Annotated in this window: 61 protein-coding genes (2 of these 61 only partly in view); 30 read left to right on the top strand and 31 right to left on the bottom strand. The window is 61.2% G+C overall.

Annotated elements, in window-relative coordinates:
- Both AB8A23_RS28950 and AB8A23_RS28945 read left to right on the top strand, forming a co-directional pair.
- Positions 1–191, top strand: partial view of an MBL fold metallo-hydrolase gene (locus AB8A23_RS28950; RefSeq protein ID WP_089261748.1) — the end only. 922 nt of this gene lie to the left of the window's left edge; only the last 191 of its 1113 coding nucleotides appear in the window; the start codon falls outside the window, past its left edge; its stop codon occupies positions 189–191.
- A 47-nt stretch (positions 192–238) separates the two neighbouring features.
- Complete coding sequence (locus AB8A23_RS28945) at positions 239–835, top strand: SCO family protein (RefSeq protein ID WP_439060432.1); 597 nt, start codon at positions 239–241, stop codon at positions 833–835.
- 53 nt (positions 836–888) lie between these two features.
- Here the strand turns inward: AB8A23_RS28945 and AB8A23_RS28940 are convergent, their stop codons facing one another.
- Positions 889–1665, bottom strand: coding sequence for a DUF4394 domain-containing protein (locus tag AB8A23_RS28940; protein WP_439057370.1), 777 nt, complete (start codon positions 1663–1665; stop codon positions 889–891).
- 153 nt (positions 1666–1818) lie between these two features.
- Here AB8A23_RS28940 and AB8A23_RS28935 point away from each other — a divergent pair, with 153 nt between their 5' ends.
- The 3 genes from AB8A23_RS28935 to AB8A23_RS28925 all read left to right on the top strand — a co-directional run bounded on the left by AB8A23_RS28935 (position 1819) and on the right by AB8A23_RS28925 (position 4368).
- Positions 1819–2397: a sigma-70 family RNA polymerase sigma factor gene (locus AB8A23_RS28935; RefSeq protein ID WP_439057369.1), complete on the top strand. Its 579-nt coding sequence runs from the start codon at positions 1819–1821 to the stop codon at positions 2395–2397.
- Positions 2394–3158 (top strand): anti-sigma factor, encoded by a 765-nt coding sequence (locus AB8A23_RS28930; RefSeq protein ID WP_439057368.1) that lies wholly within the window; start codon positions 2394–2396, stop codon positions 3156–3158. The genes AB8A23_RS28935 and AB8A23_RS28930 overlap by 4 nt, the downstream gene beginning before the upstream one ends.
- A gap of 166 nt (positions 3159–3324) precedes the next feature.
- Positions 3325–4368 carry a hypothetical protein gene (locus AB8A23_RS28925; protein ID WP_439057367.1) on the top strand — a complete coding sequence of 348 codons (1044 nt, stop codon included), beginning with the start codon at positions 3325–3327 and terminating at the stop codon, positions 4366–4368.
- 180 nt (positions 4369–4548) lie between these two features.
- Here AB8A23_RS28925 and AB8A23_RS28920 read toward each other — a convergent pair whose 3' ends face one another.
- On the bottom strand, positions 4549–6513 hold the full coding sequence (locus AB8A23_RS28920; RefSeq protein WP_309947987.1) for an alkyl/aryl-sulfatase: 1965 nt from the start codon (positions 6511–6513) through the stop codon (positions 4549–4551).
- Positions 6514–6628: 115 nt separating this feature from the next.
- Here AB8A23_RS28920 and AB8A23_RS28915 point away from each other — a divergent pair, with 115 nt between their 5' ends.
- The 3 genes from AB8A23_RS28915 (at position 6629) to AB8A23_RS28905 (ending at position 11635) form a co-directional block, all read left to right on the top strand.
- Positions 6629–7018 (top strand): EF-hand domain-containing protein, encoded by a 390-nt coding sequence (locus tag AB8A23_RS28915; protein WP_374725692.1) that lies wholly within the window; start codon positions 6629–6631, stop codon positions 7016–7018.
- Positions 7019–7058: 40 nt separating this feature from the next.
- The gene (gene uvrB / locus AB8A23_RS28910) at positions 7059–10073 is read left to right on the top strand and encodes an excinuclease ABC subunit UvrB (RefSeq protein WP_439057366.1); all 3015 of its coding nucleotides are present in this window, start codon (positions 7059–7061) and stop codon (positions 10071–10073) included.
- Positions 10074–10153: 80 nt separating this feature from the next.
- Positions 10154–11635, top strand: coding sequence for a deaminase (locus AB8A23_RS28905; protein ID WP_439057365.1), 1482 nt, complete (start codon positions 10154–10156; stop codon positions 11633–11635).
- 7 nt (positions 11636–11642) lie between these two features.
- Here AB8A23_RS28905 and AB8A23_RS28900 read toward each other — a convergent pair whose 3' ends face one another.
- Together AB8A23_RS28900 and AB8A23_RS28895 are read right to left on the bottom strand one after the other, a co-directional pair.
- The gene (locus AB8A23_RS28900; RefSeq protein ID WP_439057364.1) at positions 11643–13313 is read right to left on the bottom strand and encodes a UvrD-helicase domain-containing protein; all 1671 of its coding nucleotides are present in this window, start codon (positions 13311–13313) and stop codon (positions 11643–11645) included.
- 649 nt (positions 13314–13962) lie between these two features.
- Positions 13963–14787 carry a transporter substrate-binding domain-containing protein gene (locus AB8A23_RS28895; protein ID WP_439057363.1) on the bottom strand — a complete coding sequence of 275 codons (825 nt, stop codon included), beginning with the start codon at positions 14785–14787 and terminating at the stop codon, positions 13963–13965.
- Positions 14788–15004: 217 nt separating this feature from the next.
- On the opposite strand from AB8A23_RS28895, the gene AB8A23_RS28890 reads away from it, so the two are divergent.
- Complete coding sequence (locus AB8A23_RS28890; protein ID WP_309947265.1) at positions 15005–15709, top strand: GrlR family regulatory protein; 705 nt, start codon at positions 15005–15007, stop codon at positions 15707–15709.
- Between the two features lie 3 nt (positions 15710–15712).
- Here the strand turns inward: AB8A23_RS28890 and AB8A23_RS28885 are convergent, their stop codons facing one another.
- Complete coding sequence (locus tag AB8A23_RS28885; protein WP_439057362.1) at positions 15713–16735, bottom strand: S1C family serine protease; 1023 nt, start codon at positions 16733–16735, stop codon at positions 15713–15715.
- A 197-nt stretch (positions 16736–16932) separates the two neighbouring features.
- On the opposite strand from AB8A23_RS28885, the gene AB8A23_RS28880 reads away from it, so the two are divergent.
- A complete protein-coding gene (locus AB8A23_RS28880) occupies positions 16933–18252 on the top strand; it encodes a dicarboxylate/amino acid:cation symporter (protein ID WP_089261771.1) in 1320 nt (439 codons plus the stop codon).
- A 9-nt stretch (positions 18253–18261) separates the two neighbouring features.
- Here AB8A23_RS28880 and AB8A23_RS28875 read toward each other — a convergent pair whose 3' ends face one another.
- On the bottom strand, positions 18262–18576 hold the full coding sequence (locus AB8A23_RS28875; RefSeq protein WP_439057361.1) for a (2Fe-2S) ferredoxin domain-containing protein: 315 nt from the start codon (positions 18574–18576) through the stop codon (positions 18262–18264).
- Positions 18577–18610: 34 nt separating this feature from the next.
- Positions 18611–18790, bottom strand: coding sequence for a hypothetical protein (locus tag AB8A23_RS28870; RefSeq protein WP_089261775.1), 180 nt, complete (start codon positions 18788–18790; stop codon positions 18611–18613).
- A 144-nt stretch (positions 18791–18934) separates the two neighbouring features.
- On the opposite strand from AB8A23_RS28870, the gene AB8A23_RS28865 reads away from it, so the two are divergent.
- From AB8A23_RS28865 to AB8A23_RS28850, 4 genes are all read left to right on the top strand, one after another.
- Entirely contained in the window at positions 18935–19210 is a 276-nt protein-coding gene (locus AB8A23_RS28865; RefSeq protein WP_439057360.1) for a hypothetical protein, read from the top strand.
- Positions 19211–19403: 193 nt separating this feature from the next.
- Positions 19404–19835: a nuclear transport factor 2 family protein gene (locus AB8A23_RS28860; protein ID WP_068731173.1), complete on the top strand. Its 432-nt coding sequence runs from the start codon at positions 19404–19406 to the stop codon at positions 19833–19835.
- A 178-nt stretch (positions 19836–20013) separates the two neighbouring features.
- Positions 20014–20853, top strand: coding sequence for a hypothetical protein (locus AB8A23_RS28855; RefSeq protein WP_439057359.1), 840 nt, complete (start codon positions 20014–20016; stop codon positions 20851–20853).
- A 171-nt stretch (positions 20854–21024) separates the two neighbouring features.
- Positions 21025–21465, top strand: coding sequence for a hypothetical protein (locus AB8A23_RS28850; RefSeq protein ID WP_089261783.1), 441 nt, complete (start codon positions 21025–21027; stop codon positions 21463–21465).
- A gap of 352 nt (positions 21466–21817) precedes the next feature.
- Here the strand turns inward: AB8A23_RS28850 and AB8A23_RS28845 are convergent, their stop codons facing one another.
- From AB8A23_RS28845 to AB8A23_RS28835, 3 genes are all read right to left on the bottom strand, one after another.
- A complete protein-coding gene (locus tag AB8A23_RS28845; RefSeq protein WP_170849743.1) occupies positions 21818–21961 on the bottom strand; it encodes a hypothetical protein in 144 nt (47 codons plus the stop codon).
- 125 nt (positions 21962–22086) lie between these two features.
- Positions 22087–22569 carry a MaoC family dehydratase gene (locus AB8A23_RS28840; RefSeq protein ID WP_320447013.1) on the bottom strand — a complete coding sequence of 161 codons (483 nt, stop codon included), beginning with the start codon at positions 22567–22569 and terminating at the stop codon, positions 22087–22089.
- A gap of 9 nt (positions 22570–22578) precedes the next feature.
- Complete coding sequence (locus tag AB8A23_RS28835; protein ID WP_231077931.1) at positions 22579–23037, bottom strand: MaoC family dehydratase; 459 nt, start codon at positions 23035–23037, stop codon at positions 22579–22581.
- A gap of 178 nt (positions 23038–23215) precedes the next feature.
- On the opposite strand from AB8A23_RS28835, the gene AB8A23_RS28830 reads away from it, so the two are divergent.
- The gene (locus AB8A23_RS28830) at positions 23216–23539 is read left to right on the top strand and encodes a DUF4282 domain-containing protein (protein WP_068731168.1); all 324 of its coding nucleotides are present in this window, start codon (positions 23216–23218) and stop codon (positions 23537–23539) included.
- Positions 23540–23667: 128 nt separating this feature from the next.
- On the opposite strand, the gene ychF is transcribed toward AB8A23_RS28830, so the two are convergent.
- From ychF to AB8A23_RS28810, 4 genes are all read right to left on the bottom strand, one after another.
- Positions 23668–24765, bottom strand: coding sequence for a redox-regulated ATPase YchF (ychF, locus tag AB8A23_RS28825; RefSeq protein WP_231077932.1), 1098 nt, complete (start codon positions 24763–24765; stop codon positions 23668–23670).
- A 9-nt stretch (positions 24766–24774) separates the two neighbouring features.
- Positions 24775–25398: an aminoacyl-tRNA hydrolase gene (gene pth / locus AB8A23_RS28820; protein ID WP_439057358.1), complete on the bottom strand. Its 624-nt coding sequence runs from the start codon at positions 25396–25398 to the stop codon at positions 24775–24777.
- A gap of 21 nt (positions 25399–25419) precedes the next feature.
- The gene (locus tag AB8A23_RS28815) at positions 25420–26130 is read right to left on the bottom strand and encodes a 50S ribosomal protein L25/general stress protein Ctc (protein ID WP_068731165.1); all 711 of its coding nucleotides are present in this window, start codon (positions 26128–26130) and stop codon (positions 25420–25422) included.
- A 243-nt stretch (positions 26131–26373) separates the two neighbouring features.
- Entirely contained in the window at positions 26374–26625 is a 252-nt protein-coding gene (locus tag AB8A23_RS28810; protein ID WP_089261793.1) for an accessory factor UbiK family protein, read from the bottom strand.
- 186 nt (positions 26626–26811) lie between these two features.
- Here AB8A23_RS28810 and lgt point away from each other — a divergent pair, with 186 nt between their 5' ends.
- The 5 genes from lgt to AB8A23_RS28785 all read left to right on the top strand — a co-directional run bounded on the left by lgt (position 26812) and on the right by AB8A23_RS28785 (position 31480).
- Complete coding sequence (gene lgt, locus AB8A23_RS28805; protein WP_439057357.1) at positions 26812–27663, top strand: prolipoprotein diacylglyceryl transferase; 852 nt, start codon at positions 26812–26814, stop codon at positions 27661–27663.
- A 1-nt stretch (position 27664) separates the two neighbouring features.
- Positions 27665–28789, top strand: a complete 1125-nt coding sequence (locus tag AB8A23_RS28800; protein ID WP_439057356.1) for a class I SAM-dependent methyltransferase — start codon at positions 27665–27667, stop codon at positions 28787–28789.
- Positions 28786–29553 carry a peptidoglycan editing factor PgeF gene (pgeF, locus tag AB8A23_RS28795; RefSeq protein ID WP_093759332.1) on the top strand — a complete coding sequence of 256 codons (768 nt, stop codon included), beginning with the start codon at positions 28786–28788 and terminating at the stop codon, positions 29551–29553. Before AB8A23_RS28800 ends, pgeF begins: the two co-directional genes overlap by 4 nt.
- A 198-nt stretch (positions 29554–29751) precedes the next feature.
- Positions 29752–30360, top strand: coding sequence for a hypothetical protein (locus AB8A23_RS28790; protein WP_439057355.1), 609 nt, complete (start codon positions 29752–29754; stop codon positions 30358–30360).
- A gap of 166 nt (positions 30361–30526) precedes the next feature.
- Positions 30527–31480: a ribose-phosphate pyrophosphokinase gene (locus tag AB8A23_RS28785; RefSeq protein ID WP_089263589.1), complete on the top strand. Its 954-nt coding sequence runs from the start codon at positions 30527–30529 to the stop codon at positions 31478–31480.
- Between the two features lie 11 nt (positions 31481–31491).
- On the opposite strand, the gene AB8A23_RS28780 is transcribed toward AB8A23_RS28785, so the two are convergent.
- Positions 31492–32004 (bottom strand): 6,7-dimethyl-8-ribityllumazine synthase, encoded by a 513-nt coding sequence (locus AB8A23_RS28780; protein ID WP_089261803.1) that lies wholly within the window; start codon positions 32002–32004, stop codon positions 31492–31494.
- A gap of 422 nt (positions 32005–32426) precedes the next feature.
- On the opposite strand from AB8A23_RS28780, the gene AB8A23_RS28775 reads away from it, so the two are divergent.
- The 3 genes from AB8A23_RS28775 (at position 32427) to proC (ending at position 34258) form a co-directional block, all read left to right on the top strand.
- Positions 32427–32927, top strand: a complete 501-nt coding sequence (locus AB8A23_RS28775; RefSeq protein WP_089261805.1) for a YbjN domain-containing protein — start codon at positions 32427–32429, stop codon at positions 32925–32927.
- On the top strand, positions 32924–33355 hold the full coding sequence (locus AB8A23_RS28770) for a GNAT family N-acetyltransferase (RefSeq protein ID WP_439057354.1): 432 nt from the start codon (positions 32924–32926) through the stop codon (positions 33353–33355). The genes AB8A23_RS28775 and AB8A23_RS28770 overlap by 4 nt, the downstream gene beginning before the upstream one ends.
- Before the next feature lie 69 nt (positions 33356–33424).
- Positions 33425–34258: a pyrroline-5-carboxylate reductase gene (gene proC, locus AB8A23_RS28765; protein ID WP_320447007.1), complete on the top strand. Its 834-nt coding sequence runs from the start codon at positions 33425–33427 to the stop codon at positions 34256–34258.
- On the opposite strand, the gene AB8A23_RS28760 is transcribed toward proC, so the two are convergent.
- Genes AB8A23_RS28760 through AB8A23_RS28750 form a run of 3 tightly spaced genes read right to left on the bottom strand, consistent with a single transcriptional unit; the run spans position 34259 to position 36954 of the window.
- Positions 34259–35647, bottom strand: a complete 1389-nt coding sequence (locus tag AB8A23_RS28760; RefSeq protein ID WP_089261811.1) for an ATP-binding protein — start codon at positions 35645–35647, stop codon at positions 34259–34261.
- 18 nt (positions 35648–35665) lie between these two features.
- Positions 35666–36391, bottom strand: a complete 726-nt coding sequence (locus AB8A23_RS28755; RefSeq protein WP_089261813.1) for a response regulator — start codon at positions 36389–36391, stop codon at positions 35666–35668.
- On the bottom strand, positions 36388–36954 hold the full coding sequence (locus tag AB8A23_RS28750) for a MarR family winged helix-turn-helix transcriptional regulator (protein ID WP_089261815.1): 567 nt from the start codon (positions 36952–36954) through the stop codon (positions 36388–36390). Before AB8A23_RS28750 ends, AB8A23_RS28755 begins: the two co-directional genes overlap by 4 nt.
- A gap of 237 nt (positions 36955–37191) precedes the next feature.
- Between AB8A23_RS28750 and AB8A23_RS28745 the strand changes: the two genes are divergently transcribed.
- Complete coding sequence (locus tag AB8A23_RS28745; protein WP_439057353.1) at positions 37192–38304, top strand: branched-chain amino acid aminotransferase; 1113 nt, start codon at positions 37192–37194, stop codon at positions 38302–38304.
- A gap of 60 nt (positions 38305–38364) precedes the next feature.
- Here the strand turns inward: AB8A23_RS28745 and AB8A23_RS28740 are convergent, their stop codons facing one another.
- The 7 genes from AB8A23_RS28740 to uvrC all read right to left on the bottom strand — a co-directional run bounded on the left by AB8A23_RS28740 (position 38365) and on the right by uvrC (position 45229).
- Positions 38365–39762: an MATE family efflux transporter gene (locus tag AB8A23_RS28740; RefSeq protein WP_439057352.1), complete on the bottom strand. Its 1398-nt coding sequence runs from the start codon at positions 39760–39762 to the stop codon at positions 38365–38367.
- A gap of 176 nt (positions 39763–39938) precedes the next feature.
- Positions 39939–40163 (bottom strand): hypothetical protein, encoded by a 225-nt coding sequence (locus AB8A23_RS28735; RefSeq protein ID WP_184513794.1) that lies wholly within the window; start codon positions 40161–40163, stop codon positions 39939–39941.
- A gap of 449 nt (positions 40164–40612) precedes the next feature.
- Positions 40613–41650 (bottom strand): 50S ribosomal protein L3 N(5)-glutamine methyltransferase, encoded by a 1038-nt coding sequence (gene prmB / locus AB8A23_RS28730; RefSeq protein ID WP_439057351.1) that lies wholly within the window; start codon positions 41648–41650, stop codon positions 40613–40615.
- Positions 41650–42129: a molybdenum cofactor biosynthesis protein MoaE gene (locus tag AB8A23_RS28725; protein WP_309947231.1), complete on the bottom strand. Its 480-nt coding sequence runs from the start codon at positions 42127–42129 to the stop codon at positions 41650–41652. The genes prmB and AB8A23_RS28725 overlap by 1 nt, the downstream gene beginning before the upstream one ends.
- 25 nt (positions 42130–42154) lie before the next feature.
- Entirely contained in the window at positions 42155–42406 is a 252-nt protein-coding gene (gene moaD / locus AB8A23_RS28720; protein WP_068731149.1) for a molybdopterin converting factor subunit 1, read from the bottom strand.
- Positions 42403–43014, bottom strand: a complete 612-nt coding sequence (gene pgsA / locus AB8A23_RS28715) for a CDP-diacylglycerol--glycerol-3-phosphate 3-phosphatidyltransferase (protein WP_089261825.1) — start codon at positions 43012–43014, stop codon at positions 42403–42405. The genes moaD and pgsA overlap by 4 nt, the downstream gene beginning before the upstream one ends.
- A gap of 121 nt (positions 43015–43135) precedes the next feature.
- Positions 43136–45229, bottom strand: coding sequence for an excinuclease ABC subunit UvrC (gene uvrC / locus AB8A23_RS28710; RefSeq protein ID WP_439057348.1), 2094 nt, complete (start codon positions 45227–45229; stop codon positions 43136–43138).
- A 319-nt stretch (positions 45230–45548) separates the two neighbouring features.
- On the opposite strand from uvrC, the gene AB8A23_RS28705 reads away from it, so the two are divergent.
- Positions 45549–46169 carry an outer membrane protein gene (locus AB8A23_RS28705; RefSeq protein ID WP_068731146.1) on the top strand — a complete coding sequence of 207 codons (621 nt, stop codon included), beginning with the start codon at positions 45549–45551 and terminating at the stop codon, positions 46167–46169.
- Between the two features lie 137 nt (positions 46170–46306).
- Here AB8A23_RS28705 and AB8A23_RS28700 read toward each other — a convergent pair whose 3' ends face one another.
- The 4 genes from AB8A23_RS28700 to AB8A23_RS28685 form a co-directional block, all read right to left on the bottom strand.
- Positions 46307–46522 (bottom strand): cold-shock protein, encoded by a 216-nt coding sequence (locus AB8A23_RS28700; RefSeq protein WP_068731145.1) that lies wholly within the window; start codon positions 46520–46522, stop codon positions 46307–46309.
- A gap of 253 nt (positions 46523–46775) precedes the next feature.
- Positions 46776–47636 carry a 23S rRNA (adenine(2030)-N(6))-methyltransferase RlmJ gene (locus AB8A23_RS28695; RefSeq protein ID WP_439057345.1) on the bottom strand — a complete coding sequence of 287 codons (861 nt, stop codon included), beginning with the start codon at positions 47634–47636 and terminating at the stop codon, positions 46776–46778.
- Positions 47637–47668: 32 nt separating this feature from the next.
- Positions 47669–48355 (bottom strand): ribonuclease T2 family protein, encoded by a 687-nt coding sequence (locus AB8A23_RS28690; RefSeq protein WP_093759342.1) that lies wholly within the window; start codon positions 48353–48355, stop codon positions 47669–47671.
- 86 nt (positions 48356–48441) lie between these two features.
- On the bottom strand, positions 48442–48912 hold the full coding sequence (locus tag AB8A23_RS28685) for a hypothetical protein (protein ID WP_089261833.1): 471 nt from the start codon (positions 48910–48912) through the stop codon (positions 48442–48444).
- A gap of 164 nt (positions 48913–49076) precedes the next feature.
- Between AB8A23_RS28685 and AB8A23_RS28680 the strand changes: the two genes are divergently transcribed.
- The 3 genes from AB8A23_RS28680 to AB8A23_RS28670 all read left to right on the top strand — a co-directional run bounded on the left by AB8A23_RS28680 (position 49077) and on the right by AB8A23_RS28670 (position 50870).
- The gene (locus tag AB8A23_RS28680) at positions 49077–49370 is read left to right on the top strand and encodes a hypothetical protein (RefSeq protein ID WP_068731365.1); all 294 of its coding nucleotides are present in this window, start codon (positions 49077–49079) and stop codon (positions 49368–49370) included.
- A 101-nt stretch (positions 49371–49471) separates the two neighbouring features.
- The gene (locus tag AB8A23_RS28675; RefSeq protein WP_439060431.1) at positions 49472–49963 is read left to right on the top strand and encodes a DUF3617 domain-containing protein; all 492 of its coding nucleotides are present in this window, start codon (positions 49472–49474) and stop codon (positions 49961–49963) included.
- 115 nt (positions 49964–50078) lie between these two features.
- The gene (locus AB8A23_RS28670; protein WP_439057342.1) at positions 50079–50870 is read left to right on the top strand and encodes a thioesterase family protein; all 792 of its coding nucleotides are present in this window, start codon (positions 50079–50081) and stop codon (positions 50868–50870) included.
- Positions 50871–50874: 4 nt separating this feature from the next.
- On the opposite strand, the gene AB8A23_RS28665 is transcribed toward AB8A23_RS28670, so the two are convergent.
- Positions 50875–51081, bottom strand: a complete 207-nt coding sequence (locus tag AB8A23_RS28665) for a tautomerase family protein (RefSeq protein WP_093759344.1) — start codon at positions 51079–51081, stop codon at positions 50875–50877.
- Positions 51082–51120: 39 nt separating this feature from the next.
- A complete protein-coding gene (hisS, locus tag AB8A23_RS28660; protein ID WP_439057340.1) occupies positions 51121–52749 on the bottom strand; it encodes a histidine--tRNA ligase in 1629 nt (542 codons plus the stop codon).
- Positions 52750–52933: 184 nt separating this feature from the next.
- Here hisS and AB8A23_RS28655 point away from each other — a divergent pair, with 184 nt between their 5' ends.
- A complete protein-coding gene (locus AB8A23_RS28655; protein WP_439057338.1) occupies positions 52934–53527 on the top strand; it encodes a phage holin family protein in 594 nt (197 codons plus the stop codon).
- Positions 53527–54399 carry the 5' portion of a YihY/virulence factor BrkB family protein gene (locus AB8A23_RS28650; RefSeq protein ID WP_439057336.1) on the top strand. Its footprint extends 255 nt past the window's final position, so 873 of the gene's 1128 nt are visible here — the first part of the coding sequence; its start codon is at positions 53527–53529; the stop codon falls past the right edge of the window. Before AB8A23_RS28655 ends, AB8A23_RS28650 begins: the two co-directional genes overlap by 1 nt.

Below are 54399 nucleotides of genomic sequence, written 5' to 3'. Positions count from 1 at the left end.
GCGGCTTCCACCTCGGCCCGGCCCCTGCCGACTACCTCAAGCAAATCGTCGGCGAGATCAAGAAGCTCGAGCCCGATGTGGTCATCCCGATGCATTGCAGCGGCCTGAACTTCCTGCTCGAGGCGCGCGCGCAGATGCCGGACAACGTCATCAACGTCTCGACCGGCAGCCGCCTGACCTTCAGCGCGTGACCTCGCGCGCCGCACGCGCCTTCTGGTACCGGACCGGCATAGCCGCCATGGCTGCGCTGTGGCTCGGGTGCTGGAGTGCGGCGCCCGCCTCAGCGCAGGGGTCGTCCCGTTCGGCAGCCGAATTGATGGACGCAGTGATGTGGAATCGCGAGCCGATCGGCGACGCGTTCCAGCTTATCGACCAGTCGGGTCAAGCCCGCAGCGAGCGCGACTATCGCGGCCAGCTGTTGCTCGTGTATTTCGGTTTCACCTATTGTCCGGACATCTGCCCGACTGACCTGCAAGCCATCGGACTGGCGATGGACCGGCTTGGCGCTGACGCCGCTCATGTGCAGCCGCTCTTCATCACTCTGGATCCCGAGCGCGACACGCGGGAGCAACTGGCGCAATATGTGCCGATGTTTCACCCGAAGCTGATCGGCCTGACTGGCAGCACTGCCGCGATTCATGCCGCCGCCGAAGCCTATCGCGTTTATTACAAGCGCATCGACTTCGACGACAGACCGGCCGACTACACCGTCGATCACTCCGCCTTCGTCTATCTGATGGACCGCGACGGAAAATATCTCGGCTTCTTTCCGCCCGGCACCTCTGCCGAGAAGATGGTCGATATGATCAAACCGTATCTGGGAATCGGAAAATAGAGATGCCGCGCCCTTGCGAGCGCAGCATCGTGATAGAAGTGATCGACTGAAGCTTACATGCCCATGATCGCGATATCCGTCACCTTGCCGGTGACGCCGGAGATCTTGGCGGCTTCGGTCGCGTTGCCAGTGGCGAGATCGACCGAATAGAGCGTGCCATCGGCCATCAGCCAGGCTTCGTTCTTGCTGCCGTCCGACCAGATGTCGAAGGCGACAGCTGCCGGCTTGATACCGAGCTTGCCGACCGCGCCGAGGATGCCGTCATTCGGCGGCGCCTGCTTGACCAGCGCACCGATGGTGCCATCGATATTGAACAGCGCGGTCTCCTTGGTGCCCTTCACCGAATTGGTGTAGGCGCCAGCGATGACATTGGGCTTCTCGCCCTTGTGCATGTCGGTCTCGGCATATTTGTGATCGCCGTCCTTTGTCACCTTGCCGTCGTCGACATTGGCACGCAGGCTCATGCCGTCCGAGCCCATCACGCGCAGACGATCGGCCACGGGGTTGAAGTCGACGGTGGCGGTGACGCCCTTGGCCAGCATGGTGTCGAGCTTCGACTTCACCGTCGCCTTGCCGTCCGCGGCGATGGTGACGATCGTGCCGTCATCGACCACCCCATAGAGCATGCCATCGGCGGGACGGACGTCGATGCCGACCAGCGCGCCGGATATACCAGTGACCTTGACGGATCCGGCCGCCATCTTCTTGGTGGTATCGACCATGGCGATGGTGTCGCCACCGACCAGGGCTGCAACCTGGGCAGCATTGGCGGCGGCCGCGGGGATCAGCAGCAATGCTGCAGAGGCGGCGAAAAGCGAACGAAATGACATAAGTGGCTCCCTGTGTTTCCGCGATCCCCTCGGGACCGACACAAGGACTACCGGCGGGCCCTCCCAACTGGATGCACGCCCCTGAAAATAAATTCATTTGGGTGCATCCAATTGCGTGCGGCAAAGGTAGACTGACCATGCAAGGGCATGGACATGACTGGGAATGGCACCATCACCGAGACCCGGCGCCACGAAGCGGGCCTCGACCACGCGCGCGAGGCACAGCTGTCGGCTGCGCTGGCGCGATGCGCCGCCGGCGACCGGGCGGCTCTGCAGATGATCTACAACAGCGAAGCCCCGAAGATGATCGGCGTCGCCCGCCGCATCCTGTTCCGGCAGGATCTGGCGGAGGAAGCCGTGCACGATGCCTTCGTGCGGATCTGGGGCGCGGCCGCGTCGTTCGATCCGCATCGCGGCTCGGCGCGAGGCTGGCTCTATGCCGTCGTGCGCAACCGCGCGCTCAGCATTCACCGCAACGAGCATCGCTATGACGCGTCCGACGACAGTGCGCTCGATATCGACTGCGAGGCGACCGTGACGCGGATGCCCGAGACATCGGCGCTGCGCAAATGCCTGGAGCGTATCGACCGTCCGCGCCGCGATGTCGTGGTGCTGGCCTATGTCCACGGCATGAGCCACGGCGAACTGGCCGGCCGGCTGAAGGTGCCCTTGGGCACCGTGAAGAGCTGGGTCCGCCGCAGTCTGTTCGCACTGCAGGAGTGCATGGGATGAGCATGCACGACGACAACACGCATTCCACCGACGATCTCGCCGCCGACTATGTCATGGGCCTGCTGGAAGGCACCGAGCTCGCCGCTGCCGAAGCGCGCATGACCGACGATGCCGATTTCGCCAGGGCCGTCAGCACCTGGCGCGAGCGATTGGCCGATCTCGACGCCACAGCCGAAGCGCTCGCCCCCAGCGCTGCACTGTGGGACCGCATCGCCGACTCCACCAAGGTGAAACCGGCGATCCCGCTGCCCGGCGCCCGCGCCGCGCTGTGCGGCGCAACGCTGTGGGACAATATCGGCTTCTGGCGCGGCACCGGGATCGGCGGCGTGTTCGCGGCCTTGATGCTGGTGGTGATCCTGATCGGCGCGCTCGCAACGTCGCGCCAGCTCCGCCGCGAACTGATCGCGCTGGCGCAGCGCAAGCCGATCTATGTCGCCGTGCTGGTCAACGACGCCACCAGGGAAACCGGCGCCATCGTCAACACCTTCTCCGACGGCCGCGTCGAACTGATCCCGCTGCGCCCGATCGACGTACCCGCCGGCCGCACGCTGCAGGTCTGGACCCTGTGGGATCGCGACATCGGCCCGAAGTCCATCGGTCTCACCGGACAGTCGCGGACATTGCAGCTCGATCTGGAAGCATTGCCGGATACGGTCGCAGATCAGTTGTTCGAGATCACGCTGGAGCCAGAAGGCGGCTCGCCGATCGGAAGACCGACGGGGCCGATCCTGTTCAAGGGCAATGCGGCAAGAGCTTTGTGAGCTCTCGCAGTCATCCTTCGAACCTATAGCCGCCCATTGAACGTATCAGTCGCTGCGTTCGACAAAGGGCGTGACACGGCGGCGGACATGGTGTCCCTGCAGCCTATTCCTTGTGACCTGATCGATCCATCTTGCGGCGTCGAATGGCGCGTTGCGGAGAGAGTGCATGCGATATTCGACCGATGATCTGCGCGCGGCTGTCACAGCCGGCGTGCTTCCTTCCACGCAGCTCGACGCCCTGCTGACTTTCCTCACGGCGCGGGTGCCGGAGCAGCCGGCGGCCGGTCCCAAATTCGATGTCGTGCATTTGCTCTGGTATGCAGGCGCGCTGGTGGTGATATCAGCCATGGGGCTGTTCTCGACGCTGGCGTTTTCGCAGATGGGCGGACCGGCGCTGACCGCCACTGCCCTGGTCTATGCCGGCCTGTTCACCGCAGCCGGTCACTATCTCTGGACGGTCAAGAAACTGCGCACGCCGGGCGGACTGCTGATTGCGGTGGCCGTGGCGATGACGCCGCTGGCCGTGTTCGGCATACAGGACGCCTACGGTGCCTGGACCGAATTCGGCAAGCCGGCGGCGATGCGCGATTTCTATGTCTGGATCAAAGGCAGCTTCGTCTTCATGGAGCTGGCGACCATCGCCGCGGCAATCGTGGCGCTGCGGTTCTATCGCTTTCCGTTCATCGTGTTCATCATGGCGGTGGCGCTGTGGTTTCTGTCGATGGACGTCGTGCCGTGGATCGCGGGCGCGGGTTACGGCAACTGGGAACTATCGCGCAAGGTGTCCATCTGGTTCGGCCTTGGCATTCTGGTTGCTGCGGTGATCGTCAACTTGCGCCAGCGCAGCGGCGATTTCGCATTCTGGCTTTACCTGTTCGGCGTGCTGACCTTCTGGGGCGGCATCACCGCCACGTCGAACGGCACCAATCTCGACAAGGCGCTATACTGCCTGCTGAACGTCGGCTTCCTGCTAATCTCGGTCGCGCTGTCGCGACGGGTGTTCGCGGTGTTCGGCACCATCGGCATTGCGATCTATCTCGGCGACCTCGCCGAGAAGATCTTCAAGGATTCAATGCTGTTCCCGTTCGCGCTGTCGCTGATCGGCATCGGCATCATTGCGCTGGGGCTGTATGTCCATCGCCACCAGCGCGACATCGGCACCTGGGTCGATGCGCGCCTGCCCGAATCGCTCAAGCGCCTGCGGGCGTAACCGGTCGCCGGATAGGTTTGATGAGGCTGGCCCTGCAGGTCTGGCCCCTGTGAGACCGCGATCGGGCCCCCACTGGACGACCTCGCCGGAGAACGACATCGTCAAACGTCATCAAGTTGAAATAGCGTCTCTCCCGATCAACCATCGGGCGGGAACGCGCTTTTGCCGTCGTGCCAGGTTCTATTCCGCGCGCACTTTCTTCGGTTCCACGATCTCGAATCCCGGTGAGAATTCGTCCAGCAGACCGAACAATTCGCGCAGCTTGAGCGGATTGCCGCTGAGCGATGTCTCCCCGGCGGCCACACTGTCCGCAAAGGTGCGCTGCTTCAGCGTGATAGCGTCGAGCGCTGCGCGGGTCAGCGTCACGCTGGCGTCGGCGTTGTCCGAAAGTTTGCCCGACATATGCGTCAGTGCTGAATTCTCCAGGTTCATCACATAGGTTTCATTGAGATCGGTGAAGGTCCAGTTGATGACGATCTTCTTGCCTTCTGCCTTCGTCGCGTTGAGCCGCACCCCGAGAAAATCGAAGGCCAGATCGATGGATACGCCCTTGAGCAGCTCGGCGTTCGCCAGCGACGATCTCTGCGGCCCGACGCCGCTGCGCAGTTCCAGTGCGCCGAGCAGATAAGCATTCCGCCACGTCGCCGCCTCGCTCTGATAGCCCAACTGTTCGAGCGCATCGGCACCGAGATCGCGCGCCTCCTTGTTCGACGGATCGGCGAACACGACCCGACTCATCACGCTGGCGACCCAGCGATATTGCCCTGCCTTGAAATCCTCGCGCGCGCGTTTGATCGTGGCGTCCGCACCGCCCATGTATTCGATCTGCTTCTTCGCTTCCTCTGCGCGCGGCAACGGATTGAGGTCCGCGGGATTGGCGTCATACCAGCCAAGATAGAATTGATAGACCGCCTTGGCATTGTGGCTCAGGGTACCGTAATAGCCGCGCGACGCCCAATCGTTCGCCAGCGACAGCGGCAGTTTCAATTGCTCCGCAATCTCGGTTGATGTGAGGCCGTGGTTGAGCAACCGCACGGCCTGGTCGTGGATGAATTTGTAGAGATCGCGCTGTTTCTTGAGAAAATTGACGATGCGCTCGTTGCCCCACATCGGCCAGTGATGCTGTGCGATCACGATATCCGTCCTGTCGCCGTAGCGCGCGATCGCCTCGCCGATGTAGCGCGACCACAACCGGCCATCGCGAATTTCCGCGCCGCGGATGGTGTAGAGATTATGCATGTTGTGGGTGGCATCTTCCGCCATGTTCAGCAATTTGAACTGCGGAAAATACAAGATCATCTCGCTTGGGGCTTCCGAGCCCGGCACCAGATGAAATTCGATCTCGACGCCATCGACGATGCGCGTCTCATAGGACTGCTTGATGAGGTCGTTTGGGGGGATCAGCGAGATCGTCCCCCGCGCCAATGCCTTGCCCAACCCCGTATCGACCTGGGCGCGCTCACCGACCGGCAGTGTGCTGCCGAACTGGTATTGCGCGCGGCGCGACATCGCATTGCCGGCAATGACGTTCTCCGCCACCGCATGCTCCATGAAGCCGTCGGGCGCGATCACCTTGACCTTGCCCTGCCTGGCGTCGTTCTCGCTGATGACGCCCTTGGCGCCGCCGAAGTGATCGGCATGGCTGTGGGTGTAGATCACGGCGGCGACGGGCTTCGCAGGCCGATTCTTCAGATAAAGTTCGAGCGCGGCTTTTGCGGTCTCGTTCGACAGCAGCGGATCGATCAGGATCAGGCCGCTGTCGCCCTCGATGATGGTCATGTTGGAAATATCGAGCCCGCGCACTTGATAAACGCGCTCGGTGACCTTGAAGAGGCCGTTGATCGCGTTGAGCTGCGCCTGTCGCCACAGGCTGGGATTGACGGTCGCCGGCACGGCGTCGTTTTGCAGGAACGCATAGGGCTTGGTGTCCCATGCCGGCCTGCCGTCCGGACCTGCGATCACGCCATCCGGCAGCGTGGCGATGAAGCCGCGTTTGGCATCGTCGAAATCGGCGCGGTCGGAAAACGGCAGCGTCTTCAGCACCGATTCGTTCAGCCCCTTCGTGGCCGGCTCGGCGTCCCTGGACTGGGCGAGGCACGGCGCTGTTGCAAATCCTATTGCAGTGCACAGCAATATTGTTGGCATCACACGCATGGCAATCCCTCGCAGACCTCGGCCGCATCGCCGGATTTGAGTGTTGAACCCGGAATCCGAATGACGCATCCTGATTGAAACATAGAGTATGCCAAGGGAGATGATCATGACCACACGCCGCACGGTTTTGCTATCCCTCGCAATACCTCTTGCCGCGCTGGTGCCGGCGCAGGCCGCCTCTTTCCTGGCGCAGCTCGATCCCGACAAGGATGGCACCGTCGACCTCACCGAGGCGAAGGCGGCCGCCGGCAAATTGTTCGACAAGCTCGACCGCGACAAGGACGGCACGCTGGACGCCCGGGAGCTGCGTGGACGGCTGAGCAAGGGCGAGTTCGCTGCCGCCAATCCGGACAATGACGGCACGCTCGACAGAGCGGAATATCTCGCCGTGGTGGAAACCCGGTTCCGCGCGGCAAACCCCGATAATGACGGCACCATCGACGCCAGAGAATTCGCAACGCCGGCGGGCAAGAAGCTGTTGAAGCTGCTCAAGTAGGGCCCTTTTATCGCCACCGGACTCGCCCCATATTCCGCCCATGGCGAAGAAACCCGACTCTCCGAAAAAGCCCGCAAAATCAATCAAGACCCCCGCCGCCAAGCCTGGCGCCGGCCGTCCCGACGTCAAGCCGATCGGGCCTGCGCTGGCGGAACTGCTGAATCCCGCGATCAATCGCGGCGATGCCGGCATGGGCTCGGGCACCGGGCTGCAGCCGCCGCCGAGTAATTCCTTCGAGCGCCGCTCCGGCGGCGAGGCGGCGGTGCATCGTGCGCGCAAATCGACGCCGAAGAAATTCGAGGGCGACGAGGGAATGCGCCCGACGCCATTGCAGCCGTTTCCCCAGCCCGTGGTCGCGCCCTATGCGCCGCGACTGAGCGAGCAAAAGGGTCTCGAGGAAGCGCCGCAGGCCAATTACAACACCTCGGCCTCGATCCCGACGCTGGATCCGGAACTCGCCAAGCAGCTCGGCTTCGCCACCGAGGAAGATGATGCCGCTGCCATGGCACGGCCGCCGCGCAACAAGATGGAGGCGCTGGGCGTGCAGGCCACCGCCGATGCGCTGGAAGCGCTGGTGCGCGACGGCCGTCCGGAGTTCAAGGACCAGAAAGTGTGGACGCCGCATCGTCCGCCGCGCCCGGAGAAATCCGAAGGCGGCGTGCGCTTCGAGCTGAAATCGGAATATGAGCCGAAGGGCGACCAGCCCACCGCGATCAAGGAACTGGTCGAGGGCATCGACCGCAACGATCGCACCCAGGTTCTGCTCGGCGTCACCGGTTCGGGCAAGACCTACACCATGGCCAAGGTGATCGAGGCAACGCAGCGCCCGGCGATCATCCTCGCGCCAAACAAGACGCTGGCCGCGCAGCTCTATGGCGAGTTCAAGAGCTTCTTCCCCGACAACGCCGTCGAATATTTCGTCAGCTATTACGACTACTACCAGCCGGAAGCCTACGTCCCGCGCACCGACACCTATATCGAGAAAGACTCGTCCATCAACGAGCAGATCGACCGCATGCGCCATTCGGCGACGCGCGCCCTGCTCGAGCGCGACGACGTCATCATCGTGGCGTCGGTGTCGTGCATCTACGGTATCGGTTCGGTGGAAACCTATACCGCGATGACCTTCGCGCTGAAGAAGGACGAGCGCATCGACCAGCGCCAGCTCATCGCCGACCTCGTCGCTTTGCAATACAAGCGCACCCAGCATGATTTCACGCGCGGCACCTTCCGCGTGCGCGGCGACGTCATCGACATCTTCCCGGCCCACTATGAAGACCGCGCCTGGCGCGTGAACCTGTTCGGCGACACCGTCGAGAGCATCGAGGAGTTCGATCCGCTCACCGGCCACAAGCAGGACGAGCTCGAATTCATCAAGATCTACGCCAATTCGCATTACGTGACGCCGCGGCCGACGCTGATCCAGGCGATGAAGTCGATCAAGGAAGAGCTGAAGTGGCGGCTCGACCAGCTGCACAATCAGGGCCGCCTGCTCGAAGCGCAGCGGCTGGAGCAGCGCACCACCTTCGATCTCGAAATGATGGAAGCCACCGGCTCCTGCGCCGGCATCGAGAACTATTCGCGCTATCTTACTGGCCGCCGGCCGGGCGAGCCGCCGCCGACCCTGTTCGAATATGTGCCGGACAATGCGCTGGTCTTCGCCGACGAAAGCCACGTGTCGGTGCCGCAGATCGGCGCCATGTTCAAGGGCGACTTTCGCCGCAAGGCGACGCTGGCGGAATACGGTTTCCGCCTGCCCTCCTGCATGGACAACCGCCCGCTGCGTTTCGAGGAATGGGACATGATGCGCCCTCAATCGATCGCGGTATCAGCGACACCGTCCGGCTGGGAGCTGCAGGAATCCGGCGGCGTGTTCGTCGAGCAGGTCATTCGCCCCACCGGCCTGATCGATCCGCCGATCAACATTCGCCCGGCCCGCACCCAGGTCGACGATCTGCTCGGCGAGGTCCGCGCCACCGCAGCCCAGGGCTATCGTTCGCTGATCACCGTGCTGACCAAGCGCATGGCGGAAGACCTGACAGAGTTCCTGCATGAGCAGGGCATTCGCGTGCGCTACATGCACTCGGACATCGACACTATCGAGCGCATCGAGATCATCCGCGACCTGCGCCTCGGCGCCTTCGATGCGCTGGTCGGCATCAATCTCCTCCGCGAAGGTCTCGACATTCCCGAATGCGCGCTGGTCGCCGTGCTCGACGCCGACAAGGAAGGCTTTTTGCGCTCGGAAACGTCGCTGATCCAGACCATCGGCCGCGCCGCGCGCAATGTCGATGGCCGCGTCATTCTCTATGCCGACCAGATGACCGGCTCGATGACCCGCGCCATCGCCGAAACCGATCGCCGCCGCGAGAAGCAGGTGGAATACAATACGCTGCACGGCATCACGCCGGAAAGCGTGAAGAAGTCGATCGGCGACATCATGAACTCGGTCTATGAAGGCGACCGCGTGCTGGTGGATATCGGTGGCGGCATGGCAGAAGACGCCATCACCATCGGGCACAATTTCGAAGCCGTGCTGGCCGATCTGGAAGTGCGGATGCGCGAGGCTGCCGCCGACCTGAACTTCGAGGAAGCCGCCCGCCTGCGCGACGAGGTCAAGCGCCTGCGCGCCACCGAACTCGCCGTCGTCGACGACCCCACCGTCAAGCAGCGCGGCGTCGCCGCACGCGGCGGCGGTTACAAAGGCGAGAAGAAATACGGCGACGCCGCCAACCTGCCCGCGCGCCTGGACAAGGCCGCGCAAGGCAAGGCGCGTGGCAAATACGGCAAGAGTTCATCAGCGGGCGGCGCCTCGTCGAAAGTGCACAAGCCCGGGCTCGACGAGATGGGCATCGCGAACTGGCATGAAGTGAAGCCCGCGCGCGGCAAAGAGGTGGAACGCCCGCGCAAGCCGACGCTGGACGAAATGGGACCGGGCACCGAGAGCAAGATTTTCCAGCCGAAGAACAGCCGCGAGTCCGGACCGGAGTTTGGCCCCGCGCCAAGATCAACCGGCGGCGCGCCGGGGCATCGGGGTGGATGGAAGAAGCGGTGACTAGGCAGGATTGAGTTGCCCCCTAAGCGATGTCGTATACTATTCTCCGTTATACCGCGCGCATCGAATTGGACAGTCGAATGAACGACGCCTTGAAGTTACATCTGATGCGCGAAGCGATGGAGGAAGCACATAAATCTCATGCCGAAGATGATCGAAATCACCCGCGCGTTGGCGCTGTTCTAGCTGACGAAGACGGAAATATATTATTGCGCGCCCACCGGGGTGAAAACGAGAGCGGTGGACATGCTGAGTTTCTCCTTTTTCAAAAAGCAGAAAATGAAGGTATAGATCTACGCGATAAAACTCTTTTCGTAACGCTAGAACCGTGCACGCGGCGCGGGACAGGAAAGATCCCATGTGCGGTTCGTGTTGGGAATAGCGGCATAAAACGAGTGTACATCGGGACCATTGACCCAAATCCGAGTATTTGCGGTAGAGGTGAGTTACATCTCTTGAATCAAGGGTTGGAAGTTGAACGATTTCCATTCAGCCTGACAAAGGAAATATTGAGAAGCAATAAGGCGTTCTTTGACGACTATGCGCATTATTCTGCCCCCGTGGTTGCGATCGACGACGAAAATAGGGGAAGCGGAATTTCGAGGCTTCCTGGAAATCGGGAAGCTATTTTGCAGGCTTCCCTCGAACTCATTATTACGTCGAAAGGGCCGATTCATATATTCTCGGGCGGCTCGTCATGGGTCCGTGAGCTGCAGGTGGGCCTTCTATATGCTTCACTAGAGCATCGGGAGATTCGTGTACTTTGCGAGCACGAAGACGAGACAGACATGCCGTTCGAAATGAGAAAAAGCGCAGCGAGAGCCACAGGCGCGACCGTTGCCACTACAAAGAACAACATTGGAATTCGGGGGACGTTGGCATCCGCAAACACAGAGAAGGCCACTCTTATTTCAATAGAACGAAGCCCGACGTTGCACGGTTTGAAACTAAGTTCTCCGCATGAGACAGGCGTGCTAGCCGCACTCACTACTTTCTTTGATCAAGAATGGAGTAGAGCAAGACACGAAGCAGCGCGCGTACCTTCTATCAAGCCAATTGACATCCAGTACGTAGAAAACGTACTTCGACGAGAAATTCCCGCTTACAAAAACGCCAAGTTTCGACTCGAAGAGATTGAGATTGATCAACTACGGTTTCTTTCGAAGAACATGGAAAGATTCAAACTTTTTCGGATTGGCATCTTAGAAGCTCTGCTGGCTAAACATAACTTTCCGACAATGGGATTCTTCGAAGGGTCGCCTTGGCCCTACCTACTTCCCATTGTGGAGCGCAGCCACGACGGCAAGTACACCGTAATTGATGGCGCTCACCGTGTGTATCACGCCATGCAAAAAGACAAAAAGCTACTACCAATTATACTCGTCGACGGAGTCGATTACGAATTACCCGCCGACCCGATTGAAAACTTGGATGAAGTAAGAGTTACATCGGACAAGTGGCCACGCGCTCGACGATACAACAACTTCAAACCAAATCTTTTCCGCGACGTAAGGAATGCCATCGAGAGAGACCTATGGGCCTCAAGCAAGATACAGAATTGATGCAGATCTACCTTTCCCCGCGGAGATTCCTCGCCTCAATCCGATCCTTTGATATCCAATTCAAGAACTTCGGCTGGCCTGGCTGGCATGAGATCAAGTAGATACATTTTCTGGCCCGGGTAAGAGCAACCAAAAGATTGCATATGTTTTGGTCTGTTATGCCATCATCTTTGTCCAGATAAAATCGATCGTCAAAATGCACCATGAATACGTAATCTTCTGACAACCCCTTCGCGCCGGGAATCGTGGTCACTTTCAATGGAAGATCGCGTAATCCAGCAATTCCAGCTGCTTCAGGGGGAGTTTGCAGTTTTCCGTGCAGATCTTTTTTGGCGATTTCAGCAGGGTCAAGCCCAAACTCGTCAAGCACGTCCTGAAAATCGACGGCCGAGATTTCTCGTCCCTTCGCGACTTTTCTTACTCCCGAGAGTAATTTTTTGACTCGTTTTCTATAAGCGGGATCAACGATGTCCTGAAAGCGTTTAGCGGGATCGCCGATAGATTCTCGAATCACCCTATTGAAATCTGCCTCCGGCAATTGTGATTTTGCCACCACCCTCCACCCGAGATTGCTGTTTTTATCGTTCAGCAGCAACAGCACTCCATCAAGCAAATCCGGCTCTTTCTTCTGCTCTCTGTCGACGAAAGACACATTACGAAAGCCCTTGCGGCTCAGACTCTTTGCTATACTTCGGCACTGATTTTTTGTCGGCGCAATTACTAGGACCGAGAATTGTTCGGTAAGATTGGAGGCGATAACGTCGAGCTCGTTCCCTATGGCGTACGGGATTTGGCTACTATGAACCGATAAATGAACTAGCTTTTGATATTTATCAGAATCAATATTCTTCCTCTTCTCTTCAAAATACACGAAGCGCTTATCTATTCGCTGTTTAAGAAATCCAGCCTTCACCGCCTCTTTAACTACGTCATTGAATGCATCAACAATTACCCTAGTGCACCTACTGCAATGGGATAAATTGAACGACGTGTATTTATCGATTTTTTGATGGTAGCGATCCCTAATGTGATGGGGGCTTGCCTCTTTGAAATAATACAGCGCCTGATCATCGTCACCAGCGACCAAGATTTGGTTTTTATTTGCTAGAAGATTTATGAGCGAGACTTCAAGCGCATTGAAATCTTGGAATTCGTCAACCAAGACCCAATCGTAAGCTGGGATCCTTTTTGGATTCTTTTCAAGAAACAACGCAGCTGCATAAACCAGATCCGTATGACCGTTGTGGCCATAGAAGTCTTTTCTGGATTTGTAGAATGGTATGCTCTGGTGATTGTCTTCTCTGTTATTAAACACAGAATCAAAGTTCACCTCGACGCCTTCGCTAACCTTGAGATCTTCGCGAATCACGTTTGAGAGCAGCGGAAACACTGCGACGCTACCCGTCGCTTGGGACAGGATGCTTCGCGCAAAGCCGTGTAACGTCCGGACTTCAGACAAACCGTGCAATTCTAGCGCTAGGTCTTCGACAAGCGAATTTACGAAAGTGAGCGTTAGCGCCTTTTTTCTCCCATCCTTGAGCAGCTCTTTGAATAGGAATGTTTTACCCGTCCCGGGCCCGGCCACTATAATTCTTTTTCGATCTTGCGAATTTAATATGGCATTGACGTCTCGTCTTCGATCAGATTCAGACGTTGAGTACTTTTCCTCGGCTGACATTAAAAGCACTCCGGTTTGCCTATCAGAAAGATTGCCTGCATCTGACATACGGCGGACCGCCGTACGCGCACTGCCAGACTAACGTAACTCGGCACCACAACAACCCTTAGTGGATAAGATAATATTCTTTTACACGATTGCGGAAGCTGCAATTGACACCATTCCTATAAGACTATATACCCTATCCGTCCTGCTCATGAGGGGCGCTTCTCGAGGGCGCTTTCGGAGTGGAGCAGGATACGGCTCCTGCGGACGTGCCTCGCAAGCACGGACTCGGGAGGTCCGGGGTCACCGTCCTGGCCCACTACGGGGCTGCGCCGGAAACGGCTGGACGGGTGCGGGTGAAGGCAGGCGAAAGCCTGTCCGGAACGGAGGACTTATTAGTCCTGCCCAGTACCCGGAAGCACGGTCCCTGGAACAGAAATCGCCGTGATGGAGCGCCGCAAGGCGTTGCGCTGCAGAAGGCGAGGCGTCGCAGCCGAGCCGGATGTGGCGACACTACCCAAGGTGCGCCTTGCGGCGCTCCATTCCCCTCACTCTTCGAGGGGAGAACGACAGCTCACCTCGGGGCTTTCGCCCGCGAGAGAGAATTCGCGTGGCTGTTTGACATGTACATCTGAGCGAACGACGGCGGGCTTCTCCCGCGACGTTACTTCCCCGCCGGTGGCGCGACGTCGGCGACCTGGCCGCTGCGCTTCAGGGCGTCGGCGACGAAGCCCGACGCCTTCATCTCCTCGACGAAGGCGGCAAGATAGACAACGCCGGCCGTGCGCGGCTTGTCGGCAATGCGCGGCATGGCCATCGCTTGCTGGATCTCCTGAAAATGCCCGGACATCACGCGCATCTCCGGATGGTCCTTGGCATAGGCATCGAGCTGCTGGCGCACGCCGGCGGCGGCATCGAGCTTCTCGTCGAGAAACTTCCGGATCATCGCGCTGCCGCCGCCGGCATCGGCGCGCAGCACGGTGGCATGCTTGATGGTGCGGGTGAGATAGAGGTCGTAGGCCGAGCCGAGACCGACCGACATCCGGACGCCGTCCTTGTCGACGTCGTCGACCGTCTTCAGCGGCGAATGCGCGGGGACCATATAGGTGCCCTCGATGATCACATAGGGCGCGGTGAAGATGATCTCCTGCGCGCGCACCGGCTCGATGGCGATGAAGCCGACATCCCAGGCGCCGGCCTTGGCGCCTTCGAACACTTTTCCCGCTGCTTCATAGGGCACGTAGTCCACGGTCACGCCGAGGCGCTTCGCCAGTTCGGCAGCGAGATCCGCCGAGACGCCGCGCGGCGCGCCGTCCGGGCCCTTTTGCGCGAGGACGCTATTGCCGTAATTGATCGCGGCGCGGAGTTTGCCGGTGGGGGCGAGATCGCGCAGCACCTCAGGCGAGGTCTGGACGGATTGGGCCGCGGGCTGGGCGAAAGCCGGGACTGCAGCAGTCATGAACAGCACCATCCATCGTAAAACACGCATCATAGGCCTCCCCGATTTCGGCGCGACCATGCCCGCAAACCCGCCGCGCGACAATCGGCGACCAGGGGCTGGGCTTCGACGACAGCGTGATCAGCCGGCGCGACCACCCTCCGTTCGTCACGCGGACGGGATGGCTGATATGCCCGGCCGGGAATGCCTGTTATCGCACTGCGCGAACGTCTACACTGGTGCCCGTTGGCGCAGTGGGTGGCTTTAAGTGTTCGACGGTTTCTACAAATGCGACTACCGGGCGGGCGACGTGGTCGGCCGCAGCGTCATGTATTGCAAGGACGGCCGCATGCTGGGCGGCAACACCGCCTTCGCCCATATCGGCACTTATGAGGAAGCCGACGACGGCATCCATGCGGTGATCCACGGCCAGCGCCATCATGTGGGCTCGCAGTTTCGCACGCTCTATGGCGACGACGACGGTTCGATCCGCGTCCGTGGCATCCATGACGGCAAGAACTACAGGTTCACGGGCGGCGACGCGCAGGGCAAGGGACCGGCCTTCGAATCCGTGATGACGCGGCTCGACGAAGAGGACTTCCCGGACACCGGCACGGTGGGCGATGGCGGCATCGCCAACGGGCTGTATTCGCTGCACATGAAAACCCTCGACGGCGTCGAGGACGGGCTGACCGGCGTGATGCTGCTGTTCGACGGCCGCATTCTGGGCGGCGACGCCCGCTTCTATTATCTCGGCGCCTATGGTTCGGCCGGCAGCCGCTGGAAGGGCGAGATCGTCAATCAGGAACACACGCCCGCAGCCGGCGGGAGTTCGCTGTTCGCCGGCTATGAAGTGGGCATCGGCTTTTCCGGCAGCTGCAGCGAGAGCGGCGCGGCATTCGAAGCCACCGCCCTCGCCGGCAAGCGCAGCCTGCGCCTGAAGGCCGAGCTGTCGCTGCTGCACAAGGCCTGATGGTTACGCGCGCGCCAGCACCTTGCGTTCGACGGGATGAATGTCGATGGCACGCAAGCGGCCCATCCGCAGCACGTCGATCTCGATCGTCCGATCGATACGGTCGCGATCAAGAATGCGGATCAGATCATCGACGCCATTCACCGGCACGTGATCGAGACTGACGACGACATCGCCAGGCAACAGGCCAGCCTTGAACGCCGGACCGTCGGGATCGATCTGATCGAGCAGCGCCCCCATGGTGTTCTCAATACCGGCAAGCACCGCATGGCGGCGCGGGATCGGCGCGGTCTGGCCGGACACGCCGATAAAGGCACGGCGGACATAACCGTGCCGGATGATCTCCGACAGCACGAATTGCGCGGTGTTGCTGGCGACCGCAAAGCAGATGCCCTGCGCGCCCTGAATGATGGCGGTGTTGATGCCGATCACCTCGCCGCGCGACGACACCAGCGCGCCGCCGGAATTGCCCGGATTGAGCGCGGCATCGGTCTGGATCACGTCCTCGATGTTGCGCCCGCTTACCGAACGGATCGAGCGGCCGAGCGCGGAGACGACACCGGCGGTGACGGTGGATTCGAAGCCGAGCGGATTGCCGATCGCGACCACGAGCTGGCCGCGCTTCAGGTTCTTTGAATTGCCAAGACCCGCATAGCGCAACTCGCGCGCGCCATCGGCCCGCAGCAAAGCGAGATCGGTATCGGGATCGGCGCCGAGCACGCGGGCATCGGTGACGACGCCTTCGGTGTCACGCAGGCGAATATGCTTCGAATTGCCGACGACATGGCTGTTGGTTAGGACGAGGCCGTCGGGTGAGATGACGATGCCGGAGCCCAGCCCACCGCGTTCGCGGGCATTCGGCGTCCTCGCGCCGGTCTCGACCCGCACGACCGCGGGGCCGACGCGTTCGGTGACATCGATGACGGCGTTTGAATAGGCATCGAGCAGCGCAGCATCGTTCGGCACTGCGGCAACGGCGGGTGTCGCGGAATCGTCATTTAAGGGATGAGCGGTGATATCAAGCATGGCGATGCTTCCTTTGAGATTTAAATGGCCCCGGCGCGCACCACTGCAAGTGCAGCATGCGCGGGAGACATGGCCGGGCTGCGCCGCGCTTTAACCTCAGGTCTGTTCAAAGCGTGACTTTACGCCGCAGCTCAGCGCACCTATGTTTTGCGCGCGGCTGTCGATGGTGATGAGCGCTTTCAAGGGACGAAACCACGATGGCCAAGCAACCCTGGTATCGCATTCTCTATATCCAGGTGCTGATCGCGATCGCGATCGGCGTCACCGTCGGCTACTTCTATCCGGATGCCGGCAAGGCGCTGAAGCCGCTCGGCGACGGCTTCATTGCCCTGATCAAGATGATGATCGCACCGGCGATCTTCTGCACCGTGGTGCACGGCATCGCCTCGATCGGCGACATGAGCAAGGTCGGCCGCATCGGCGGCAAGACGCTGCTGTATTTCGAGACGGTCTCCACCCTTGCGCTGCTGATCGGCCTTCTGGTCGGCCACTTCCTGCAGCCCGGCGCCGGCTTCAATATCGATCCCTCCACATTGGACGCGAAATCCGTCGCCAGCTATGTCAGCCGCGCCAAGGAGGAAAGCTTCGTCACCCATCTGATGGGAATCATTCCGACGTCCTATTTCGACTCGCTGGCCAAAGGCGATCTGCTGCAGGTGCTGCTGGTGGCGATCCTGTCTGGCTTCGCGATCTCGCATATGGGGAAACCCGGCGAAAAGATTGCCGAAGGCGTTGATCTCGCCGGCAAGATGTTCTTCCGCATCATCGGCATGATCGTGCAGCTCGCGCCCATCGGCGCCTTTGGCGCGATGGCTTTCACCATCGGCTCGTTCGGCCTCGGCGCACTCGTCAATCTCGGCTATCTCATCTTCACCTTCTATCTGGCGTCGCTGCTGTTCGTCCTGCTGGTGCTCGGCGGTATCGCGCGCGCCTTCGGCTTCTCGATCCTGCGCTTCATCGGCTATATCAAGGACGAGCTGCTGATCGTGCTCGGCACCTCGTCGTCCGAGACCGTGCTGCCGCGCATGATCACCAAGATGGAAGCGCTCGGCGCATCGAAGCCCGTGGTCGGCCTCGTGATCCCGACCGGCTACAGCTTCAATCTCGACGGCACCAATATCTACATGACGCTCGCTACGCTGTTTCTGGCGCAGGCCACCAACACGCATCTCACCTTCGGCCAGATGGCCGCGGTGCTCGGCGTGGCGATGCTGACATCGAAGGGCGCATCGGGCGTCACCGGCGCGGGCTTCGTGACGCTGGCCGCGACGCTGTCGATCATCCCCGATATTCCGATCACCGCACTGGCCATCATCGTCGGCATCGACAAGTTCATGAGCGAATGCCGCGCGCTCACCAATCTGATCGGCAACGGCGTCGCCACCATCGTCATCAGCCGCTGGGAAGGCGAACTCGATCGCCATCAGCTCCACGAGGCGCTGCTGCATCCGATCGATTTCGGCGAAGAGATGGAACGCCGGCCGCTGGGAGAACTGCCGGAGAAATCGGCCGCCTGATCACCCTGTCTAGGGCACGCGATCCGGCATCAGCATCGCCGCCGCCTCTGCGCTGGCGTCCGCACCTGACAGCAGCAAATACTGCCCATTCTGTAACGTCGCGGCGCTCGCCACGACAACGGCCCGCTTCGGGCAGATGCCAAGACAGCTCGTCAGCACCACGCGTGGACTTTTCACGTCCTGCTTCGCGCTGCGGCGTTTCAAGTCCGACTTGAGCGATTTGCGCAGCGCCTTGCCATCATCAATGCGGCCAAGGCATTTCTTGCAGACAAGAACGGGTGACGCGCGGCGCAACCGGGCGGTGACGACGGGTTTACTGGCCATTCCTCTTATATAGAAACCGCCCGCCGCATTGCGATCACCCCGACCGGCGGTTGCTGGTGTTCTGCGTGAGATTGCCGTGCGCCGCCTGCTCGCGAATATTGTGCTTCTCGTCGTCGCGATGACCCTTGGTGTTATCGAGCGTCACCTTCGGCGCGCTGCCAGGTCCCTTGTCGCTGCAGTTATCTTCGGGAACGGGCTGGATGTGCTTGGTCATCGGGAATCTCCCTTGCAGATCGGGAGAAAACGCAGCCGCCCAAGCAGCGTTCCTTTCCCGGGCTCCGGCACATGAAATCGCCGCCCGCCGTTGAACCTTCTGGCGCCATTGTTTGACGCATAAAACATTGAGTGGGGGCGCTGCATGAAAATCGCGTTGCTGATCTTGCTGGGTCTGGTTCTGGGCTTGCTCGGTGGAGCGGCCGTGGGGATCGGCGCCGGCGTTGCATGGGTCGAATTGTTCAAGACCAGCAATTTCGAGGGCTACAGCGCCATGCTGGTGTTTTTCACCTTCATGCCCATTGGCGCACTCCTCGGCGCCGTCGGCGGGGCCCTCCTGTTCGGCGTCATGGCTGCCCGCAATAGCGATGTCGCCATGGAACCACTCCCCGTGCAGGACCACGAGCAGACATACCGGTAAGGTTATGCCGACGCCGCAATGCAGCTTAACGTTTTGGTGAGCAGCTCCTCACCACGAACATTTGTGCATTGCAAAATACACCGTTGAATTTTAGCGAAATTATATTACTTCAGCTATCAAGCAATTTGTGCAGACCGCCCGGGCAACGTTGCCCCGGCGCGCAAGTGTTTCAACCATTTTCAGGACTATCCCAATGACAGAGCACAGCCTCTGGCGTTTCTCGCGCGCGTTGCATCGCGCCATCAACGAACGCCAGCTCGACCACCTCACCGACATCATCGACGACAATATCGAGTGGGCGGTCTACGGGCCGATCGACATGTTTCCGTTTCTCGGTGCGCGTCACGGCAAGGCCGCCGTCCTCGATGTCTGCAAGCAGATCGCCGACAATGTGCGGGTGCATCGCTTCGAGCGTGAGTCGATGATCCTTGGTGATGAATCTGGCTCCGCAATGATGCGCTTCTCGCTGACCGCGCTGGATTCGAACCGCCCTATCAGCCTGCGGCTGGCGCAATTCGCGCAGTTCAAGGCCGGGCGTCTGACCAGCATGCGCGTGGTCGTCGATACGTTCGACCTGGTCGAACAGGCATTGGGCCGGCCTATCCATCTGCCGAAGATCGCCTGAGCGGCACGGCGATTGCCAATCGCCACGTCCATCCCCAGCGAAATGTTGCGACGCCACAATTCCGCCGGGCCTGATGGTATTATGTGCCAATCGATCCGCGATCTTGCTGGGCAGTGGCACGATGGCTTCAGTCAAACCGACATATTGGGCGCTCGTTGTAGCGCTTTGCGGAACCGCGTTGGCCTTTCCGGCTCACGCGCAGAACCCGTGGCGCGGTCTCGTCGATGTTGCGCCGCCTCCCGGTGAAATAGAGCAGGTCGACACGGCAGCCACTCCTCCTGCTGACACCCCGGAACCCGACTGGAGCCTCTTGAACACCGACGATTCGCCGACGGCGAAGGCATCGCTCCGCGAGAAGCGCTCGTCGCTGATCGTCGGCAGCCCGTCGTCCAGCTGGACTTCCAACGACAGCAACGGCGCGTCCGCACTCTCGGTCAAGCAGTCGGTTACGCCGTTCTGGGATGCCCGCGTCGGCGCCGACATCAATGTCGCGCGGCAAAACGCGCCGCGCAGCGCAGCCGATGCCTACCGCAACCAATTCGGAGACGGCACGGCGCAGGCCCAATCGGGCGGCGCCGCCTGGGCGGCAGCAACTGCTCCCGGCGTGGGCTCAATCTGGGACAAGACGGCGATCGAAGCCCGTGTCGATCCGGGTGCGGATCAAACCAAACTCGGCACTTCGCTCAGCAAGTCGGTACCCATTGCCGGCGATCAGTATTCGCTGACGCTGCAGAGCGGCTACAACGTGATCCAGCAAGGCAGCATTCCAGCCATTGGTTACAACGGTCGCCCCACGCGAAGCTACGAGACCGATCAGCTCGCGCGCTTCAACATCACCGATACCGGCACCAGCTTCATCGCAGGGCAATCGCTCGCCACCACCGACGACAAATGGCTGCGCAAATTCGGCGCGGAGCAGAAGCTGTTTGGCGGCGTCAACGTCTCCGGATCGATCAGTGAGACCGTCCAGGGCGTGACCAACAAGACGTTCTCGGCCGGCTTCAAGCATAGTTGGTGAATTAAGTTTTAATATACTTTGCCAGAGGATTGCCGGCAAAGATCGGCGCCCTGCCGCATATTCGCCGCTATCTCGTCAAAATCCACTGCGCAGATGTACACGTAAATTTGTCATGCGGGGGACCGCGCTCGCTCATTGTGAAGTTCACTTCACACAAACAAGGAAGAGCTGATGAGTGCCATTCGTTCAGAACAGACAGAAGCCAAAGATGACGACAGCAACCTCGCCGCTGTGTCTGAAGTCGAAGCGGGTATCCGCGACTTCGTGCGCAACGATATCGCTTACCTCCGTCGTCCGGTGCCTGGCATGGTGAACAACAGCAGTGAAACCACCACCGGCACCGAAGCGCCGCTGGAAGCGACGACCGAAGCGACTGTGAACAGCGTCAATTCGCTGATCCAGCGCGTTGCCGGCACCTCGCTCGGCGAGATCGAGAAGCTGGTTTCCGAACTCGAGAGCCTGCGCGACCTGCTCCACGCCGAAGGCCAGCGCGTTCAGCGCGAGATCTCCGGCTATGCCCAGCTCAGCCAGGCCGCGATGAAGTCGACCCGGCTGATCGCCGACAACGTTGCGCAGTGGAAGCGCACCGCTGACGGCCTGCGTCACGACTGATCGGCACTAGACCACCCGAATCAGAAGCCGCCGCCCGAAAGGGCGGCGGCTTTTTCATGAGCCCGTTCAATTGAACTTTATTCGTTTTGTTCCCGACCAACGGTTACGCAGCACCTGCGAACTGCTTTTGGGGGAATCGATCCGTGGAGACCATTCGGCCGAACAACACCGATCCCATTCCGGCGCGCAGCAACGCGCCCAGGATGGGGACCATTATCTTACGTTTTGTCGGATTGCTGTTGGTGGCCGTGGCATTGCTCGCCTGGGCCTGGAGTCGCTGAGGTCGCCATCGACCCCGCTCACGAAAAAACCCGCGCAGTTCGGCGCGGGTCTGGTTAGCAACTCGTAAAAATTACTCGCTGACGACCGCGCTGCTCTCGAGCGTATAGGCGCCATCGGCGTAACCCTTGACTACCATGCACGTGGCCAGCATCACCGCGAGCGTCACGCTCGCAAAGATGAAGCCCACAAATTTCAATCCGGTGCGGTCAGCCATTGTCGTCCCCAAAATCGTCCTGCGAAGTGTCGTCTCGGTCGTCATACCTGTAAGTCGCAGATCACGCTCACAAGGTTCAGAACCCCTTAACAGAGCTAGGGTTCCATCGATAAAGTTTGAAATGGTTAAGCCGCGTCGCCCCGTTGCGGCAGGAAGACCGAACCAAGGAAGCTGTAGACCTCCTCGCCGCGCTGATTAACGGCAACGTTCTTCGACTGCAAGATCCCCCAACCCGGACGCGTCGCGGTCGCGCGCACGGATACGACCTCGCTGCTATAGGTCAGGGTATCGCCGGCGAGAACAGGCCGGGTCCAGCGCAAATCACGAAAACCGGGAGATGGGCCGCCGACTGGAGGCTCTTCGCCACGCGCCTCTGCTTCCGCCTTTGCGCGCTGGCCGTCGGCCACCAGCAACTTCATGCAGACCGACGCCACGTGCCAGCCCGACGCAGCGAGACCACCGAACAGCGATTTGCGGCCGGCCTCTTCATCGAGATGGAACGGTTGCGGATCGAATTGCCTGGCAAACGCCTTGATCGACTCCGCCGTGAACGTGAACGAGCCGAGCTCACGGCGCATGCCGATTTGGATGTCTTCCAGATAGCGCATGCTGCGACCCTAGTTCCCGGAGGCGGGTTCACGCACCCCGATCATGATCGGCGTGATCATCTCGGAAATCGTCTGCCCCTTGGCATTGCGTGTGCTGAACTTGAATTTGACGATGCCCAAGGTCGGCCGGCTTTGAGATGCGCGCGCCTCGACCACTTCGACATCCAGCGTCAGATCGTCGCCGGGGCGAAACGGCGCGAGCCATCGCATCTGATCCACGCCCGGCGAGCCCATCGATGCGGTCTTGTGCAGAAATCCGTCATAGATCATCCGCATCATCAGCGAGCACATGTGCCAGCCGGAGCCGGAAAGTCCTTTGAGCATCGATGCGCTTGCGGCAACTTCATCGAGATGCATCGGCTGCGGATCGTATTCTTTCGCATAGGCGATAATCTCGTCGCGCGTAATATGGCGCGGCCCGAAGGTCCCGAAATGGCCGGGCTTAAAATCTTCAAATGTCAGGGTCATAATGGGGAATGCCGTCGAGGAAGCCTGATTGTGGCCGTTATTTGCAGCAATCTCAACCCGGTCGCTTGCATGGCTTTCCCGCGATCCTGCCCGTCAATGTGGTCGGGCCGGGATATTTGAAGCCGTTTCTCAATGCAATTGAATTTGTCACTCATCTACACGGCGGGGGATTTCACCGATGTTCGAATTTCGCGATCTGTTTCAGTGGGACCGTTTCATCACACCCACAATCATCAAGACGTTCTACTGGCTGGTGATCGCACTGATCATTCTGTTCGGCATTTCCGGGATCTTTTCGGGTCTCGCCGCAATGGCCATCAGCCCGTTCGGCGGTTTCGTCCTCGTGATGTCGAGCCTCGCCAGCGTGATCGTCGGCATCATCTTCGCGCGCATTGCGGCTGAGTTCGTTCTGATCGTGTTCCGCATCAACGAACACCTCGGCGCGCTACGGGATCAGGGGCAAAACCTCGGGCAGGATCACGGCCACGGCCAGCAGTACTGAGAACTACCGCGCTCTCAACCGTCATTGCGAGGAGCCCTTGCGACGAAGCAATCCAGTCTTCGCTTGTGGCTCCTGGATTGCCGCGTCGCTTCGCTCCTCGCAATGACGGGGAGAGGATTGAGAATATCTTACGTGTTGAACCGGAAATGCAGCACGTCGCCGTCAGCGACGACATATTCCTTGCCTTCCAGCCGCAGCTTGCCGCCATCGCGCGCGCCGGCTTCGCCGCCGAGCCTGACATAGTCTTCATAGCCGATGGTTTCCGCGCGGATGAAGCCCTTCTCGAAATCCGTGTGGATCACGGCTGCAGCTTGCGGTGCCTTGGTGCCCTGGGTGATGGTCCAGGCACGAGCTTCCTTGGGGCCGACGGTGAAGTAGGTGATGAGGTGCAGCAGCGAATAGCCTGCACGGATCAGGCGATCGAGGCCCGCTTCTTCAAGCCCGAGCGTATCGAGGAATTCCGCACGTTCGGCACGTGACAGCGTCGCGATTTCGGATTCGATCTTGGCCGAGATGGCGACCGCAACAGCGCCCTCCTTCTCAGCATGTTCTGCAACCCGCTTCGAGTATTCGTTGCCTTCGCCCGCCGCGCCTTCTTCGACGTTGCAGACATAGAGAACAGGCTTGGAGGTCAGCAGGCCGAGCATTCCGAAAGCGCGCTCTTCCTCGGGCTTGCGCTCGAGAAAACGCGTCGGCTTGCCGTCGCGCAGCAGCACCAAAGCGCGCTGGACCAGATCGAGCTGTTCCTTGGCGTCCTTATCGTTGCCCTTGGCCTTCTTGGTCAGGTTGTCGATGCGCTTCTCACAGGAATCCAGATCCGCGAGCATCAGTTCGGTCTCGATGATCTCGATGTCGGCGAGCGGATCGATCTTGCCTTCGACATGGGTGATGTCGTCATCGATGAAGCAACGCACCACATGGGCGACGGCATCGACTTCGCGGATGGTGGCGAGAAACTGGTTGCCGAGGCCTTCGCCCTTCGACGCGCCTTTCACCAAGCCCGCGATGTCCACGAAGGTCAGGCGCGTCGGAATGATCTGCTGCGACTTGCCGATCTCGGACAATTTGTCGAGCCGCTTGTCCGGCACCGCGACTTCACCGACATTCGGCTCGATGGTGCAGAACGGATAGTTCGCAGCCTGCGCAGCCGCGGTTTCCGTTAGCGCATTGAACAGCGTCGATTTGCCGACATTCGGCAGTCCGACGATCCCGCATTTGAATCCCATGACCCTGTCCTAATTCTTCGACGGCTTCTCAGCGGAGCCGTTGTCGTCCTTCGACGTGAAACCCTTGGCCTGCATCGTCAGATGCACCTTGTTCTGAAACGACGAGTCCTGACCACCGACCAGCAGGCCGACATGGTCGGACACCGCATCGTTGAACGCTTCGAGCTGAGGTCGTTCGGCCTTGGCGAAATCGCTCAGCACGTGATTATGGACCAGCTCCTTGGCACCGGGATGTCCGATGCCGAGGCGCACGCGCCGATAGTCGTTGCCGACATGCGCGGAGATCGAGCGCAGACCGTTATGTCCCGCAATGCCGCCGCCGACCTTCACGCGCACCTTGGAGAATGGCAGTTCGAGCTCGTCGTGAAACACGGCGATGTCGCCGAGTGAAATCTTCAAATAGGCGGACGCTTCCTGCACTGAGCGGCCGGAGTCGTTCATGAAGGTCATCGGCTTCAGCAGGATGACGCGCTCGCCGTCCAGCGTGCCTTCGGAGGTCTCGCCCTGAAAGCGACGGCGCCACGGTCCAAAACCGTGACGCCGCGCGATATCATCGAGAACCATGAACCCGATATTGTGCCGGTTGCCCTGGTATTTGGCACCAGGGTTTCCGAGTCCAACAAAGAGAAGCATGACGCGGAGCTCCGCGCCGGATTACTTCTTCTTCGCCGGAGCGGCGGCAGCAGCCGGAGCCTTCGCGCCAGCGGCGGGGGCCTTGGCGCCGGCAGCCGGAGCCTTGGCACCAGCGGCGGCGGGAGCCGCAGCAGCAGCCGCAGGGGTCGCAGCTTCTTCACCATAGCCCGACGGAGGCACGATGGTGACCAGCGTCAGATCGGCATCGCGCGCCAGCGTCTTCACGCCCTTCGGCAGAACAACGTCGGTGATGTGCAGCGACGTGCCGATATCGAGCTGGCCGACATCAACTTCGAGGAACTGCGGAATGCTCTCGGCTTCGGCTTCCAGTTCAATCGTGTGGGTCACGATGTTGATGGTGCCGCCACGCTTCACGCCCGGAGCGCCTTCAGCGCCCTTGATGTGCAGCGGAACGCTGACGCGGATGGTCGCGCCTTCGCCGAGGCGGAGGAAGTCGACGTGGAGCGGGAAGTCCTTGACCGGGTCGAGGTGGAAGTCGCGCGGAATCACGCGGTGCTTCTTGCCCTCGAGCTCGATGTCGTAAATCGTGGTGAGGAACCGGCCTGCCAGAATGCGCTGACGCAGTTCGGCATCATTCACCGAAATCGCCACCGGGGGCTTGTTGTCACCATAGATCACTCCGGGCACTCGGCCGGCGCGACGCTCTGCCCGTGCGGCCCCCTTGCCGCCGACCGGACGTGAGGTCGCCTTCAATTCCTTGACGGTCGCCATCGTTTAAGTCCTTGTTTTCTAAAAGTTAAAGGCCGCAATGCGGCCCGTTTTCACGCTGCAGCAAGCCTCCAGGGGTGCGGGGGCTGCGGACGTGGGCGGCTTCTACCGCCGAAACGCCAAAAAGACAAGGAAATGACAGGCTTTTTCTTCGTCTGCGGAGCCCTTCCAGGGGCCTATTTTAGCCATTTGTGAACAGGCAGCCGATGTCCGGCGCGCCGTGCAGGCCACCGGCAAGGCTTCCTCTCAGCCGCCGAGCTTGGCTTCCAGCGCTGCGATCCGGGCCTTTAGCGCCTCGTTCTCCTCGCGGGCGAGCCGGGCCATGTCCTTGACCGCCTCGAACTCCTCACGCTTCACGATATCGAGGTCACGCAGGATCTTCTCAGCCTGGTTGCGCACCACCGTATCGACCTCACGCTTGACGCCCTGGGCCGCGCCGGCGGCATCATTCATCAGGCGGCCGATCTCGTCGAAGAACCGATTGTTGGTCTGGGTCATGGCAAGAACTCCGGTCGGATGAACAAACACGCGGGATAGCAATTGGCGATCCCCGGGATCGACAATGGCGATCCCGGCCGCGCAGTTCAAGTATCGCCTGCGTTTCGCGTTCACAACTCCTCAAGTCCCTTAATTCGTCACAAGCCAATGCTTTACTGGCGGCATCGGGAGCCGTAAGCCCACCACATGCCATTCCTGACCATCGCTTTCCCCGTTTTCGATCCGGTCGCCATAGCGCTCGGCCCGATTGTCATTCGCTGGTACGCGCTGGCCTATATCGGCGGCATCGTGCTCGGCTGGATTTATGCCCGCGCGCTGATCAAGAGCACGAGACTGTGGGGCGGCCCCTCACCAATCTCCCTGCTGGATTTCGACGACTTCATCCTCTGGGTAACCATCGGCATCATTGTCGGCGGCCGCACCGGCTATGTGCTGTTCTACAATCTGGATTTTTTCATCGCCCATCCTGCCGAGATCTTCGAGCTCTGGAAGGGCGGCATGTCGTTCCATGGCGGCTTCATGGGCTGCGTCTTTGCCGTGTTTCTGTTCTGCTGGAAGCGCGGATTGTCGGTCCTGTCGCTCGGCGACATCACCTGCGCAGTCGGCCCGATCGGCCTGCTGCTCGGACGCCTCGCCAATTTCATCAACAGCGAATTGTGGGGCCGCCACGCCGACGCCAGCGTGCCCTGGGCGATGGTGTTTCCCAATGGCGGGCCGCTACCGCGCCATCCCAGCCAGCTCTATGAAGCTGGCCTCGAAGGCATCGGGCTCTTTCTCATTCTTGCCCTGATGATCCGGGCCGGTGCGCTGAAGCGGCCTGGCCTGATCCTCGGCGCCTTCATCTTTTTTTATGCGCTGGCGCGTATTACGGGAGAATTCTTCCGCGAGCCGGACCCGCAACTCGGATTTCTGTGGGGCGGGCTCACCATGGGCATGCTGCTCTCCGTGCCGATGATATTTGTGGGACTCGTTTTGATGGTGCGCGCCTGGCGAAAGCCGCAGGCATCGCTCGAATTGAGCCCAGGCAAGAAGGCCTGATGTGACCGACCAATCGCCGCTGCAGGATGAAATCAAGCGCCTGATCAAGTCCACCGGACCCATGCCGGTGTGGCGCTACATGCAGCTGTGCCTGACCCATCCGCAACACGGCTACTACATTTCCCGCGATCCGCTCGGTCGCGAGGGTGACTTCACCACGTCGCCCGAAGTCAGCCAGATGTTCGGCGAGCTGCTCGGCCTGTGGTCGGCTTCGGTCTGGCGCGCGATCGGCGCGCCGCCCTTCGTGCACCTGATCGAACTGGGCCCCGGCCGCGGCACCATGATGGCCGACGCGCTCCGCGCCCTACGCGTGCTGCCGCCGCTGTATCAGGCGCTCAACGTGCATCTCGTCGAAATCAATCCGGTGCTGCGCGAGAAGCAGAAGGCAACGCTGTCCGGCACCCGCAACATCACCTGGCATGACAGTATCGAAACCGTGCCCGCGGGCCCGTCGATCATCCTTGCTAATGAATATTTCGACGTCCTGCCGATCCATCAGGCCGTGAAGCGCGAAGGCGGCTGGCACGAGCGCATGGTGGATATCGACAGCAACGGCCAGCTGATGTTCAGCGCGTCAACTGATCCGCTGCCGCGCTTCGACGTGCTACTGCCGCCGCTGGTGCGCGCAGCCCCTGTCGGCGCGGTGTTCGAATGGCGCCCCGATACCGAGATGATGAAGATCGCCAGCCGCGTGCGCGACGAAGGCGGCGCGGCTCTGATCATCGATTACGGCCATGTCCGTAGCGATGCCGGCGACACCCTGCAGGCTATCGCACAGCATAGCTATGCTGATCCGCTGAAGAATCCCGGCATGGCCGATATCACCGCGCATGTGGATTTCCAGGCGCTCGGCCGCGCGGCGGAGGATGTCGGCGCACGCGTGCACGGGCCGGTGACGCAGGGCGAATTCCTCAAGCGCCTCGGCATCGAGACGCGCGCGCTGACCTTGATGGCCAAGGCCACGCCGGAAGTATCGGAAACGGTCTCCGGCGCACTGAAACGCCTGATCGACAGCGGCCGCGGCGGCATGGGCTCGATGTTCAAGGTGGTCGGCATCTCCGATCCCAATATCGACACGCTGGTGGCACTGAGCGACGACACCGGCATAGAGACCCCGACATCATGACTTTCACATCGCCTTTGCTGTCAGCCATTCCCGGCCTGCGCCACGCGTTCTTCACGCGCGACGGCGGCGTCTCCGAAGGCATCTATGCCGGCCTCAATGGCGGGCTCGGATCGAACGACGATCCCGCGCATGTGGCGGAGAACCGCAGGCGCATGGCGGCGGAGATGGGCGTCGCCCCCCTGCACTTCCTCACCGCCTATCAGGTCCATTCGCCCGATGTCGCCGTCGCCACGGCACCGTGGAATGGAGATTCACGACCGCGCGTCGATGCGATGGTGACGAAGGTCGAGGGCCTGGCGCTCGGCGTCACGACGGCCGATTGCGGTCCCGTATTGTTTGCCGACCCCAAGGCGCGCGTCATCGGCGCCGCCCATGCCGGCTGGAAGGGCGCCTTCACCGGTGTGCTCGAAGCCACCATCGCAGAGATGGAAAAACTCGGCGCCGATCGTTCCGACATTGTGGTCGCGATCGGTCCGCTGATCCGCCAGCCAAGCTATGAGGTTGGTGCCGAATTCGTCGAACGCTTCACCCAGGCCGACGCTGGCTTCGCCCGGTTTTTCATTCCCTCGACCCGCGCCGGTCATGCCATGTTCGATCTCGGCGGCTTCATCCGGATGCGGCTGGAGCGCGCCGGCATTGCCATTATCGATGACACCGGTATCGACACCTATCCCGACAACAACCTGTTCAGCTATCGCAGGTCGGTGCATCGGAAAGAGCCGGATTACGGACGCCAGATCCACGCCATCGTGCTTGAGCGGTAACTCGCGCGTTGACGCGCCGTTATCCTTAACGCGGCCGAACTGCCTCAAACTGAACGCGAATTGTCGGCGCGCGGTGACCGTTTCGGTCACCCTGGAAAGACCTGTGGCCGCGCTGCCCTAGACCTTAACGCATTTTAACGATATCGCTCGACCTGTCCGGCGCCGCTTGCGGCAAACGGACGGAAGTCGGGACGCCCTATGCGATTTTCTGCCCTTACGACCGATCGAGCCAGACCGCGCCTGATCCAGGCTGCGCTGTTGCTGACCGTAGTGTTTGGGCTTGCCGGCTGCGCCAATGTCCCCAATTCGGGCGGCGCCATGAACGCGCAGGCCAGCCTTTCCACCGCCTCCGGCCCGACGATCGCGTTCGAATCCATCGACGGGCCGCCGCCGCAGGTCTTCGACCGCATGGTCAACCTTCTGGATAGTGAAGCGCGCCTGCGCAACCTCGCGGTTGTATCGCGCAAGGACAGCGCGGCTTTTCGGGTCCGCAGCTACCTCTCGGCCCAGGTTCGCGGCGGCCAGACCTCGATCGCCTGGGTGTGGGATGTCTATGACCGCGACCAGAACCGTGCTCTGCGCCTGAGCGGCGAGGAACAGGCCGGCAAAGGCGGCCGCGACGCCTGGGCTACCGCCGACGACCTTGTCTTGCGGCGGATCGCGCAAGCGGGGCTCACCGGCCTCAATGGCATGATCAACGGCACCACGCCCGGCGAGCAGCCGCCTGCGCCAAGTGGCAACGGACCCGCCATCGCCAGTACCGATGAATTGCCCGTGCAGGCCACCGCATTTGCCGAGACGCGCTGACTTCAGTTCACGTTAAGCAGAGGCCCGTTTTTACGCAGGAAAACAGCGGCCCACGGGTTGCCAGCGGACGGCCGACCTTGATATCACCTCGCTCAGCTAGACGAGTTCTTGTGGGTAATCCGATATGCTGAACGTTGTATCCACCAAGCCGCGGGGAGACGCGTCGATGTCGGCCAAGAACGGTTCGATCAAACTGGTCGCCGGTAATTCCAATCCTGTCCTCGCGCAGGAAATCGCGACCTCGCTGAATATCCCGCTGACCAAGGCCAGCGTCCGGCGTTTTGCCGATATGGAAATCTTCGTCGAGATCCAGGAAAACGTCCGCGGCTCCGACGTCTTCATTCTTCAATCCACGTCGTTCCCGACCAACGACCATCTGATGGAACTGCTGATCATCACTGATGCGCTGCGCCGCGCTTCCGCGCGCCGCATCACCGCGGTGATCCCCTATTTCGGCTACGCTCGCCAGGACCGCAAGGCCGGTGGCCGCACCCCGATCTCGGCCAAGCTGGTCGCCAACATGATCACCCATGCCGGCGCCGACCGCGTCATGACGCTCGACCTGCATGCCGGCCAGATCCAGGGCTTCTTCGATATCCCGACCGACAACCTCTATGCCGCGCCGCTGATGGTGCGCGACATCAAGGAGAAGTTCGATCTCGCCAATGTGATGGTGGTTTCGCCCGACGTCGGCGGCGTCGCCCGTGCCCGCGGCCTTGCCAAGCGCATCAACGCGCCGCTCGCCATCGTCGACAAGCGCCGCGAACGCCCCGGTGAATCCGAAGTGATGAACGTGATCGGCGACGTCGCCGGCTACACCTGCATCCTGATCGACGACATCGTCGACTCCGGCGGCACGCTGGTGAACGCCGCCGATGCGCTACTCAAATACGGCGCCAAGGACGTCTCCGCCTATCTCACCCATGGCGTGCTGTCCGGCGGCGCCGCCGCGCGCATCGCCAATTCCAAGCTCAAGGAATTGGTGATCACTGACTCGATCCAGCCCACGGAAGCCGTGAGCAAGTCACCGAACATCCGCGTGCTCTCGGTTGCCTCGCTGATCGCCGAAGCGATCGGCCGCACCGCGTCGGAAGAGTCGGTATCGAGTCTGTTCGACTAAGGTTCCCGCCTCTACACGATCCCAGCCGCGACCTGACCGCGCAGACGTTCCAGACTGAGCAGCGTCTCGGCGCAGGCGGCGGCAACCTTGAGGCCGCTCTCCGCAAAGTGCTTGCGAAAGAATGCCGCCCGCTCTTCCGTCTCGTGAAAATCCTCCGGCGCCGTCACGGCCGAGAACACCGGGATCTCGGTGCGTAGCTGCACATCCATGAGCGCACGGATGACCGTGTCAGCCACGAAGCCGCGGGTGCCGCTGTCGATCACGAGGCCGGCCGCGACGATGGCCGTGTAGCGCCGCGTCTTGGCGAGAACCTGCACATGCAGGGGGATCTCGAACGAGCCAGGCACTTCGAACAGATCGACCTGCGACGGGCCGATATGACGCGCCTCGATCTCGCTCAGAAACGATTCCCAACACGGTGCAACGATGTCGCGATGCCAGGACGACTGCACGAAGGCGACGCGTTGCGGCTTGGCAAAGCGCGGATGCTGGACTGCGGATGACTCGGAGGTGGTGTCGTTCATGGCCTGATACTTTCGTTACGGCCAAACTATGCCGAAACCGAACCAGCCCAGCAAGGCCGTCCACAGGCTGTATTGGGGCTCAACAGGACTCCTGCGAGGCCCGGAAAGCTTGCGGGCCCCGCGGCGGAATCAATAGTTACCATCCCAACCGGACTCGCGGCACGCGAGGGCGCACCGCACAGACTCGCAATCCGGGAATCCGATTCCGGTTTGTTCTCATTGCCGCGAGATGACCTGTGGATGAGGGCCGGTTTGTCTGTGGATGGATTCGTGGTGCCGTTGCGCAGATTCAGCAAATCACATCACTTCAAACTCGCAAGGTCTGGACGAATAGAACTTGCAGCCTGCAGCGACGCTCCGACATTTTCGCGTACCGGCCAGCTGTTTGCATCATCACATTTCAAGAGCAAGGTCGCGACGGCATGTCACTTCTCGAAGGTACTATCGATTCACGGCTCAACCCGCTCGCCGTTGTCGAGGATATTGCCGCCGATCATAACTGGGCCTTCGAGCGCTCCGGCGAAGACGAAGTCACAATTGTTTCCAAAGGTGACTGGATCGATTACCAGCTCTCCTTCACCTGGATGAACGAGATCGAGGCTCTGCATCTGGCTTGCGCCTTCGACATGAAGATTCCACCCGCTCGCCGCGCGGAAGTGCAGCGCCTGATCGCCGCGATCAACGAACAGATGTGGGTCGGTCATTTCGATATCTGGACTCACTCAGGCATGGTGATGTACCGGCAGGCACTGGTGCTGCCCGATGGCCTCACCGCAACGACCGCGCAGTGCGAAGCCATGCTGGTCTCGGCAATTCATTCCTGCGAGCGCTACTATCCGGCGTTGCAGTTCGTGGTGTGGGCCGGCAAGACCGCAGCCGAAGCAATGTCTGCTGCGATGTTCGACACTGCCGGCGAAGCATGACCGACGCGCCGGTCATCACCGTGCCGGATGCGCCCGGCGAGGCCGAACGGCTGGTGGTCGCAAATGCGTTGCTGGCCTACAATACCAAGACCGTCGGCCCCAACAATCACCAGCCGCTCTCGATCTTGATCCACGATCCTGCGACCGGCGAGCCGATCGGCGGCATCTGGGGCAAGACCGCGTTCAACTGGTGTTTCGTCGAGCTGTTCGTAGTGCCCGAACAATTTCGCGGCCAGGACATCGGCTCGAAAGTTCTCGCCAAGGCCGAAGAGATCGCGCGGGAGCGCGGCTGCATCGGTCTGTGGCTCGATACCTACTGGTTTCAGGCCCGCAGCTTCTACGAGAAGCAGGGCTATGAGGTGTTCGGCGAAATCCCGGACTATCCGCGCGGCGGCCCGCGCTACTTCCTGAAAAAGAATCTCATCTAGACGGGTTCAGGCTGTGCAGCCCGCCCCGCAATGTTATGGTCCCGGCCGTTCTGACAGCTGGGATTTGCGATGACCTCCTCCACGACCTCACGCGCGCTCAACACCATCGACGGCCACATCGTGCTGGCCGGCGCCGGCAAGATGGGCGGCGCGATGCTGACGGGCTGGATCGCCGGCGGGCTCGACCCCAAACGCGCCATCGTGATCGATCCGCATCTCTCCGACGAGATCAAGGCGCTCGCGGCCAAGGGCGTCCGTCTCAATCCGAATGTGAAGGACATCGGCGCTGTCGCCGCACTGGTTCTTGCTGTGAAACCGCAGATGTTCGCCGAGATCGGGCCGACGCTGCGCACAATCGCGGGATCATCCCTCGTGGTCTCGATCATGGCCGGCACCACCATCGCCGGCATCGCCAAAGCCTGCGGCGGCAACGTGGTTCGCGCGATGCCGAATACACCGGCCGCGATCGGCCGCGGCATCACCGTGGCGGTTGCCGCCAGCGACGTATCGCCGGAGCAACGCGGCCTGACTGACGCTCTCTTGCGCGCCACCGGATCAGTGGAATGGGTCGAGGACGAGAGCCTGATCGATGCTGTGACGGCTGTCTCCGGCTCGGGGCCTGCCTATGTGTTTCTGCTAGCCGAAGAAATGGCCCGCGCTGGCATTGCTGCGGGCTTGCCGCCTGAACTCGCGATGAAGCTTGCTCGCGAGACAGTGTCCGGCTCCGGCGAACTCCTGCGCCAATCCGATCTCGACGCGGCGACGCTGCGAAAGAACGTCACCTCGCCCGGCGGGACCACTGCAGCCGCGCTCAGCGTATTGATGGCCGATGATGGTTTCGAGCCGCTGCTGACTCGCGCGATTGCTGCGGCAACGGCGCGGTCGAAAGAACTGGCGAAGTAATTACACCGGCACCCGCACCACCGCCCTCAATCCGCCCATCGGACTCTCGGCCAGCGTGATATCGCCGCCATGGGAGCGCGCTATATCGCGGGCGATGGCGAGGCCCAAACCTGTCCCGCCTTCGTCCTGATTGCGGGCGTCGTCGAGCCGCAGGAACGGTTTGAACACTTCTTCACGCATATCGGCGGGAATACCGGGGCCGTCGTCGTCCACCGTGACCGTGAGATAGCGATGATCGCGGTGCCCAGTGATGGCGATATCGTTGGCGTGGCGCGCGGCGTTCGAAACGAGATTGCCGAGGCAACGCTTGAACGCGGCTGGCTTCACCGTGACGATCGGCAGGCCGTGGAACGTGACCGTCGCCTTATGGCCGTTGCGCTCGGCATCGCTACGGAGTTCTTCCAGCGCTGCAGCCATGTCTGTCGGCTGCGCCTGCTCGCCGCTGTCGCCGCGCGCAAAGGCGAGATAGGCCTCGAGCATGCCCGACATCTCATCGATATCCTTGCGCATGCCATCGACTTCCGGACCGTCCTCGATCAGCGCCAGTTCGAGCTTGAAGCGCGTCAGGATGGTGCGTAGATCATGCGAGACGCCGGCCAGCATGGCCGTGCGCTGCTCCATTGCGCGTTCGATACGCGCCTTCATCTCGATGAAGGCATTGGCGGCACGACGGACCTCGCGTGCGCCGCGCGGCCGGAAATTCGGCGCTTCGCGGCCTTTGCCGAAACTTTCAGCGGCATCAGCGAGTTTGAGGATTGGGCGGATCTGGTTTCGCAGGAACAGGATCGCGACGATCAGCAGGATCGAGGACGTCCCCACCATCCAGAACAGGAAGATTTCCGAATTCGATGCATAGGCCGCACTGCGCTGGGCGAAGATGCGCATCACGGCATCATCGAGCTGGATGCGGATTTCCACGAGATTGGAGCGACCAACGGTATCGATCCAGAACGGCCGCGTGATCTGCCGGCCGATCTGGACCGACAGCGCCTGATCGAGCAGCGAGAAGAACGGCTTTGGACCGGGCGGTGGCATGTCGCCGAGCGGCAGAAAATCCACCACGAGGCCAAGGCGCTGCTGGGCGATGGCCTTGATCTGCGTGCGGTCCTTGTCCTGCGGATAGACCTTGTAGACGTCGATCAGCGTCGCGATGTCCTGTACCACGGCCTGCGACAGGCGGCGCGTCACCGTATTCCAGTGCCGCTCCATGAACACGAAGGCGACCACCGACTGCAGCAGCACCATCGGCACGATCATGATCAGCAGCGTGCGGGCATAGAGGCCCGTGGGCATCACGCTCTTGAAACGCCGGCCCATCAGACTGTGCGCCGCAGAGACGCGGCCCGCCGCAGAGCGGAGGATGGTGATGCCGGTGTCGAGTGTGGTCATCGTGCAAACTTCATCGAACTATGGCGACGCGACGAGGCGATAGCCGATGCCACGCACGGCCTGCAGAAACAACGGATTGGCCGGATCGGTCTCGATCTTGCGACGCAGGCGATTGATCTGCACGTCCACCGCACGCTCATTCACGGTGCCACCGCCGCCGGTGAGTTCACCGCGCGGCACGGTCTCGCCGGGCGCTGCTGCCAGCACGCGCAGCATGTCACGCTCGCGGTCGGTAAGATGGATGATCTCGTCACCCTGGCGTAGTTCGCCGCGCGCGAGGTGATACACATAAGGCCCGAACTGCAGCGACTCCGCGCGCTCGACCGGGACCGGCGCACTGCGCTTTAGAATATTCGCGATGCGCAGCACCAGTTCGCGCGGCTCGAACGGCTTGGCAACATAGTCGTCGGCGCCGATCTGCAATCCCTCGATCCGGCTTTCCGCCTCGTGCCGCGCTGTCAACATGATGATCGGCACGGCCGAGGATGTGCGAATGAAGCGCGCGAGCTCGAAGCCGGTCTCGCCTGGCATCATCACATCGAGGATCAAGAGATCGAAATGCAGACCGAGCAACTTGGCGCGCGCTTCCTTGGCGCTCGGCGCCGTGGTGACACGGTAGCCTTCGCCAGAGAGAAAGCGCGAGAGGAGATCGCGGATACGGCGGTCGTCATCGACCAGCAACAGATGCGGCGCATCGTCGGCCAATGGCACCGGCATACGTTTGGCGGCCTGAGCTAACATCATGTCTTGTTTGTCCTGCCGTCAGTTTTGGCGGATGCCTGGCCCAAGATGACCTGCAGCACCTTGTCGGGATCATTGCGGTCGATCATCGCCGAGAGAAACCTGCCGATCGCTTCAATTTCGACCGGCGTAAAATCCTTGAGCGCGCGGTTGATGCGATCGGTCTGCAAACCAGCGAGCTGCGCAACGAGAGCTTCACCCTTGGCCGTGGCGAAAAGAAGCCGTTGCCGCCGATCGGCCTCGCCGGATTTCTGAACGATATACCCTTCATCGAGCAATTGCTTGAGGACACGGCCCAGCGACTGCTTCGTAATACGCAAAACATCGAGCAGATCGGCAACCTTCAGGCCGGGATAGCGATGCACAAAGTGTACGACCCGGTGATGGGCGCGCCCGAAACCGAACTGATCGAGCACATCGTCGGGATCGCCCACAAAGTCGCGATAGGCAAAGAACAACAGCTCGATGATGTCCCAGCGGGGCGGTTTCGCAGGATCGCCGCTGGATTGCCGCTGGATCGTCTCAAGCGATCGTGACGCCGCGTCCTTGGAATTTACGTCAACCATATTGACATATCTTGGGTTCAATCTTACAAAACTGACCATCGCGACGAAACATTAGAACTCTCGCCGCATGGCCCAATAGGGCCGATCTGAGAACCATACCGGACTTCGGCATGGCGCTAAAGCCTGTCCTCGGTCATCCACCGGGGCCGGAAACGCTTTTGCCGTGGGTCCGCTTGACGTAGAACAACATCGACGCTGCCGCCCCCAGGAGCTGCGCCGTAAGCAGGAGTGAGATCCATGGGAGTTTCGTTTGATAAAATCGATGGCGCAGCTTTGCTGAAATTCGACATTCAGCCCGCGGCGAACGCGGTGTCCGAGGCGGACCGCGCAGCAAAGCTCAAGGATCCGGGCTTCGGCCGGGTTTTCACCGATCACATGGCCATCGTCCGCTATAATCAGACCGACGGCTGGCATGGCGCGCGCATCGAATCCCGCGCGAATTTTCCGCTCGATCCCGCAGCGGCCGTCCTGCATTACGCGCAGGAGATTTTCGAAGGGCTCAAGGCGTATGTGCGTGAAGACGGCGGCGTGAATCTGTTCCGCCCCGATGCCAATGCAAGGCGCTTCCGGAATTCTGCCGATCGCATGGCCATGGCCCCGCTGCCCGAGCCCGTGTTCATCGAAGCGATCGAGCAACTCGTGCGCATCGACCGCGCCTGGATTCCATCAGGCGAAGGCAGCCTCTACCTGCGCCCCTTCATGGTTGCGAGCGAGATCTTCCTCGGCGTGAAGCCGTCCGCGGAATACATTTTCGCTGTCATCGCCTCGCCGGTTGGCTCCTATTTCAAGGGCGGACCCGCCCCGGTGTCGATCTGGGTGTCGGAGAACTACACACGCGCCGCGATCGGCGGCACCGGCGCCGTCAAATGCGGCGGCAACTACGCCGCGAGCCTGCGCGCGCAGGCGGAAGCCAGCGATCACGGCTGCGATCAGGTCGTGTTCCTCGATGCGGTCGAGCGCCGCTACATTGAAGAACTCGGCGGCATGAACATCTTCTTCGTGTTCGAGGACGGCTCGCTGCTGACACCGCCGCTCGGCACGATCCTGCCAGGCATCACGCGCGATTCGATCATCGCATTGGCGAAGGATAAGGGCACACAGGTGCGCGAAGAGGCCTATACGCTCGACCAGTGGCGTGCCGATGCTGCCAGCGGCAAGCTGAAAGAGGCCTTTGCCTGCGGCACGGCGGCGGTCATCTCGCCGATCGGCCAGGTGCGCTCTGCGAGCGGCGATTTTACCATCAATGGCGGCGCGGCTGGTCCGGTCACGATGGGGCTGCGCAAACAGCTGGTCGACATTCAGTACGGTCGCGCACCCGACCCGCATAACTGGATCCGCAAGGTTCTGTAAGCGCAGGCGCTTCAAGGCGACAAATGCCGCAGCCTTTCGAGGCTGCGGCATTTTTGTTTGTTAAGTCGCCGGTACGAGGCCGAGTTGCTCGCGCCGGGTCCAACGCCAGAGCATGACCGGTGCAACGACCGCGAGACCCGCTGCCAGCCCAATCCAGATGCCGACGCCGCCGAAGCCCAGCTTGAATGCGAACAGCAGGCTGAGACCCATGCCGAAGCCCCAATAGCCTAATGCGGCAAAGATCATCGGCACCCGCGTATCCTGCAATCCGCGCAGCATCCCTGCTGCGACCGACTGCGCGCCGTCCGCAATCTGGAACACCGCCGCACAAAACAGAAACGACATTGCCGTGTCGATGACGACGGCATTGGCGGGATTGCTCAGATCGATGAAGGCGCCAATCAGGAGACGCGGCGCAGCCAGCAACAACATGCTCATCGACGCCATGAATGCCACCGCAAGGCCAAATGCAGTCCATCCTGCTCGCGTGATGCCATCGCGATCCACGGCGCCTTTGGCCAATCCAACGCGGACAGTTGCCGCCTGGCTTAGTCCCATTGGCACCATGAAGGAGATCGATGCGATCTGGATCGCAATCGCATGCGCCGCGATGGCCGCCGTTCCAAACTGCCCCATCAGGAACACCGCCGCATTGAAGACGGTGATTTCGAATGCGAGCGTCGCGCCGATCGGCAGACCGATGCGCCATAGCTTTGCGAGGCGTGGCCAATCGGCGCGCCACCAGTTGCCGAACAAATGATAACGCCGAAACTTCGGATGCCATGCGACGACGAGTGCAAAGACAGTGAACAAAAAGACGTTCGACAGCGTGGTAGCAAGACCGGAGCCGCGCAAACCCATCTCCGGAAACCCGAGATGACCAAACACCAGAACACAGTTTGCAGCAGCATTGAACAGAATGGTGACGCCCGTCACCACCAGTGCCCAGAGTGGGCGTTGCACGGCGGCAACGAATGAGCGCAGCACGATGAAGCCTAGCGCGGGCAGGAAGCCCCATTGCAGCATATGCACGAAGCTCTGGGCGTCGGCAGCCGCCTGTGCCTCCTGACAGAACAGCAACAGGATCGCTTCGGTATGCCAGAGGAAGATCCATGCCGGCACTGAGACGATCAGCGCTGTCCACAAACCCTGCCGGAATGTTCGCCGGACATCGCGCACGGCATGCAGTTTGCGACCAATCGCTTCCGCCATCATCGGCGATGTCGCCGTAACGAGGCCGATGGCGAAAATCAGAAACGCGAAATAGAGATTCACGCCGAGCGCCGACGCAGCCAATGCCTCCGCGCTCACGCGGCCGAGAATGATTACGTCGGTCGTCGTCAGTGCGATCTGTGCCAGATTGGTCAGGATCAGCGGCCAGCCGAGCGCCAGCGTCGCTCGCAACTCGGTGAGCCATTGGTTGCGCGTGAGACTGCGACGTGATTCATTTGCGGACATTACGAGCTTGTAAGACGGGATGAACGGCTGTGAAACCCGTCAAACGTCAAAATGCGCGTAACACAGCTGAATCCATCCATATCTTCGCAAAGCATGCATCATTAAGCATCGTAGCGCCATCAGAGCAGGGCTCGGCAGACTGCACTGCGATCTCAGCGCAGCCTACTACGCCTCGCTCATGTCTTAAATCCTGCGGACTTGTCTTGGACCACCTTCACCCAAATCAATCGCTGGCCGGTAATGCCGCCCCTTTGCATTCCCCATTCGACGACCTTGGATATCGCAAAATCAAATCCCGTCCTTCCCGGAATTTGATCGTGGGCCGCAGACAATGCCTCGTCGAGCGTCGTACCGAGGCCTTCGAAGATGACTTCCGTGGGTCGTGGCTTGGCGTTCGACATCGTCGTCTCCGTCTTACCTATCGGCACGTGCCATCACGCACCCATCGTGCATTCGCAGTCTCGGCGGCGCACAAGGATGGATAGGTGCGCGGATAGCCTTTGACGGGATCGATTGCACAGACGGGATTCAAGTTGAAAATACATATGGGTCCAAGGCACATGCCTGGATGCAGAACGCGGGCATGGTCGAGCTTCGCCCAGCAAGCGTTCGAATAGGTCTGCCGTGATCCGTCCTTCTTCACAGCACAAACTGGTATGACATCGGTCGTACAAATCGATGCTTGTGCCCGCGCAGAGTCGGTAGCTGAAGCCGCGACGGTGAGACCAAAAAGAAAAATCCAGAATACGCGCATCTGCAAATCCTTCTGCCTAAAATCAATGGCTGAAGGATTGCACAACTATAGATTGAAAACAAGAATTTTGAGGCTGCCCTGCTTGCTGCGGCTCAACTAGCCGGCGCCGCGACCTTGCAGCGCAGCAGCGGACACCCAGAACACCTCGCCTTCGGAGTCTTCGGTGTCCAGCCAGATCAACGGCAGATCGGGAAAGGCTTCATCGACATTGGCGCGGCCGCGACCGATTTCACACAACAAACCGCCATGTGGATTCAGATGATCGCCAGCCTGTTCAATGATCTTCCTGACGATGTCGAGCCCATCATCGCCGCCATCGAAAGCCATGGCCGGTTCGGCCAGACATTCATCCGGCAAATCTGCCATGCCCTGCGCGTCGACATAAGGCGGATTGGTGATGATGAGATCGTAGCGGGTATCGCCGAGCGGTTCGAACAGATCGCCCTTGTAGAGCGTCAGCCGCTCATCGAGCCCGTAATCGATGACGTTGCGCATGGCGACGGCGAGCGCTGCGGGCGACAGATCGACGGCATCGACCTGCGCGTTGGGGAACGACTGGCTCGCCAGGATCGCGATGCAGCCGGAGCCGGTGCAGAGATCCAGCACGCTTTCGATGTCCATGGGATCGTCAATCAGCGATCCGCCTTCGCCGTCATCACCGCTGAAATGCGAATCCAGCAATTCGCCGATGAAAGACCGCGGCACGATGGTGCGCTCGTCCACATAGAACGGCAGGCCGCGCATATAGATCTTGTTGAGCAGATAGGCCGCCGGCTTACGCGTCGTCACGCGGCGATAAATGATGTCGAGGATCTGCTTGCCTTCGGCCGCAGTTACCCGCGCCATGGCGAAATTCTCGAACTGGTCGGGATGCAGATGCAGGACTTCGCAGACGATGAAGGCGGCTTCGGCCACGGGATCGGTGGTGCCGTGCGCAAAAGAGAGCCGGGCTTCGATGAAACGGCTGGTGGCGTAGCGCACATAATCGAGCAATGTCGCAAGCTCGCCCGCACCAACCTTCGGCAGAGTCGCCGTTGCGATCTTCTTCACGGAAGTCTTTGCCTTTGCAGGAGCCTTGCTCGCAGATTTCCTGACCACCTTCTTCGCGGTTGTCTGCACAGTCTTCTTTGCCATCAGTTTTTATCCCAGCGCGCCGCGGCGTCGTCATCGTCGGTCTTCGCAGCAATCCAGCTGCTGCCACCGGCGGTTTCCTCGCGCTTCCAGAACGGAGCATGCGCCTTGAGGTAATCCATCAGAAACTCGGCGGCCTGAAACGCGGCCTGGCGATGTGCCGACGCGGTTAGCACCACCATGATATTCTCGCCGGGCAGGATGCGGCCGACGCGATGAACGATTGTCACGCCTGTCAACGGCCAGCGTGTCATCGCTTCCTCGGCGTGGCGCGCAATCTCGGCTTCGGCCATGCCGGGATAGTGCTCCAGCGTCAGCGCCGTGGTCGCGTCGCCGCTGCCACTTAAGTTTTCTTGGCCGCGGCAGATGCCGCTGAATGTGACCACCGCGCCGATATCGGTCCGGCTCGCCGTCAGCGCGGCGATCTCGCTGGAGACGTCGAAATCGGCATCCTGGATGCGGATGGTCACGTTGGAGGTCATGAGGTCAACGCAGTCGTTGCTAGAATCAGCCGCCGGTCATCGGCGGGAAGAATGCAATCTCGCGGGCGCCAGCAATCACGGTGTCGGGCCGCACATGGGTATGGTCGATGGCGGCGCGGATCACTTTCGGTGTTTCGAACGCATAGGCATATTCGTCGCCGCGCGTGCTCAGCCATCCGATCAGATCGCCGACCGTGCGCACGGCTGCTGGCGGCTCGACCGTCTCTTCGGCCTTGCCGATGCGCTCGCGCACCCAGGCGAAGTAGACGACCTTCATGCATCCTCCGCAATGAGGTGGTGAATGCCAGCCCTGAAATAGTCGTAGCCCGTGTAAATGGTGACAAGCGCGGAAATCCAGAGCAGCAACAGGCCGAGCTGTGTCGTGATCGGGATCACCTGATCGCCGGCCTCACCGGCCAGCAGGAAGCCGATGGCGATCAACTGGGCCGTCGTCTTCCACTTCGCCACTCTGGAGACCGGGACGCTGACACGGAGTGCGGCGAGATATTCACGCAGGCCCGAGACCAGAATTTCGCGGCACAGGATCACAATGGCGGCCCACAGGGTCCAGCCATGGATGATGCCATCGGCCGCCAGCATCAGCAGGCAAGAGGCCACCAGCAGCTTGTCGGCGATCGGATCAAGCATCCGGCCGAAGGCCGATTGCTGATTCCAGATCCGGGCGTAATAGCCATCGAGAAAATCCGTGACCGCGGCGCCGATAAAGACGGCCAGCGCGACCCAGCGCAGCCATAGCGGGCCATCCATGATCGACTGCGAATAGATGCAGCCGACCACCACCGGAATGGCGGCAATGCGGGCCATGGTCAGGATATTTGGCAGGGACATCGCGGAATTCGCGGCCCGTCTCGTGGTCACTGTCATCCGTCTTACCAATACTGCCAGAGCGCAGAGGTCAACCGCCAGCGAAGCGGCGCGGCTTAGTTTACCGCAAAACTGCCCCAAGGCATGCGACAGCCAGATTACGTCTCGTCCATCTTTGCGGTCATCTGGCCACCGGCTGGGGGTGAAAAAAGTCGAAAATCTTGCGGGCGCTCTCGGCCGAGATGCCCGGAACCTTGCCGAGGTCGCCTACGGAGGCCCGCTCGATCTCTTTCAGCGTTCCGAAATGGTGCAGGAGTGCCCGCTTGCGGGTTGGGCCGATTCCCGGGATTTCCTGTAATCCGGCCTCGCGGATGTCCTTCTTGCGCAGCGTGCGGTGCGATCCGATGACGAACCGATGCGCCTCGTCGCGCAGCCGCTGGATAAAATACAGAACGGGGTCCCGGGGCTCCAATTTGATAGCCTCGCGGCCGGGAATGAACATGGTCTCGCGGCCGGCGTCGCGATCCGGCCCCTTGGCCACAGCCATCAGGGTCACATCGGTCAGTTTCAGCTCGTCGAATATCTCCTTGACTGCATTGAGCTGACCGCGGCCGCCATCGATGATGACGAGATCGGGCCATAGCGGCACGTCATCGTCTTTCGGCTTGGCCACCTCGCCCTCAACCGGCGGTGCCAGCAGCCGTTTGAAGCGGCGCTGCAGCACCTCCTTCATCATCCCGTAGTCGTCGCCGGGCGTGAGCCCCTCGGACTTGATGTTGAACTTACGGTACTGGTTCTTGATGAAGCCATCCGGCCCCGCCACGATCATGGCACCGACCGCATTGGTGCCCTGGATATGGCTATTGTCATAGACTTCGATGCGCTTCGGCACGGTGGCCATGCCCGCCATCTTCGACATGCCTTCCAGCAAACGCGTCTGCGTCGCCGTGTCGGCGAGCTTGCGGCCGAGCGCCTCGCGGGCATTGGTCAGCGCGTGGACGACCAGCTCCTTCTTTTCGCCGCGCTGCGGTGTCAGCACCTCGACCTTGAAACCTGCCTTGACGCCGAGCGCGCTGGCCAGCAGCTCGCTCTCCTCGATGGCATGCGACAACAGCACCATCTTCGGCGGCGGCTTGTCCTCGTAGAACTGCGCCAGGAACGAGCCGAGCACTTCCTCCGGCGTGTATGATTTTTCGGCCTTGGGGAAATAAGCGCGGTTGCCCCAGTTCTGGCCGGTGCGGAAGAAGAACACCTCGACACAGGAATAGCCGCCCTCCTGATGGATGGCGAAGACGTCGGCCTCCTCCACGGTGCGCGGATTGATGCCCTGCTGCGACTGGATTGCAGACAATGCCGCAAGACGGTCGCGATACAGCGCGGCGCGCTCGAAAGCGAGCTCATCCGACGCCTTCTCCATTTCACCAGCCAATAGCTGCTTCACGGCGCGGCTGCGACCGGACAGGAAGTCCTTCGCTTCACGCACCAGTTCGGTATAGCCGGGGAAATCGATCTCACCTGTGCAAGGACCCGAGCAGCGGCGGATTTGATACAGCAGACACGGACGCGTGCGGCTCTCGAAAAACGAATCCGTGCACGACCGCATCAGAAACGCGCGCTGCAGTGCCGTGATGGTGCGGTTGACCGCGCCCACCGACGCGAATGGACCGAAATAGCGGCCGGGCCGCGACTGCGCGCCGCGATGCTTCAATATCTGCGGCGCCCAGTGATCGCCCGAGATCAGAATATACGGAAAGGACTTGTCGTCGCGGAGCTGCACATTGAATCGCGGACGCAGCTGCTTGATGAGATTGGCCTCGAGCAACAGCGCCTCGGTCTCGGTCGCGGTCGAGATGATTTCCACCACCACGGTCGCCGCGATCATGCGTGCGATGCGCATCACCTGCCCGGTCGGCCTTGCATAGGACGACAACCGCTTCTTCACGTTCTTGGCCTTGCCGACATACAGCACGTCGTTGGCCGCATTCAGCATCCGGTAGACGCCGGGCGAAGTCGGGGCGTGGCGTACCGCATGTTCGATGGCCGCGCGGCCGAGCGCCAGCGGGCCCTCAGCGACCACGTCGCCGGAATCGTCATCGCCAGTATCCGGGAGCGCGCCGTCTTCCTCGTCGTCGGCCGCCGCGGGTTCCGGTTCGAGGTCGGGTGGCGCCTGCAAGGTGGACTGGGTGGCCTGCCCGGAACTAGGGCTGTCGGAACCTGGCTCTGCTGCGGGCTCGGATGATGTCTCGTGCAGCGGCTCGGTGGGGTCTTGAATCATGAGGTCAATTTAAGCGCTGTAGCGGGTCATCGCCAGCATTCGTGCGACCGGAAATGCCCTCGCAACGGCCGGTTTTCCGGCTGCTCGCGGCAGGCCACAGGATTTTGGCCGCCCGCCCCAGGAAATTCGCGGATTGCCAAAAGTAAGACTCTTTTAACGCCAATACGGCGCCGCAGCGGCCCGTTAAGGACCGCTTAATCTAAAACTCTCGATAAATCGTCTCGATAAAAGATGGAATTCCGTAACCCTAAGGCTTCGTTCGGCAGATCCCGAGCGCGCTCCCATGGGCCGGCAGTAACGCGTATTTTGGAGAGTTGAGATGAGTAAGTTTGCGTTCGCAGCAGTCGCCCTCGTGGCTGCAGGTGCGACAACAGCACATGCGGCGGACATGCCTTACCGGTCGCGCGCGCCCTATACCGTCGCGCAGCCGCTCAACGCCTATAGCTGGGCCGGCCCGTATCTCGGCGCCACTCTCGGTTACGAATGGGGCAGCGTCTCCAACACCGGTGCGAAGCCCTCGGGCATCGCCGGCGGCGTGACGGGCGGCTACAACTGGCAGAGCGGCAACATCGTGTTCGGTCTCGAAGGCGATCTGCAGGGCACTGGCGCAGATGACCGCTTCGCCACCTACAAGTTCTCGAACCCCTGGTTCGGCACCGCGCGCGGCCGCATCGGCTACGCCTTCAATAACGTATTGCTCTACGGCACCGCCGGCCTCTCCTTCGGCAGCCTCGAAGCCGAGCTCAACGGCCTGCAGCAGTCGCAGACTTCGGTCGGCTGGACCGCGGGTGTCGGCGCCGAAGTCGGCATCTACCAGAACTGGACCGCCAAGATCGAATATCTCTATGTCGATCTGTCCAAGAACACCTACACGCTCACCGGCACCGACAGCGCGCTCAGCTTCGGCACCGTGCGCATCGGCGTGAACTATCACTTCTAAGTCCGGCTCCAGACGCCTCGCGTCCGGACTTCGTCTTCAAGTACTTCATCTCCAAGTACAAGAAACCATCGCCATCCACTCCCGGCCGCGCTGCGGCCGGGATTTTTTTATGGCCCACTCCCAAGCTGGATCCGCCGCTATCCTGTGATGACCAGATTGACCGCTTTGGGGCCCTTGCCCTTCTTGTCGGGCTCGACCTCGAAGGTGATCCGCTGTCCTTCGATCAGGTCCTTCAGGCCAGCGCGCTCGACTGCGGTAATGTGCACAAACACGTCCCGTCCGCCATCGTCCGGCTTGATGAAGCCGTAGCCACGCTCGCCATTGAAAAACTTGACCGTACCGCTCATGCCCATCGGGTCCCTCCCCGCAATGCTCCGCCGCGGCGCTTTCGCGCTGCGACCGACCGGACATTCACTCCACGGAAGCTAGGCCTTGTTTCAATATCGATTTGGGCCACGTCACTCCGCCGCAACCATTCGCGGAAGCGGAACGTAAAGCCAGTCATAATGCCAGCAGCTTAATACGGTTCCGCCGGGATTGACTACCGTTTTTGGCGGCGCCGTTTGATAGTTGGAGTTTGCGTAGTTCAGCGCAGGCGGTGCGACGTCAGGGTTTGGCCGTCTCAAGCCGGAAGCGTCCAGCGCCGCCAAGGCCAAGCGGCTTCTCGAGCTGCGGCAGGATTTCCTTGAGCTCGGCAGCAAGCTTCCACGGCGGATTGACGATCAAAAGTCCCGTCGAGGTCAGCGGACCATCCGCCGTTTGCGGTGCAACGCTGAATTCGAGGCGCAGGCATTTACCAGGTGTAGCGGATGCAGCGGCCGTCGCGGCGACGTGCTGCGCTAGTTCGTCGGTGGCGCGGCGGCTCTTGGCGGGATACCACAGCATGTAAATGCCGGTCGCCCATTTGGCATAGACCTGCTCGAACACTGCAGCCATCCGCGCGAACTCGTTCTTGTCTTCATAGGGCGGATCGATCAGCACCACGCCGCGTCGTTCCTTCGGCGGCACATAGGCCGGCAGAGCGACCCAGCCGTCGATATCGACCACGCGGGCCTGCTCATCCCTGCGCAGCGCAGAGATCAGCTTCTTGCGCGCCGTGGGCTCGACTTCGCAGCACACCATGCTGTCCTGCGGCCGCATCAAGGCGCGCGCGATCAGCGGCGAGCCGGGATAGGCTTTGAGTTCGCGCGGCGCATTGAATGACCGGACGATGTCGAGATAGGGCGCGACCAGCGGCGCACTGGCTTCGCTGAACCGCGCCTGCAGGGCGCGCGCGATGCCGGTGGTCCATTCGCCGGAGCGCGTGGCTTCATCGCCGGTCAGGTCATAGAGCCCGGCGCCGGCATGACTGTCGATGACGCGGAACGGCGCCGGCTTCTCCTGCAGATGCGTCAGGATGCGGACCAGCACGATATGCTTGATGACATCGGCAAAGTTGCCGGCGTGAAAGGCGTGTCGATAATTCATGCGCCAGCAGTACGCTAGGAATGCCGGTTGAGCTAGCCGCCTCGCATCGGCGGCATCACCACCTGATCGCGGCGGCAGGCGCGGCGATCGATCTCCTCGCAAGCGCGGAACTGGAGATCCTTGCTCATGCAGACCCGGACCTCGGTCAGGCGGTTACGATCGCAGGTCACGGCGATGGCCGAATTACTGAGACCCGGATTGACCTTGATGAAGGCTTCCTCGATTGCGTCCGGCGCAATCGTCTTGGCCTGCTGCAGATCGAGAAATTCGTCGGGAATTTTGACGCCGGCGCGCGCCTTGCGGATGGCTTCGAAATAGGCGCGCTGGCCGAGGCCGGAGCAGGTGCCGTGCTTGTCCCATTCATTGAAGATCAGGCCGGGCGCCGGCATCAGGTCGAGCATCGACTGCATGATATTGCGTGCCAGCCGCGGGGCCGGACGCTCGCAGTAATTCGGGAAGCCGCGGTCATATTGCGGCCAGAGGCCATGAACCACGAAAGAGTAAGGCCGGCCACCGCATTGCATCTGGGCTGAGCGGTTGTTGCCGCCGCGCTCCTGGGCCGCCTCGCAGAAGCTCGGCGACCAAGACAGCGACAATACGTAGAAATCGAATTCGCCGGGCGCATTCTGCCGGCGGTCCTGGGCGGAGGCCGGATCGACGCTCAGCGCCGCGAGCGCCAGAAACCCAAGCGAAACGACAAATCGAAATGCCTGAAACATGACGCGCCCCACCCCTGAGAAGGGCAAACCTAATCAGGCATCAAGAACAATTCAAGAACAAAATGGGTTGGATCCTCAAACGAAGCTTAGTGCTTCGCCGCCCGGCAGCGCGGGTTGTAGGCCCAGTCGCGGTCGAGACCGACGACGCACCATTCCACGCCCTGGCCGTAACCGGCAAAGCCGCCATCCTCGATGATCGAGTAGTGCACCTGGCGCGTCTTGCCATCGGTCAGCATCGCGTCGGCGGTGCAGTAGCGGCGCGGAATGTTGTCGGAAGTCCAGGGGCGGAAGGCCGTCTCATGGACACGGCTAAAGCCGGTGATCTGCAGCGCCGAATTCCAGAAGGTGCTTTCCTTGTCCTGGAACTGGGACGAAATCGTCGAAAGGCCCGCCTCGCAATCCGCCAGACGGCCCTCGTAGTTCGGCCCGGACAGCCAGAAGTTCAGCTCGAGCAGGTTCGCAGCCTGTGCGCCCGGAGCCAAGGTCATAAGCCCGAGAACGGCGCCGGTAACGGCAGCCAGGACGGCTTTCTTCCAGGATGAAATGAGGTCGCGCATGGGGAATCCGCCGTCTGATGATTGTTCCCGGAACGTGCCGCGAAGCCCGTGCAGGGTCAAGTGCATCGCGGCCACACCCAGCGCACAACTCTGTCAGAACCCGGACGGCGTTCTTTTCAGCGTCGCCGATGCCCTCTAAGGTGCCCATAACGATGGAGACGGTGATGCGAATGATTCGGTTGGCGATTTTGGCTGCAGGTCTGAGCGGTGCGATCATGAGCAGCGCGGCCAAGGCCGACTGGGTGCCGCCATTCAAGGGCAATGACACCGGCGGCATCATCTCCACATCCCTGATCAGCCAGACCGACATTCGCGCCCTGGCGATCGATCATTGCGCGCGTTACGGCAAGGTCGTGAAATTCCTAAGCGCACCGCAGGAATATGGCGCCTACGTCTCGTTCGCCTGCCGCTGGGTGCCCTATGGGGCCTCGGATCGGCCGCTCCGCGTTCGCTACTGAACCTTTTTACGCGACACAGCGTCTCATCGGCTTGGGGAGAACCAGGCATGATGCGACGCTATGTTTCACTGTTGAATGTTTCCGTTTTGAGCGCGACTGCGATGTTGTGGGCAATCCCCGCCATCGCCGATCCCATCGAGTTGCCGGCACGCAAGGCCGGGCTCTGGGAAATGAAGATGCAGGGCAGCGCCGGGATGCCCGGCATGACGATGCAGCACTGCACGGACGAGACCACCGACAAGTTCATGAACACGACCTTCTCGCCGATGGCGAAGGATATGTGTTCGAAGAACGAGATGAAGAAGACCGCGACGGGCTATGTCACGGATTCGGTCTGCAATATCGGCGGCACCACCAGCACGTCGCATGCCGAGATCACCGGCGACTTCAACTCCGCCTATACGATGAAGATCACGTCGCAGAGCACTGGCGGCGCCAAGGCTAATACTGGTGACAACACCACGCAGCTGGAAGCCAAATGGCTCGGCGCCTGCAAGCCGGACCAGAAGCCCGGTGACATCATGATGCCCGGCGGCATGAAGATGAATGTCAAAGACATGGAGAAGATGAAGGGCATGCACCGGCCGCAATAGAGCCGCGCGCCCGCTGCGCCGATGTTTTCCACCGCTGCGTTCTCCGCTATAGATGATGGTAATCATCCCAATGGCGCGTTACGACGCCGGCGACAGGAAACATCAGGAACACGCAATGACCGAATTCACCGCATTGATGTCGTCCATGACGCGCTCCGGCGACGGCTGGGCCGTCAGCGTCAGCGACGACTGGCTACAGGGCCGTACCGTCTATGGCGGTCTGGCCGCGGCACTGTGCATGCAGGCTGCGCTCAATGAATTCGGTGCCGTGCCGCCGCTTCGCTCGGCGCAGATCGCCTTCGTCGGCCCGGCCCCCGGTCCATTGCAGTTGCGCACCAGCGTTCTGCGCAAGGGCAAATCGACACTGTTCGCCAGCGTCGATCTTGTCGGCGAAGCAGGCCTCGCGACCCGCGCCATGTTCTGCTTCGGCGCCGCGCGTGAATCGGCTTTTGCCCATGTGGAGACCGGGACGCCGGAACTGAAAGCACCGGAGCATTGCCCGGACTTCTTTCGCCTTGCGCCTCCGACGCTGCGTTTCCTGGAGCATATCGAAGGCCGGCATATGGGGGGCTCGATGCCGTTCAGCGGCAGCGAGGATCCGCAGATGATGCTATGGCTGCGCCACCGCGAGCCCGGCATCCAGCCGTCGCTGGTGGCGTTGCTGGCCTTGGCCGACGCGCCGCCGCCGGCAGCTTCCGTTCGATCCACAACGCCGTCGCCGATCAGCACGATGACCTGGTCGATCGACATGCTCACCGACGAGATCACCACCGATGACGGCTGGTGGCTGATCCGCAATGTCGCCGAGCAGATCGCCGGCGGTTATTCCAGCCAGGCGATGACGCTGTGGAATCGAAACGGCCGGCCCATCATGGCCAGCCGTCAGAATATTGCAGTGTTTGGATAGAGGCTTACTTCTTCGCCGCGGCGGCTGCGCGCTCGACGAAGGTCTGGCCACCCTTCATCTTATTGTTGAGCGGCGCTTCGTTGATCTGGATGACGACGGCGTCGGCAGTGACGCCGAGGTTCTTCACCAGCGCCTGGGTAATGTCGAGCATCATGCCCTTCTTCTGCTCGTCGGTGCGGCCGGCCGCCAGGTTGATCGTGATCTCAGGCATTGAAGTCTCCCATTGCTCTACCAATTGTTGGCGCGTGGATTAATTCCACTTCACGCCGTGCTTGTCGAGAATCTTACGGACCGCGCTGACGAGATCGTTTTCCGCGATCTTGGTCTGCGCATCTGCCTGCTTCTGCAGATAGGCCTCGCGATCGCCTTCCAGATCCGACAGTCCGGCACCGAGGATTAGATCCTTCAGCATCACTTCGCCGGTCGCCTTTTCGTCGGAGCCTTGAATGATCACACAGGGTGAATTGCGCCGGTCGGCATATTTCAGCTGGTTGCCCATGTTCTTGGGATTGCCGAGATAGAGTTCGGCGCGGATGCCGGCATTGCGCAGGCTCGCGACCATCTTCTGATAATCGGCGACACGGTCGCGATCGAAGACGGTCACAACCACCGGGCCGAAATCCGGTGTGGTATCGATCTTGCCGAGCAACGTCAGCGCCGCCTGCAGACGCGAAACGCCGATCGAGAAGCCGGTGGCCGGAACAAGCTCGCCGCGGAAACGCGACACGAGACCGTCATAGCGACCACCGCCGCCGACCGAACCGAAGCGCACGGGACGCCCCTTTTCGTCTTTGGTTTCAAGTGTGAGCTCAACTTCGTAGACGGGACCGGTGTAGTATTCGAGGCCGCGGACAACCGAGGGATCGATGCGAATCTGATCTTCGGTATAGCCTGCCGCACGCGTCAAATCGGCAATCGCCGAAAGCTCGTCGAGCCCCTGGCCAGCGATAGCGCTACCGCCAAATTTCTCTTTCAGATTCTCCAGAGTCTTTTGATTGTTCAGACGATAACTGCCTGCGCTCGTACCATCGGTATGAACAAATGGCATCGGCTTTCCACGGTCCGTCGGCTGTTCTTTTCCGACATACTCAAGCGGCAGAAACTGCTGCGACATCGCATAGTCGATGACTGGCTGCATTTGCTCTTCGCTGAGCCCTGCGCCCTTGGCGAAATCGCCTTTGCCTTCCTCGCCGCCGTCCCAGCGACCGGGGCCGAGCAGCTTCCTGATTTCGTCGACCGGAAACTTGTCCATCTTGTCGATGGCGCGCAGCACCGTGAGGCGGCGTCCGGCGTTCTCGTCACCGCCGAGGCCGATACTCTCCATCACACCATCAAGCACCTTGCGATTGTTGACACGCACCACATAGCTTCCGCGCGGAATGCCAAGCGCTTCCATCGCATCCGCCGCCATCATGCACATCTCGGCATCGGCTGCCGGCGAGCCTGAGCCAACGGTGTCGGCGTCGAATTGCATGAACTGGCGGAAGCGGCCGGGGCCCGGCTTCTCGTTGCGATAGACGTAACCTGCACGGTAGCTGCGATACGGCTTCGGCAGCGCGTCCCAATGCTCGGCGACGTAGCGCGCCAATGGCGCGGTCAGGTCGTAGCGCAGCGAGATCCACTGCTCGTCGTCGTCCTGAAACGAGAACACGCCTTCATTGGGCCGATCCTGGTCCGGCAGGAATTTGCCGAGCGCATCGGTGAATTCCATGGTCGGGGTCTCGACCGGCTCGAAGCCGTAGCGCTCATAGACCTCGCGGATGGTGTCGGTCATGCGCCGGGTGGCGGCGATATCAGCCGGTCCGCGGTCGCCAAGGCCGCGCGGCAGACGCGCACGCAGTTTCTGGGTTTTTTTGGGCTTTTCAGACTTTTCGCTCATAGCGGCGTGGTACCAGCGCAGGCAGGAACCGGCAAGCGTTCGGCCCCGCGATCACCTGAGGTTGGCCATGCGCGACGCCACAAGGTTCGCCACGGCGGAACCTTCGTCATGCCTCCCCGTTCAATTTCAAATGCCGGTCGCCGCAACATTCATATTTTGGCCGGCGGAGAACGAGGCTTTCCATATGCCACCGCTCGCAAGCGCCCTGCTACAAACAGGGCTGGCGCTCAAGCTCAATCAGGTCAAGCGCGCCACATCGTCCTATATCCGTGACCGCAGCGAGCAGACCCAGGGCATCGCGGTGTCTTATGCGGTCGCTGCCGGACTTTATGCTGCCGCAGGCGTCTTTCTGATCGCCACCTTACTGGTGGGCGCCACCGCGCTGTTTCGCTGGGTCGAACTGCGCTACGGGCTGTTTCAGGCCTTTGGCGCAACCGGCGGATTGCTGCTGGTGCTCGCTGCGCTCTTCGCCATACTCGCGGCGAGTCGCTTGAAGCGCCCCACGAAACAGTTTCCGAGTCTGGGCAGCCGACTGCGCGTCGCGATCAATGCGAGCCCCGGCAAGCATGAGCAGGTCACATCGGCCGCACCGCATCGCGCACCCGCGCCGAACGAATTCAGGCCGAGCACACGCTCCGCACAGCCCCTGCCAAATAATGGCCCCGTCAAAGCCGGCCTCGTTCTGGCCGCGACGCTTGCCGGCTGGGCCTTTGCGAGGCGCCGCAGCCTTGCGCAGCCAGCCCCTGCCCGCAGACCCGCGAGCAAAGCGAACGCCTGATGGTCGTCCGCCGATCCGACACGGACAGTCTGCTGCTGGTCGCAGCGACGACCTTCGCGGTGCTCGCGTTGCAGAGCTTTTTCTCGACGCGCACGGTAGAGAGGTCCGTTGTCGATGAGCCGCAACCGATCGGCGACACCGACGTCCCGCCACCACAGACATTCACCCGCGAACTCGCCCAGTCCGGCCGCGGGCGCCATTCGTCCAGTCCGCTGCAGATTCCATGGACCGGCTGGAAGGACGTGCTGTGGCGGACCTATGAGCAAATCAATGAGGACCGGTTGCTGGCGATTGCGGCCGGGGTCGTGTTTTTCGGCCTGCTCGCCGTGTTTCCGGCCATCACCGCACTGGTCTCCTGCTACGGGCTGTTTGCCGATGCTTCCACGATTTCGGACAACCTGCAGACGCTGGCGCTGATGCTGCCGGATGGCTCGTTCCAGATCGTGCAGGACCAGATCGCGCGCGTGCTCGCCAATGGCCAGGCCAAACTCGGCCTCACCTTCCTGTTCGGCCTTGCGCTGGCGCTGTGGAGCGCCAATGCCGGCGTGAAGGCCGTGATCGACGCGCTCAATGTCGTCTATGGCGAGCGCGAGAAGCGCAGCTTCATCAGGCTCAATATGCTCTCACTCACTTTCACCGCCGGTGCCATCGCCGCGCTCCTTCTCATGGTCAGCGCCGTCGTTGCGCTGCCGCTGACGCTGGACCGGATCGGTCTCGCGACCGACAGCAAGACGATCATCAGCCTCTCCCGCTGGCCGCTGCTGCTGCTGGTGGTCGTGCTGGCGCTTGGCATTCTCTACCGCTTCGGCCCGAGCCGCCCCGGCGCGCGCTGGGAATGGCTCAGCATCGGTACCCTCGCCGCTGCCCTGCTC

This window comes from Tardiphaga sp. 619_E2_N8_4 (genome assembly GCF_051810905.1).
Classification (GTDB): domain Bacteria; phylum Pseudomonadota; class Alphaproteobacteria; order Rhizobiales; family Xanthobacteraceae; genus Tardiphaga; species Tardiphaga robiniae.
Note: the sequence above shows the minus strand (reverse complement) of the source record. Positions and strands in the feature narration are given on the sequence as shown.

Excerpts from the sequence above, each read along its gene's own strand:
- AB8A23_RS28945 (WP_439060432.1), top strand. The coding sequence starts at position 239 with ATGGCTGCGCTGTGGCTCGGGTGCTGGAGTGCGGCGCCCGCCTCAGCG.
- AB8A23_RS28940 (WP_439057370.1), bottom strand. The coding sequence starts at position 1,665 with ATGTCATTTCGTTCGCTTTTCGCCGCCTCTGCAGCATTGCTGCTGATC.
- AB8A23_RS28935 (WP_439057369.1), top strand. The coding sequence starts at position 1,819 with ATGACTGGGAATGGCACCATCACCGAGACCCGGCGCCACGAAGCGGGC.
- AB8A23_RS28930 (WP_439057368.1), top strand. The coding sequence starts at position 2,394 with ATGAGCATGCACGACGACAACACGCATTCCACCGACGATCTCGCCGCC.
- AB8A23_RS28925 (WP_439057367.1), top strand. The coding sequence starts at position 3,325 with ATGCGATATTCGACCGATGATCTGCGCGCGGCTGTCACAGCCGGCGTG.
- AB8A23_RS28920 (WP_309947987.1), bottom strand. The coding sequence starts at position 6,513 with ATGCCAACAATATTGCTGTGCACTGCAATAGGATTTGCAACAGCGCCG.
- AB8A23_RS28915 (WP_374725692.1), top strand. The coding sequence starts at position 6,629 with ATGACCACACGCCGCACGGTTTTGCTATCCCTCGCAATACCTCTTGCC.
- uvrB (WP_439057366.1), top strand. The coding sequence starts at position 7,059 with ATGGCGAAGAAACCCGACTCTCCGAAAAAGCCCGCAAAATCAATCAAG.
- AB8A23_RS28905 (WP_439057365.1), top strand. The coding sequence starts at position 10,154 with ATGAACGACGCCTTGAAGTTACATCTGATGCGCGAAGCGATGGAGGAA.
- AB8A23_RS28900 (WP_439057364.1), bottom strand. The coding sequence starts at position 13,313 with ATGTCAGCCGAGGAAAAGTACTCAACGTCTGAATCTGATCGAAGACGA.
- AB8A23_RS28895 (WP_439057363.1), bottom strand. The coding sequence starts at position 14,787 with ATGCGTGTTTTACGATGGATGGTGCTGTTCATGACTGCTGCAGTCCCG.
- AB8A23_RS28885 (WP_439057362.1), bottom strand. The coding sequence starts at position 16,735 with ATGCTTGATATCACCGCTCATCCCTTAAATGACGATTCCGCGACACCC.
- AB8A23_RS28880 (WP_089261771.1), top strand. The coding sequence starts at position 16,933 with ATGGCCAAGCAACCCTGGTATCGCATTCTCTATATCCAGGTGCTGATC.
- AB8A23_RS28875 (WP_439057361.1), bottom strand. The coding sequence starts at position 18,576 with ATGGCCAGTAAACCCGTCGTCACCGCCCGGTTGCGCCGCGCGTCACCC.
- AB8A23_RS28870 (WP_089261775.1), bottom strand. The coding sequence starts at position 18,790 with ATGACCAAGCACATCCAGCCCGTTCCCGAAGATAACTGCAGCGACAAG.
- AB8A23_RS28865 (WP_439057360.1), top strand. The coding sequence starts at position 18,935 with ATGAAAATCGCGTTGCTGATCTTGCTGGGTCTGGTTCTGGGCTTGCTC.
- AB8A23_RS28860 (WP_068731173.1), top strand. The coding sequence starts at position 19,404 with ATGACAGAGCACAGCCTCTGGCGTTTCTCGCGCGCGTTGCATCGCGCC.
- AB8A23_RS28850 (WP_089261783.1), top strand. The coding sequence starts at position 21,025 with ATGAGTGCCATTCGTTCAGAACAGACAGAAGCCAAAGATGACGACAGC.
- AB8A23_RS28845 (WP_170849743.1), bottom strand. The coding sequence starts at position 21,961 with ATGGCTGACCGCACCGGATTGAAATTTGTGGGCTTCATCTTTGCGAGC.
- AB8A23_RS28840 (WP_320447013.1), bottom strand. The coding sequence starts at position 22,569 with ATGCGCTATCTGGAAGACATCCAAATCGGCATGCGCCGTGAGCTCGGC.
- AB8A23_RS28835 (WP_231077931.1), bottom strand. The coding sequence starts at position 23,037 with ATGACCCTGACATTTGAAGATTTTAAGCCCGGCCATTTCGGGACCTTC.
- AB8A23_RS28830 (WP_068731168.1), top strand. The coding sequence starts at position 23,216 with ATGTTCGAATTTCGCGATCTGTTTCAGTGGGACCGTTTCATCACACCC.
- ychF (WP_231077932.1), bottom strand. The coding sequence starts at position 24,765 with ATGGGATTCAAATGCGGGATCGTCGGACTGCCGAATGTCGGCAAATCG.
- pth (WP_439057358.1), bottom strand. The coding sequence starts at position 25,398 with ATGCTTCTCTTTGTTGGACTCGGAAACCCTGGTGCCAAATACCAGGGC.
- AB8A23_RS28815 (WP_068731165.1), bottom strand. The coding sequence starts at position 26,130 with ATGGCGACCGTCAAGGAATTGAAGGCGACCTCACGTCCGGTCGGCGGC.
- AB8A23_RS28810 (WP_089261793.1), bottom strand. The coding sequence starts at position 26,625 with ATGACCCAGACCAACAATCGGTTCTTCGACGAGATCGGCCGCCTGATG.
- lgt (WP_439057357.1), top strand. The coding sequence starts at position 26,812 with ATGCCATTCCTGACCATCGCTTTCCCCGTTTTCGATCCGGTCGCCATA.
- pgeF (WP_093759332.1), top strand. The coding sequence starts at position 28,786 with ATGACTTTCACATCGCCTTTGCTGTCAGCCATTCCCGGCCTGCGCCAC.
- AB8A23_RS28790 (WP_439057355.1), top strand. The coding sequence starts at position 29,752 with ATGCGATTTTCTGCCCTTACGACCGATCGAGCCAGACCGCGCCTGATC.
- AB8A23_RS28785 (WP_089263589.1), top strand. The coding sequence starts at position 30,527 with ATGTCGGCCAAGAACGGTTCGATCAAACTGGTCGCCGGTAATTCCAAT.
- AB8A23_RS28780 (WP_089261803.1), bottom strand. The coding sequence starts at position 32,004 with ATGAACGACACCACCTCCGAGTCATCCGCAGTCCAGCATCCGCGCTTT.
- AB8A23_RS28775 (WP_089261805.1), top strand. The coding sequence starts at position 32,427 with ATGTCACTTCTCGAAGGTACTATCGATTCACGGCTCAACCCGCTCGCC.
- AB8A23_RS28770 (WP_439057354.1), top strand. The coding sequence starts at position 32,924 with ATGACCGACGCGCCGGTCATCACCGTGCCGGATGCGCCCGGCGAGGCC.
- proC (WP_320447007.1), top strand. The coding sequence starts at position 33,425 with ATGACCTCCTCCACGACCTCACGCGCGCTCAACACCATCGACGGCCAC.
- AB8A23_RS28760 (WP_089261811.1), bottom strand. The coding sequence starts at position 35,647 with ATGACCACACTCGACACCGGCATCACCATCCTCCGCTCTGCGGCGGGC.
- AB8A23_RS28755 (WP_089261813.1), bottom strand. The coding sequence starts at position 36,391 with ATGATGTTAGCTCAGGCCGCCAAACGTATGCCGGTGCCATTGGCCGAC.
- AB8A23_RS28750 (WP_089261815.1), bottom strand. The coding sequence starts at position 36,954 with ATGGTTGACGTAAATTCCAAGGACGCGGCGTCACGATCGCTTGAGACG.
- AB8A23_RS28745 (WP_439057353.1), top strand. The coding sequence starts at position 37,192 with ATGGGAGTTTCGTTTGATAAAATCGATGGCGCAGCTTTGCTGAAATTC.
- AB8A23_RS28740 (WP_439057352.1), bottom strand. The coding sequence starts at position 39,762 with ATGTCCGCAAATGAATCACGTCGCAGTCTCACGCGCAACCAATGGCTC.
- AB8A23_RS28735 (WP_184513794.1), bottom strand. The coding sequence starts at position 40,163 with ATGTCGAACGCCAAGCCACGACCCACGGAAGTCATCTTCGAAGGCCTC.
- prmB (WP_439057351.1), bottom strand. The coding sequence starts at position 41,650 with ATGGCAAAGAAGACTGTGCAGACAACCGCGAAGAAGGTGGTCAGGAAA.
- AB8A23_RS28725 (WP_309947231.1), bottom strand. The coding sequence starts at position 42,129 with ATGACCTCCAACGTGACCATCCGCATCCAGGATGCCGATTTCGACGTC.
- moaD (WP_068731149.1), bottom strand. The coding sequence starts at position 42,406 with ATGAAGGTCGTCTACTTCGCCTGGGTGCGCGAGCGCATCGGCAAGGCC.
- pgsA (WP_089261825.1), bottom strand. The coding sequence starts at position 43,014 with ATGACAGTGACCACGAGACGGGCCGCGAATTCCGCGATGTCCCTGCCA.
- uvrC (WP_439057348.1), bottom strand. The coding sequence starts at position 45,229 with ATGATTCAAGACCCCACCGAGCCGCTGCACGAGACATCATCCGAGCCC.
- AB8A23_RS28705 (WP_068731146.1), top strand. The coding sequence starts at position 45,549 with ATGAGTAAGTTTGCGTTCGCAGCAGTCGCCCTCGTGGCTGCAGGTGCG.
- AB8A23_RS28700 (WP_068731145.1), bottom strand. The coding sequence starts at position 46,522 with ATGGGCATGAGCGGTACGGTCAAGTTTTTCAATGGCGAGCGTGGCTAC.
- AB8A23_RS28695 (WP_439057345.1), bottom strand. The coding sequence starts at position 47,636 with ATGAATTATCGACACGCCTTTCACGCCGGCAACTTTGCCGATGTCATC.
- AB8A23_RS28690 (WP_093759342.1), bottom strand. The coding sequence starts at position 48,355 with ATGTTTCAGGCATTTCGATTTGTCGTTTCGCTTGGGTTTCTGGCGCTC.
- AB8A23_RS28685 (WP_089261833.1), bottom strand. The coding sequence starts at position 48,912 with ATGCGCGACCTCATTTCATCCTGGAAGAAAGCCGTCCTGGCTGCCGTT.
- AB8A23_RS28680 (WP_068731365.1), top strand. The coding sequence starts at position 49,077 with ATGCGAATGATTCGGTTGGCGATTTTGGCTGCAGGTCTGAGCGGTGCG.
- AB8A23_RS28675 (WP_439060431.1), top strand. The coding sequence starts at position 49,472 with ATGTTGTGGGCAATCCCCGCCATCGCCGATCCCATCGAGTTGCCGGCA.
- AB8A23_RS28670 (WP_439057342.1), top strand. The coding sequence starts at position 50,079 with ATGACCGAATTCACCGCATTGATGTCGTCCATGACGCGCTCCGGCGAC.
- AB8A23_RS28665 (WP_093759344.1), bottom strand. The coding sequence starts at position 51,081 with ATGCCTGAGATCACGATCAACCTGGCGGCCGGCCGCACCGACGAGCAG.
- hisS (WP_439057340.1), bottom strand. The coding sequence starts at position 52,749 with ATGAGCGAAAAGTCTGAAAAGCCCAAAAAAACCCAGAAACTGCGTGCG.
- AB8A23_RS28655 (WP_439057338.1), top strand. The coding sequence starts at position 52,934 with ATGCCACCGCTCGCAAGCGCCCTGCTACAAACAGGGCTGGCGCTCAAG.